The 57,671-nt window shown below is 55.6% G+C and carries 33 protein-coding genes and 1 tRNA gene (2 of these 34 only partly in view); 25 read left to right on the top strand and 9 right to left on the bottom strand.

The window, feature by feature from the left end:
* The 7 genes from IE099_RS07955 to IE099_RS07925 form a co-directional block, all read left to right on the top strand.
* Positions 1–84, top strand: the end of a protein-coding gene (locus tag IE099_RS07955; RefSeq protein WP_189569351.1) for a hypothetical protein. Its footprint begins 2,190 nt before the window's first position; 84 of the gene's 2,274 nt are visible here — the last part of the coding sequence; the start codon falls outside the window, past its left edge; it ends in the stop codon at positions 82–84.
* 52 nt (positions 85–136) lie between these two features.
* Positions 137–709, top strand: a complete 573-nt coding sequence (locus IE099_RS07950) for an Hcp family type VI secretion system effector (protein ID WP_189569348.1) — start codon at positions 137–139, stop codon at positions 707–709.
* A gap of 39 nt (positions 710–748) precedes the next feature.
* Positions 749–3,118 carry a type VI secretion system tube protein Hcp gene (locus tag IE099_RS07945; protein WP_189569345.1) on the top strand — a complete coding sequence of 790 codons (2,370 nt, stop codon included), beginning with the start codon at positions 749–751 and terminating at the stop codon, positions 3,116–3,118.
* Between the two features lie 62 nt (positions 3,119–3,180).
* A tRNA-Thr gene (locus IE099_RS07940) sits at positions 3,181–3,255 on the top strand.
* Positions 3,256–3,369: 114 nt separating this feature from the next.
* Positions 3,370–4,077 carry a hypothetical protein gene (locus tag IE099_RS07935; protein WP_229809441.1) on the top strand — a complete coding sequence of 236 codons (708 nt, stop codon included), beginning with the start codon at positions 3,370–3,372 and terminating at the stop codon, positions 4,075–4,077.
* A gap of 597 nt (positions 4,078–4,674) precedes the next feature.
* Complete coding sequence (locus IE099_RS07930) at positions 4,675–15,531, top strand: outer membrane protein assembly factor BamB family protein (RefSeq protein ID WP_189569342.1); 10,857 nt, start codon at positions 4,675–4,677, stop codon at positions 15,529–15,531.
* A gap of 19 nt (positions 15,532–15,550) precedes the next feature.
* Complete coding sequence (locus IE099_RS07925; protein WP_189569339.1) at positions 15,551–16,708, top strand: hypothetical protein; 1,158 nt, start codon at positions 15,551–15,553, stop codon at positions 16,706–16,708.
* On the opposite strand, the gene IE099_RS07920 is transcribed toward IE099_RS07925, so the two are convergent.
* Complete coding sequence (locus tag IE099_RS07920; RefSeq protein WP_189569337.1) at positions 16,705–18,870, bottom strand: right-handed parallel beta-helix repeat-containing protein; 2,166 nt, start codon at positions 18,868–18,870, stop codon at positions 16,705–16,707. The genes IE099_RS07925 and IE099_RS07920 overlap by 4 nt on opposite strands.
* Before the next feature lie 82 nt (positions 18,871–18,952).
* Entirely contained in the window at positions 18,953–21,943 is a 2,991-nt protein-coding gene (locus tag IE099_RS07915) for a glycoside hydrolase family 2 TIM barrel-domain containing protein (RefSeq protein ID WP_189569334.1), read from the bottom strand.
* A gap of 255 nt (positions 21,944–22,198) precedes the next feature.
* Between IE099_RS07915 and IE099_RS07910 the strand changes: the two genes are divergently transcribed.
* The 4 genes from IE099_RS07910 to IE099_RS07895 all read left to right on the top strand — a co-directional run bounded on the left by IE099_RS07910 (position 22,199) and on the right by IE099_RS07895 (position 29,195).
* Complete coding sequence (locus tag IE099_RS07910; RefSeq protein WP_189569331.1) at positions 22,199–24,406, top strand: DUF6797 domain-containing protein; 2,208 nt, start codon at positions 22,199–22,201, stop codon at positions 24,404–24,406.
* A 26-nt stretch (positions 24,407–24,432) separates the two neighbouring features.
* Positions 24,433–25,578: an aldose epimerase family protein gene (locus IE099_RS07905; RefSeq protein WP_189569328.1), complete on the top strand. Its 1,146-nt coding sequence runs from the start codon at positions 24,433–24,435 to the stop codon at positions 25,576–25,578.
* 90 nt (positions 25,579–25,668) lie between these two features.
* Positions 25,669–28,524 carry a sensor histidine kinase gene (locus IE099_RS07900; protein ID WP_189569325.1) on the top strand — a complete coding sequence of 952 codons (2,856 nt, stop codon included), beginning with the start codon at positions 25,669–25,671 and terminating at the stop codon, positions 28,522–28,524.
* Positions 28,521–29,195, top strand: coding sequence for a response regulator transcription factor (locus tag IE099_RS07895; protein ID WP_189569322.1), 675 nt, complete (start codon positions 28,521–28,523; stop codon positions 29,193–29,195). The genes IE099_RS07900 and IE099_RS07895 overlap by 4 nt, the downstream gene beginning before the upstream one ends.
* 10 nt (positions 29,196–29,205) lie before the next feature.
* On the opposite strand, the gene IE099_RS07890 is transcribed toward IE099_RS07895, so the two are convergent.
* Entirely contained in the window at positions 29,206–31,320 is a 2,115-nt protein-coding gene (locus tag IE099_RS07890) for a discoidin domain-containing protein (RefSeq protein ID WP_189569319.1), read from the bottom strand.
* 237 nt (positions 31,321–31,557) lie between these two features.
* Between IE099_RS07890 and IE099_RS07885 the strand changes: the two genes are divergently transcribed.
* From IE099_RS07885 to IE099_RS07875, 3 genes are all read left to right on the top strand, one after another.
* Positions 31,558–34,671 carry a PVC-type heme-binding CxxCH protein gene (locus tag IE099_RS07885; RefSeq protein WP_189569317.1) on the top strand — a complete coding sequence of 1,038 codons (3,114 nt, stop codon included), beginning with the start codon at positions 31,558–31,560 and terminating at the stop codon, positions 34,669–34,671.
* 29 nt (positions 34,672–34,700) lie between these two features.
* On the top strand, positions 34,701–35,333 hold the full coding sequence (locus IE099_RS07880; protein ID WP_189569314.1) for a 3-keto-disaccharide hydrolase: 633 nt from the start codon (positions 34,701–34,703) through the stop codon (positions 35,331–35,333).
* 63 nt (positions 35,334–35,396) lie between these two features.
* Positions 35,397–36,137 carry a basic secretory protein-like protein gene (locus IE099_RS07875; protein ID WP_189569311.1) on the top strand — a complete coding sequence of 247 codons (741 nt, stop codon included), beginning with the start codon at positions 35,397–35,399 and terminating at the stop codon, positions 36,135–36,137.
* A gap of 29 nt (positions 36,138–36,166) precedes the next feature.
* Here IE099_RS07875 and IE099_RS07870 read toward each other — a convergent pair whose 3' ends face one another.
* From IE099_RS07870 to IE099_RS07845, 6 genes are all read right to left on the bottom strand, one after another.
* On the bottom strand, positions 36,167–37,375 hold the full coding sequence (locus tag IE099_RS07870) for a Tm-1-like ATP-binding domain-containing protein (protein ID WP_189569308.1): 1,209 nt from the start codon (positions 37,373–37,375) through the stop codon (positions 36,167–36,169).
* Complete coding sequence (locus IE099_RS07865) at positions 37,372–37,791, bottom strand: cupin domain-containing protein (protein WP_189569306.1); 420 nt, start codon at positions 37,789–37,791, stop codon at positions 37,372–37,374. Before IE099_RS07865 ends, IE099_RS07870 begins: the two co-directional genes overlap by 4 nt.
* A 47-nt stretch (positions 37,792–37,838) precedes the next feature.
* Positions 37,839–38,699: a phosphoenolpyruvate hydrolase family protein gene (locus IE099_RS07860; protein ID WP_189569303.1), complete on the bottom strand. Its 861-nt coding sequence runs from the start codon at positions 38,697–38,699 to the stop codon at positions 37,839–37,841.
* 237 nt (positions 38,700–38,936) lie between these two features.
* The gene (locus IE099_RS07855; protein ID WP_189569300.1) at positions 38,937–42,635 is read right to left on the bottom strand and encodes a LamG-like jellyroll fold domain-containing protein; all 3,699 of its coding nucleotides are present in this window, start codon (positions 42,633–42,635) and stop codon (positions 38,937–38,939) included.
* 444 nt (positions 42,636–43,079) lie between these two features.
* Positions 43,080–45,413, bottom strand: coding sequence for a glycoside hydrolase family 2 protein (locus IE099_RS07850; RefSeq protein WP_189569297.1), 2,334 nt, complete (start codon positions 45,411–45,413; stop codon positions 43,080–43,082).
* Positions 45,414–45,631: 218 nt separating this feature from the next.
* The gene (locus tag IE099_RS07845; RefSeq protein WP_189569294.1) at positions 45,632–46,504 is read right to left on the bottom strand and encodes a LysR family transcriptional regulator; all 873 of its coding nucleotides are present in this window, start codon (positions 46,502–46,504) and stop codon (positions 45,632–45,634) included.
* Between the two features lie 110 nt (positions 46,505–46,614).
* Here IE099_RS07845 and IE099_RS07840 point away from each other — a divergent pair, with 110 nt between their 5' ends.
* The 11 genes from IE099_RS07840 to IE099_RS07790 all read left to right on the top strand — a co-directional run.
* On the top strand, positions 46,615–47,325 hold the full coding sequence (locus IE099_RS07840; RefSeq protein ID WP_189569293.1) for a pirin family protein: 711 nt from the start codon (positions 46,615–46,617) through the stop codon (positions 47,323–47,325).
* A gap of 18 nt (positions 47,326–47,343) precedes the next feature.
* Positions 47,344–47,733 (top strand): hypothetical protein, encoded by a 390-nt coding sequence (locus IE099_RS07835; protein ID WP_189569290.1) that lies wholly within the window; start codon positions 47,344–47,346, stop codon positions 47,731–47,733.
* A gap of 24 nt (positions 47,734–47,757) precedes the next feature.
* Positions 47,758–48,375: a YceI family protein gene (locus IE099_RS07830; RefSeq protein WP_189569287.1), complete on the top strand. Its 618-nt coding sequence runs from the start codon at positions 47,758–47,760 to the stop codon at positions 48,373–48,375.
* Between the two features lie 52 nt (positions 48,376–48,427).
* A complete protein-coding gene (locus IE099_RS07825) occupies positions 48,428–48,871 on the top strand; it encodes a hypothetical protein (RefSeq protein WP_189569284.1) in 444 nt (147 codons plus the stop codon).
* A gap of 120 nt (positions 48,872–48,991) precedes the next feature.
* A complete protein-coding gene (locus tag IE099_RS07820; protein ID WP_189569281.1) occupies positions 48,992–49,732 on the top strand; it encodes a M14 family metallopeptidase in 741 nt (246 codons plus the stop codon).
* Between the two features lie 103 nt (positions 49,733–49,835).
* Positions 49,836–51,125: a pyruvate dehydrogenase complex dihydrolipoamide acetyltransferase gene (locus IE099_RS07815; RefSeq protein WP_189569278.1), complete on the top strand. Its 1,290-nt coding sequence runs from the start codon at positions 49,836–49,838 to the stop codon at positions 51,123–51,125.
* Between the two features lie 469 nt (positions 51,126–51,594).
* Positions 51,595–54,306, top strand: a complete 2,712-nt coding sequence (locus IE099_RS07810; protein ID WP_189569275.1) for a LamG domain-containing protein — start codon at positions 51,595–51,597, stop codon at positions 54,304–54,306.
* A gap of 10 nt (positions 54,307–54,316) precedes the next feature.
* Positions 54,317–54,964 carry a LamG domain-containing protein gene (locus IE099_RS07805; protein WP_189569272.1) on the top strand — a complete coding sequence of 216 codons (648 nt, stop codon included), beginning with the start codon at positions 54,317–54,319 and terminating at the stop codon, positions 54,962–54,964.
* 121 nt (positions 54,965–55,085) lie between these two features.
* Entirely contained in the window at positions 55,086–56,447 is a 1,362-nt protein-coding gene (locus tag IE099_RS07800) for a uracil-xanthine permease family protein (protein ID WP_189569268.1), read from the top strand.
* Positions 56,448–56,489: 42 nt separating this feature from the next.
* The gene (locus IE099_RS07795; RefSeq protein ID WP_189569265.1) at positions 56,490–57,359 is read left to right on the top strand and encodes a nitrilase-related carbon-nitrogen hydrolase; all 870 of its coding nucleotides are present in this window, start codon (positions 56,490–56,492) and stop codon (positions 57,357–57,359) included.
* A gap of 32 nt (positions 57,360–57,391) precedes the next feature.
* Positions 57,392–57,671, top strand: partial view of an aspartate aminotransferase family protein gene (locus tag IE099_RS07790; protein ID WP_229809440.1) — the 5' portion only. 1,052 nt of this gene lie beyond the right edge of the window; 280 of the gene's 1,332 nt are visible here — the first part of the coding sequence; it begins with the start codon at positions 57,392–57,394; the stop codon falls past the right edge of the window.

Here is a 57,671-nt window from a genome sequence, read left to right as displayed (position 1 = left end):
GAAAGAGCCTTTCCCAATATCCCCCAGCACGAAGTCATCTGGACCGATAACTTCAGCAACCTCTTCCAAATCTTGCGGTGGTAGAATTTGCTATTCTCTTGCTAATAAAAAAAAGCATGCCTACCCCTCATAGCGGATGAATAAGGAAAATAAGACAATTTGGTCGGCACTCGGGTGGCTTGCAGTTGTAGCTGCTCTTTTGCTACCTCTTGTCACCGTCTCGGGAGCGGTGGATATCTTCCTAAGAGTCAACGGTATTGACGGAGAGTCAGATGACAAATCTCACAAAGATGAAATCGATGTTCTCGCCTGGAGTTGGGGGATGTCAAACTCAGGAACGACGCACACAAACGAACCCAGCGCAGGGAAGGCAACCTTCAAAGATCTCACCGTTACCAAGTATGTTGATAAGTCGTCCCCCCCTCTCATGCTAAAAGCAATCAAGAGTGAACGCATCGATAACGCTACCTTGGTCGTTCGCAAGGCCGGCGAAAATCCCTTGGAGTATATTACACTCGACCTGAAGGACATCATCGTCAGCAGCATCACCACAGGCGGTTCCGGTGGCGAAGACAGACTAACGGAAAACGTCACCTTTAATTTCTCAAAGTTCAAGCTCACCTACCAGGAGCAGCCTTCGGACGGCTCCCCAGGAGATACCGAAGAAATCGACTGGGACATCGTAGCGAACAAAGAAGGCAACTTTTAATTCGTCCACATCACAGCTTCTGCCAAAAGAACGAATACTTTGAGGAACTCAGCAATCGAAAGCCCAAGACAGGCGCAAGCCCGCGGAATCATCGGCTGGAGCTTGCTGAGCCTGCTACTCGCCACCCCTTGGCTCTTCATCAAGAGCGATGCGGCAGTTGAGATGTTCCTCAAGCTCGACGAAGGCCGCATCAAAGGAGAATCCCAGAGTAAAGATCACCAGGACGAGATCGACATCCTGGCGGGCAACTGGGGTCTCGCTCAATCCGGAACAACGCACTTCGGGAACAATTCGAGTTACGGAGAGCCTTCCTTCCAAGATCTGACTCTCGTTAAATACACCGACCTTGCCACACCCGAGCTCATTCGCACAGCGATCACGGGGGAGCACATGAGTGATGCGCGTCTCATCTTCGTTACCTCCGGCCTCAAGCAGGACCTGCCTATCCTCAGCATGTATATGCAGGACGTCATCGTCACCAAGCACGAGATGGGTCTGTCTGGCGGCGAAGATAAACCCACTGAGAAGGTCTCCCTGAACTTCGCGGAGTTCACCTTCAAGACTTTCAGCTATGAAGAAGGTTCGCCAACCGACGAGCCATTCGCGAGTTGGAATATTCCGCAGAACACGGAAGGATCTGGCGAAACCGGTAGCAACGCAATACCGACCATCTCTTTCATCAGCAATTATTCCATCGTAGAAGATAGTTCACGCACAATCAGCTTTACGGTCTCCGACAACGAGACCCCCAACGGCTCACTCGCCCTTTTGCGGAGCACCAGCAACCCCTTTGTGGTCCCCCTCAGCGGAATCAGCTTTGGAGGTTCTGGCGGCAACCGAACGGTCATCATCACCCCCGCACCCAATGCCTCTGGCAGCGCCTCCATCGCAATCACTGTACGCGATTCTGAGGGAGCTACCAGCTCCCGAACATTTACGGTCTCGGTCTCAGCGACCAATGACGCACCCTCCATTGCTACTCTTGCCGATCAGGTGATGAATCAAGATGAGGTCCTTGAGCTTCCCATCGCGATCGCAGACATCGACACCGCTATAGAAAGCGTCACCCTCACAGCCACTTCATCTAACACCTCCCTGATCACCAACGCGGGCATCACTATTAGCGGGACTGGTGCGACCCGTCAAATGAGCCTCGCTCCCCTCGCCGACGCCTCGGGCTCCTCGATCATCTCCCTCACCGCTAACGATGGCAGTGCCGACTCCACCCCAGTCACCTTCAACCTCACCGTCAATGCCATAACCAATACGGGGCCCAGCGACATCCAACTGACCGGTCCCGGCGGAATCCCTCTTCAGGTTGATGAAAATAGTGCCACTCACATCCTAGTCGGAAGCCTCAGCGTCACCGACCCAGACGACGACAACAACGCCACCTACACTCTGGTGGACTCCGCGGGCGGCCGCTTTCAAATCGGTGGAACCAATCAAAGCCAGCTCCTCGTCGGCGAGGGCACTCTCCTTGATTATGAAACTGACAGCTCACACAGCATTACTGTTCAAGCCACCGATTCCGCAGAGAACTCTTTCCAAAAAGTCTTCTCCATCGTCGTCAACAACGTCAACGAAGCCCCCGTCATCACGACTACAGAAGAAGCCTCCTTCACCTTTGCTCCTGAAGTCTCCACTCCGCTTTTCGGCCTCGTGGTGAACGACCCCGATCTCCCCGCCGCCGCCATCAGCGTGACCTTCACTGTCGCCGAGGGTAGCCTCTCCATCGACGAGACCGGTCCACTCTCGGGCAGCGTGACCCATAACAATTCCTCGGCAGTCAGCGTGACAGCCATCCCCTCCACCATCAATGCGGTCGTGGACGGTGGAGGCCTTCTCTACTCCACCGTAGGCACCCCATTGGGCACCCACCAGCTCACCATCCTCGCTAACGACCTCGGCAATACGGGCCCCGGCGGAGAACTAACCGACACCATCAACCTGAATTTGGAAGTCCAAGGCACCCCCTTCCAGCAATGGCAGCAAGACTGGTTTCCCGAGGAACTCGACGATGAGAATGTCATCGGTCCTCTCGCCGACCCGGATGGAGACACCGTGCCAAACCTCATCGAGTATGCGGTTGGCACCAGCCCCACCGACGCAACAAGTGGCCTCGGCTTCGCGCAATACGTCGAATACGACCTGGAAGGAACCCTTTACCCAGCAGTAAAGTTCCAACGCATCAGCCCCTCACGCGACCCCCTTCTCTCCATCACAGGTGAGCTCGCCACCGACAACCTCAACTGGGGAACGAACCCGGAAGACACCCTCATCGCCGACGACTACCCAATCGGGGAAGACGGGTCCCGACGCGAAGTCATCATCCGATCCTCTCTCCCTATCTCAGCAACGGACCGTCAGATGCTACGTCTCCGCTTCAGCTTCCTGGTGCCGCAATAGTGCGCTTGGCAAAAAATTCCTCTTTCCTCCCGCAGCCACTCTTCGTAGTTTCTCGGGAAGTCGCCGCTGTAGCTCAGGGGTAGAGCAATTCACTCGTAATGAATAGGTCGTCGGTTCAATTCCGACCAGCGGCTCCATCCCTGGTTAGCGCTGCTGGGCAATACGTTCTCACGGTTGGAGGTGAAAATCTCGCACAACACGAGAGAGGGCGGACATTTCCCCTGAAGTCTTGGACTGCATCCAACTTCACCATGAGAAATTTTGCCATCACGCTCCTTCTTCTAACAAGTCTTTCCCCTCACTTGCCAGCCGAGCGTGAACTCATCTTTTCCGACGATTTTGAACGCAATGAGTCGCAGGAAGAAAAGGAAGAAATCGGCAGAGGATGGACCACCGCAAGCGAAACCCGCGCGCAAGGAAACAAGCAAGTCGATCTGAAAGATGGCACGATGCGCATCTTCCTCCATCCAGTCGCGGACCATGCCGTCTCAGTCCGTCGGGCAATGAACCTACGCGATGGTGCCGTGGGAATGAAGTTCAAGCTGGAAAATCCAAAGGACGAACTCGGCATCAACTTTGCCGACCTGAAGGAAAAGAGCGTCTGGGCCGGCCATCTTTTCAAAGTCGTCATCAACCAAAAATCCGTCAGCGTCACGGATCTCAAGACAGGAGTGATGAACCTCACCATTCGGGATGCGCGCAGGGCGGACAAACTGTCACCCGAACAAGAAGAAGTATTAAAAAAAGCTTCGCAGCGCTTCACGCATCGCAGCGAAACGAACGAGTGGCATGACTTGCTCATCGAAATCAAGGGCGAAGCAATCACGGTTACAATAGACGGACAGGAAGTTGCGACCTTCTCTTCCGCCGGAATCGCTCATCCCACAAAGACTCTCCTCCGGCTCTCTGTCCCACATCAGGCGGTGGTGGACGAAGTGAAAATCTGGCGTGATCTGTAGTCAGCCCGAGACTACCCGCAAGAGCAACTACCTTTTCGGAGGAGTCTATCTCTTCAGCCCATTCTTGTGGTTACTCCCCCCGCTGCTTTGGGAATTTGCCACTGTCCCAACACCTCAACCGCATCGAGATCAGAATTTGCGCTCTCGTTGGATTTCGCTCCACAGAGTAACTCTCTTCGTCAGGGAGACAATTCGGCGGTCAACTCAATCCTGTCGCTTCGAGCTCGAACAGCCGAATCCCAGAATTCAAAAAGAACGAAAACAACAATCGTTAACTTATGTGAACTATAAGAAAAAGAAGAATATTTTCCGAATTCAACACTTCGATTTGGGGACCTCCTTCCATTCCAATCAGACTATACTTTCTATCGTAAATCCAACACGCTCAGGAATATCGAATTCGTGAGACCCACCTTGGGAACGAGTTAGGAGCATCGCGGTTTCAGCTCATTTAGAGAACCGAAAACAGTTCCGTCAACAAACATTTGACCCCCGCGCGGTGATAGTGATTTGCAGGAATCCACACTGCCACAATTCTCTTTCCATCATTGAGATGTTAGACAACTCTCAACCAAGTTCTCATCACATATCATTAACATGCGATTCGTTTCCTTCCTTTCCATTCTTTTACTTGTAACGTCTCGCATCCACGGAGCGCCGAGCCTTGAGGAAATCTCCATCCAGCCAGAAGGCCCCCTTTCCATCACCGTCGGCTACGGCCACGACACGACCTTCGACTTGGATGTTAGCAACGAAAACCCAAGCGCAAGCGCGAATCTGGAAGCCTTCTTTCAGGATTCCATCGGACGGGATCTCGAGGGTGTATTGCAAGGCCTCAACGACTCGGCGGAAGAGATCCTCAGCCATTTGCCAGGCCGCTACTTTTTCTCCGATGGGGACACCGGCAACAGCATCTCAGACGGTGGAGGCGACATGTATGACAGCGGGAACTTTCTCAGCTTCAACTCTTCGCTGAGTCTCTTCTATTCTAACAACCACATTGCCGAGACCAACGGAGCGAGATACTTCACGCTGAAGTTGGATGGACTCTTTGTCTTGGTGGCCGACTACGGGAACTCGTCCAGCTTCAATATCAACGGCAACCTAGGAGCAGATGGAAATGGCTCAGTCACCCTGCAAGAATTCGATCCTGGCTATGGTTATCAGGCTTTTCAAAAATCGGTAGGAGGAGCTTCTGACTCGTCGGTCAACCATCTCATTATGGTCCCTGCCGGAAGCAACGTCGTACGCTCTGCACCCACGACCACTACCAATGACACTCACTCCGTCTCGAATCTGCCTCCAAACGGACGCCTCTACTTCGCCCTGTTTTCCAAGGCGGGGGGCGAATTGTTTTCTCCCTCGCTCGTCGATCAGTTCGCCAGCTCCTTGCTTGAGCACACTCGCTCGGCCCCGAGCTGGTTCAGTATGGAGCCGTTCACACTGGCAGCCAATTCCACTACCACGGTCTCGCCTGTGATCCGTTCCAAGGGGATTGCCCCTGGAACTTACGAAGACTTTTTCACTATCGCTCCAGCGGATACCGAGCTGGAAGACATCCCTGCTTCTGCCTACCAGTCCATCAGCCTCACGGTCAATCCCCCAGCCTTTCGCATTGACGAGGATCTCGTTCGCGCAAGCACTCTGGCCGGCACCAATGCCGAGACCACTCGACTCACAATCAGCCCGACCGAGACCGGCACCAGTTTGGATAGCCTGGGCTTTGAAAGTTCGGCCAGCTGGCTAAGCGGAGAGTGGCTCACCGCAGAGAATGCCTTTGCCCTCTCTTTCGACACCGATGGTCTGGCTGTGGGTGAATACAGCGCCGAGGTCAGCATCTCCGGTCTCGACACTCTTCAGAAAGTCACTGTGATGGTCACGGTGGAAGAGCTGAACATCGTTAGGCTTCTTCCCGATCCCAGTCGCCCCCGGCTCTACGCAATCAACTCGACAGGAAAAGCCAGAGGGTCGCTGCTGGTCTTTGACATCCTCAGTCAAGAGCTGATCAAACAGCTTCCGCTCGAGGAAGAACCTACGGATATGGACCTCACCGAAGGTGCTGCGGAGCTTCTCGTCATGAACACTTCCGCGCCGTCCATCCAGCGGATCGATTTGGACAGCCTGACTGTTACCGAGACCTACGAGTTGACCGAGTTCTCGAACCGCAACGATGACTTTGGCGGTCACGTCGCGGATGGGCCGGGGGACATCATTTACTACGTGGATGAACAATGGGGACCCCGCCTGCGCACCTACGACACCTCCGCGCGCTCTGTTCTTCAGACCTTTGGCTCGCAGTCTGAGATCACCCCCAATACAGGAAACGACCACGGCTATGGTGATATCGTGGTTTCTCCTGATCGCTCCCTCCTCTTTGGCTGGAGACAATATGGTGACGGTGCCGGATCCTCAGGAACCCACATCGTGCGCTTCGACATCGCGGCCACAGGAGAACTCCAATCGTTTACTATGGGCTCTTCGTCATCTGCTCCCAATTTTGATCGCGATCCCTTCGACACTCCGGCTCTCATCTCCTCCGATGGCGAGACTCTGGTTGTGAAAAACCGAAAAATCAATCAGGGGAACATCAATACCGTTGAAGCGGTCTATCCTGATGAAATCCTCTCGATCTCTCCTCTCGCCGAGATTCTTGTAGGAGCAGACGCCATCTATCCGACGCTGGGGCGAGAGATTCTACACGAGTTTCCGAAGCCCTATCGAGTGCAGACCGTTCTTCCCGACTACTCCTACTTCGTGGCATTCGACACCTCTGAGAAGGAACTTGTTTGGCTGAACTTGCTCGACACCCTGGGAGCTGACGAACTGGGATTGGAAATCTTTCCGGAGAACAATAGCATCGTCGTTACCCCTTCCGAGCTGCGCTGGCTTCCCGTGTCAGGAATCACCTCCTACGAAATCTATCTCGGCACCAGCGAATCCGCCGTGCGCAATGCCACTCCCTCTTCGGCCGAGTTTATTGGCACTTCTTCTACCCAGACCTTCACCCTCCCCGATGCACTGGATGACGACACGACCTACTACTGGCGAGCGGTCCCAGCCGGACGGACAGGCGGCGAGGTCTTTAGCTTTCAAGTCTCCGCCTTGCTGCTCTCCCAATCTCAAATCGACTTTCGCGGGCCGGCCGGCGTTCTGAACATTTCCGACACGGTGGAGATCAATGCCTCCACCGCCACCGACTGGACAGTCTCTACTGATGCCGACTGGCTGACCATCTCCGCCAACTCCGGCACCACCCCTTCCACCATCACTCTCAGCGCGAATACCACCGGACTAGCGAGTGGTTTCTTCGAGACGACTCTTCAATTCACAGTGGGAACTTCTCAGTTCGAGATGCCGGTTACCCTGCTCGTCGACGACCTGAACTTCAGTCTAGTGGAGGCCGATCCCGTCACCCCCTTCATCTACCTCATTAGCCAAGAGTCCATCAATAGCTTGGAGTCCTCCTACCTCATCAAGTTCGACCCCGTCTCCCGCGAGATGGTCCAGGCAGTAGAATGCGGTCGCTCGGTGACTGATCTCGCTATCCACAATAAGGAAAACCGCATCTATCTGACCAACCACGAGACCGGGATTTTGCGCGCCTTTGATCTCGATAGTCTGGAACAAGAGCAAAGCTATCAATTCACTCCCCGGGCCGAAGCTTCCTCCGGTGGCGACGCCTACCGTGTTTTTGCAGGACGACAAGGTCGAATCATCGTCAGCGAATACAACCAGTGGATCGAGTTCTGGCTAGTCAACACTGAAACCGGAGAAAGGATTGCGAGCGGCTCGGGGCGGGCCGGGCAGGGCGTCTTCGATCCCAGCGGGCGCTACTACTACCACCTCAATCTGAGCAATAGCGTCGCCCGCTACGACACCATCAATGACACCTTGGACGACTATCTATCAGTCACCGCGGGCACCGGCTCCACGATACTGACCGCGGGTGATGGCAGTCGTCTCGTCAAAGGACAAAGCATCCTGGCTCCGGACCTGGAAGAAATCGGCACTGTCCCGGGAATCAACTCTAGCTATCCCGACTATGAGTCGGCCCGGGCTCTCACGCGAGGAGGGGAATTTGTCTTCACCGACAACCGGGTGTTCAACACATCCAGCGGGCTCGTGGTTGCCACTCTGCCGTTGAAGAGTTCTCTCATCGCCATCACGGCTGACCAGTCGACAGCTTTCCAGTTCGCGCTAAATTCTACCACCTTCAGCGCCTTCGACCTTTCCACCCTCGGCGAAATCGCAACTGGCATCGAACCCCACATTGCCGACTCCGGGGTGGTAAACGACACGAACCAAAGACTCTCTTGGTCAATGGAGGCCTCTGCCCTCAGCTACGATGTCTACTTCGGCACCTCGCAGGCTGCAGTCGATGCAGCCACTTTGGAGAGCTCCGAATTCCTTGGGAATACAGCCTCTAACGACTGGGCCACGGAGCTGGCAGGTCTATCGCTCGACACCACCTATTATTGGCGTGTGGACTTCCACAACATCTCCACGGTAGTCAAAGGCGATGTCTGGTCCTTTCACGTGGCCCCCATTGTGGCCGGTCCCCGGGCAGTCCAGCTTGATGTGCTAGCCAACGCCCCGGTTCGTCCTCAGGCATTGACGACTGAAGGGCCCGCGGGTTTGAGCTGGAGCGCCTCGACGAGCACGCCATGGCTTGAAATCACAACAGCCACCGGTCAGGCAGGAGAAGAGGTGAACTTCGCCATTATACCAGCTTCTCTCCCCTCCCCCACGGGCACGACTTCGATCAAAGCCTCAGGTGCCATCGACCTCTCTTCGGGCGGTTCGTCCTTTCAGGTTCCCATCAACCTCGAGATTGACCCCTTGTCCTACACCTTGCTCGAGGCCGACGTGGAGCGCCCCTTCATCTACCTCATTAGCGAGATCAGCCAGACTGACGAACGCCCCGGATACTTGGTGCGTTTCAATACCAATAGCGAAACCATTACCGACGCCATCCCGGTGGGCAATGCGGTGACGAGCTTCGACATCCATTATCGCGAGAATCGCATCTACCTGCCGAACCACGTCACGGGCCTCCTCCGGGCCTTCGACCGAGAAACCCTGAACCAAGTGCAGAGCTACCAGCTGGGAACCCGAACTTCCGGAGATGATGTCTACCGCGTCTACGCCGGACGGGAGGGGCGCCTTCTCTACACCGGTTACAACCAGTGGATCACAATGCATCTCATGGATACAGCCGACGGCACGAGCTTGGCCGAGTCTTCTCACGGAACCTATCAGGGACCGGGGGTCATAAGTCCCGATGGCACGACCTACTACCATGCCGAACAATTGTCCTCGGATCAGCTCAAGAGCTTTGATCTGTCTGAAGACCAGATCACCAGTTCGGATATCGCTGACTTCGACAACCACTTTGCTCCGGTCTCGTCAGGAGACGGGTCCCTGTTGGCGCAAAGAATTGTCCTCTTCTCCCCTTCCCTCGAGGAGGTCCGCACCTTCGACTCATTCGATACCAGCTACCCTCACTACGAGTCCATCAAGGCGCTCTCCTATCGCGGGAATCTAACCGCCTCTAACAAGACCATTTACAATTCCACCAACGGCGAAGAGCTCGCTGATCTCCCCGTCATCACCGACCTCATCGCGTTCTCGTCCGATCAGGAAAAACTCTTCCTGTTCGAGAGTGACGAATACACGCCGACAGCAGTCGACCTCACCGAAATCATCGAGCTGCCACCAGCCGGAATTGTTCCAGGAATCGCAGACAACTCGATGATCATCGGAAGCTCTCAGGAGCTGGACTGGACCCTGATTTCCTCAGCCCTTTCCTACGATGTCTACCTGGGTAGCGACGAAACCGCAGTGCTCAATGCCCAACCAAATAGCGAGCTGCATCTCGGCAACACGACCACCAATTCGTGGAGCGAGCTGATTGAAGACCTCGAACTGGGGGCGACCTACTTCTGGAGAGTCGACATCAATGGTCTCAATGGAACCCGTCGAGGAGAGGCCTGGTCATTCACCGTCGCCCCCATTGAAACGACCCCCCGGATCTTCCATTTGGATGGACCGAAAGGCATGCCTTCGGTGACTCACTCGGCCCTCATGTCAGGCCCATCCAACTCCAATTGGCAGGCCTCCACAACGACACCCTGGCTCTCTGTCGAGACCACAGCTGGCACTGTCGGGGGCAACCTGACGTTTGCGGTCGAAGCGACTCATCTTGCTCCGGGAGAATACGAAGGAAGCATTCGAGTAACGACCGACGGAACCAGCTTCCAGCTTCCCGTCAACCTGACCATTCATAATCTGAACATTTCCCGTTTCGAGACTGTTCCGGACTCGGAGAAAGTCCTCGCGCTCAGTATGACTCCCGCCGTTGACGGTCCATCCTTCTTGCTGGAAATCGATGGCTCCGACGCCACCATTTCGCGCTTCGCCGCCGTAGGCCGGGAAGCACTCGATTTCTCTTTTCTCGAAAGCGAAGAAGAAGTCTTCATCCTCACCCAGTCAGGTGAAGAGGTCATTTCCTTCGACCGTTCGTCTTGGTCTGCGAGTCATACCATCGAGTTGGAATACGCCCACGAAACGATCTTGGCAACGCCCTCCAACACCCTCCTCCTGACCCGCGGATACTACCTCTATCCTATCGATGCTGATACTGGAGCGTCAGTCGGAACCAATCAGAACTCACGCAACTCCCGAATTTCGCGCGGAACTCTCGCCGACGATGGAGTGACGATTTATCGCAGAACCTCGAATGCCGTTCAAATCACCTATCAGACCTTGGAGGAAGAGGGGCTGAGTCCCGTGGGGCCAATTGCAACGATTAATAGCGGAGACTTCCCAATCTTGGTGACTGATGGAGCTCGGCGCGTTTTCGCAGGTCAGAAGGTCTTTGATGCAGAGCTTAATTTCGTGACTGACTTCGACGAAACGATTCGAGCAACCGATCGAAACGGATTGGTTGCGATTGGTGAGAGCAGTGTCTTCTGGGGTGAGTCGGGTCAACTTGTTCAGGTCTTGGGGGAATCCGCTTCGACCGCAGCGATCACGAGTGATGACCAGTATATCCTCCGCTTCGTTGATGAAGAGCAGATTCTGGAGTCCATACGACTCGACAACTATATCCAGTTACCAGGCGTCTCTCCTCAACCCTATCAGATCTCATCCAACCCTCCCGCCACTTTCTCGATTCCGGCCATCGGCGAGGCAGAGGCCTACCTCTTCTATCTTGGAACGAGCAGGGACAGCATGGAGCTGGTCGCCCAAGGGTCGGAGCCTACCTTTGACGCGCCGCAACTATCTGACTTCGAGCATTACTTCTGGCGGATTGATCGTCGCATCTCCCGCCAGATTCTAACAGGCGAGGTCTATCAGTTCTCGCTCATCCCTTCCGCCATTGTTCCCGAGGGTCTCGTTAATGGGACCTCGGTCACCTTCCTGGACCGAGAACTCGTTACCAGCTCGAGCAGATACCCATACTTCGACATTTCTACTCATCAATTCGATTTTGAAACCGGGGAAATCGGAACCCCTCGTAGCTTTGATCGTGAAGAAACCACCACCTCGAGCATCTATGGGGAACAAGTCGTCAAAGCCGGGGATTCCTACTTCACCTTGGAATCGAACGGTATTGCCCGCATCACCGTCGACCCTCTTGGGTTCACGTTGTTGGACGAGACAGTCCCTCTCCCCGGCTCCGCCGTTCCCGACTCGATTGCAGCCTCGGGCGATCTGCTCTTCATCTCCACCCAGGCGGACAGCACCGGAAACTCCCTGCTTCATGTCTACCGCACCTTTCCAGAACTCGTATTGGAACAAACGATTTCAACTCCCACCGGAATCACCCTACGAAACTTTGCCGCAAGCTTTGCGGCCGCAGATTCGCACTTGGCATTGCGCGGCACCATGACCTTGGGTAACGCAACAACCGAAAGCATCTTCATCTATCGAAGGTCTCACCAGACTTCCCGATGGAATCTCCAGCAAATCTTCAATACCGAGCACGACATCATCTCGAGCTCGTACAGCTCGGGTCGCTTCTCCATTGCTACGGACAAGCAGCGCATCATCGTCGCATCAACGAACAGTTCCGGAATTCCCGAGATCACAATTCTGTTTTCTAACAACGGAGGGCGCTTCAACGTAGAGTCATACTTTGCGACCTCGGATTTTGCAGCCCTCACTTCCCTCAGTTCCAGAAATACAGTGAGAACCGCGATCGATCGAGATATCGCCGCCGTATCGGTTCCCGGGGCAAAAGGCGACCGGGGTTCCGGGGTCCTCCTGGTCTTTCAAAACGAGAACAATAACTGGAAGGCCAAACCTGCTATCGCCCTCGATAATAAAATCATCCTCGAGGAAATTTCTCTGGCCAATGGCTGGCTCGTCAACAAAGAGAACGCGCAAGTTCTCTTGTTCCGAGTGGCAGACCAGTCCCCCAACCCGGTAATCACCTCCCCCCGCCCCTTCCAACTGGTTGCCAATCGACCCTTCAGCTTCCCTCTTTCGACCGATGGCTTGTCGGAGGCCAGCACTTTCAGTCTTCAGCCGCAGCTATCATGGGCTCAAATTGGAGGGACCCCATCCGCGCCGACCTTGAACGGAAATACCCCGTCAGGCCTCTCGAGCCAGACCATCCGCCTGACGGCTTCAACCGCTGATGGAGGGTCCTATACCCAGACCTTCGATGTTGCTCTTCTCTCTGAAAATGACATTCCCGTGATCGAATCGATTTCCGAATCGTTCGCCGCCGGGGAGGGTCAAAATCATACCCTGCGGATGACTGTCTCGGGAACCGGCCCCTTCAGCTATCAATGGTTCAAAGACGGAGAGGCCCTTTCGGGAGAAACCCGCAATCGCTTGAGCTTGCGTAGTCTCACCTTTGAGGACACGGGGTCCTATACGGTGACCATTACCAACGCGGTGGAGACAACCACCAGTGAGCCTATCTCCGTCACGGTCACACCCGCCAATCGCAATGGCGGCGATTGGACGACCTTTGGCAATGATCCCGCTCACCTCGGTCATCACCCGGCCTCGCTCGGCACCCACACTTTCCTTCCTGCCTGGGACGCGATGGTTCGGGGAGAGCACGACATCAACCGCGCAGCCATTGCGGATGGAAAAGTCTTTACCACTCCCCTCGTCTACTTCGGGGGCCCCGTGAACGCCCGAGCATTCGATCTCGATACCGGAGAGGAAATCTGGGCCCACGAGTTCGAAGAAGCTCGCTCCCTCAATCCCCCTTCTTATTTCAACGGACGCATCTACCTCCAACGGGGAAATCATAGTGGCGATACCCAGCTATGGGCCCTGGATGCCGAAACGGGAGAGAGTATCTGGTCCGCCGCCCACACTGCCCAATGGGAAATCTACGAGGCTCCGGCAGTGAACGACGACGGAATCTATATCAATGGCGGCTCCTACGGTGGTCTCTATGGATTCGACCACGACGGCAATCAGCTCTTCTTCGAAGACAAAGCCCAATACGACGAATGGACCCCGACCCTCATTGACGGAAAGCTCTACAGCTGGGTGGCCGGCAACTTTACCGAACACAACCCCTACTCGGGAGATCCCATCTGGAACTTCTCGACTTCTTGGGATTGGCACGGCTGGAGCATGAAAACAGTCTCTGCGGTCACAACCAGTGAGGCGCTGTTGATTAGCACCACCCACCTGAACTGTCTGGACCTGGAATCGCGTGAAATCCGATGGCAAGTTGAAAGCGGCTTTTCAGGGAGCCCGGCCGTTTTCGGAAACGAGGTCTTTGCCCTCAAGAGCTACACTCTCCCAAGCTACGACCTCGCGACCGGCTCCTTGCAAACCACCTATCGCAATCCGTCCCTTGAAACTTTCATCTCCGGACAACCTCTTTTGCTCAATGATTACCTCATCGCAGCCACCGAGGAAAACACCTACATCTACCGCTACGGGGTAGAGGACCCAGTGCAAACGATTCCAGTCGGAGGGCGACTGAGCTACTCGAACGGCTACCTCATCATCGCAAGAAACGACGGCCAAATCTCGGCCTTCTACGCCAACGACGTGCCCGATCTTCCCGAGCAGGAAATTCCCGAAGTGGTGGAGGACATCCCCTTCTCCCATCAACTCATGGCTCTACATGATGATGAGGACGAATCCCTCAACTTCTCCCTTCTCGATGGACCGGAGTGGATCTCGCTCAGCTCGAGCGGAGAACTCAGTGGGACTCTTCTCCACAACCAAGGAGGCCTCCAAACCATTGAAGTGGAAGTATCCGACGGAGTGACCGATCCTGTTCGCAGGTCTTTCACCTTTGCCGGCTTCGAGGTCAATGACACTCCGACAGCCAGCCCCTTGGCGCTGACCGTTGACGAGGACAGCGCACCCCTGACCTCCTCGTTCTGGGATCGTTTCGATGATGAGGAGAGCGCCGACAGTGCTTTGGTCTATCGCATTGTTTCCAATTCAAATCCCTCGCTTTTGCTGACTGGGTCCCCCGTCCCGGAAAGTTTCACCATGACTCCTCTTCAGGACCAATACGGAGAAGCGATCTTGCGACTGGAAGCCACGGACGAAGGCGGATTGATGGTGGAGACCACTGCGACAATTACGGTGCTGCCCGTCAACGATGTCCCGGCCTTTACCAGCGACCTCCCTGATTTCACGGCGAACCCCGCCGCGGATCCCATCACCGCAGACCTCGCGGGCTACACCTTTGACGCCGACCCCGAGGATCAAATGCGCTATGCGGTGGTCGAGAACACCAATGAGACCATTTTTTCCTCAGTCACCCTCGGGGCGACCAACGGTGAACTCTCCCTCGTTTTTGCGCCCTATGTGTCTGGCTCCGCGACCCTCACCATTCGCATCACCGACTTGGAAGGGACCTTTTCCGAAGCCACCATGGAAGTCACCCTCCCGGACATTCCGCCACCGACCATTTCGGCAGGGGCTATTAGCTTGAATCGTCAAACGGGACTCTTCGAACAAAGGGTGACCGTCACCAACGGGGCAGCCCGTGCCATTGGCGGTTTCCAGCTCCATATCGACGACTTGGCCAATGGCTATCAGCTCTGGGGTCATTCCAGTAACACCATCACCCACCAACAGCCCTTGGCGGCGGGAAGCTCTTTGCAATTGATGCTGGAATACTACTCTGCCAGCTCAGGACTAACACCGTCACCAAGCCATCGCAGCGAGACCGCACTCCCCGCGACCACTCCCGCTCCGGAAATCCTCGGAGTCGCGGTGGACCGAATCCTCTGCATGGAAGATCACTCCGTCCTGCTTGAGTTCAACTCCGAACCGGGCAGCCGATACGCGATTCAATATAGCTACGACATGGAGGTTTGGTATCAATCCCCCGTGGTCATCGAAGCCGGAACGAACCGGACCCAATGGCTGGACCAAGGCATGCCCCGAACCGACCAGCATCCCGCCGATTGCGACAGCCGCATGTATCGCGTCCTGCAACTTCCCAACTAACGAGCCAAACCACATAAAAATGAAAAAATCTCTTTTCTACCTTCTGTCCTTTGCTCCCCTCTCCGGTGGCGACTTTTCCAAAGACGTCATCTCCTACACTCCTCAGAACTCGGGTTGGACAGCCTCCTATGCGGTCGGCCCAAACTATCGCCACTTTGGGGACGTTCGCTATCAGGGACAAAGCCAGTCGCAAAATCTACTGGTCCCCTCCTTCATTGGGGGAAACTCGCTCACCTTGCCGCCCATTGGAACCACCGGCACGACCAGCGACCGGCTCTATGACAATGGTTTTGTCAATCTGGACGGGGGGACAGCCGACAACGGTCTGACCTGGAACTGGGGCTACGATTCCACGGATCAGGTCCAAGCCAACAGCTTGACCTATGGAGCCACGGGCTATCGCTCGGACTACAGCGAGTCCTCCAGCTACTCGGTCCAACCGACCTTGGACTCCGACCTCAAGGGAGCTGGACTTATGGGCGATATCTATTTCGCCGCGCCAGAGAATTTTTCCCTTCCTATCAGCGGGGTGCTGGTTTCGTTGTCTTATTTTGGAACCGACCAAAATTTTGGCTTCTCTTCCTTTTCCGGGCAACAACAACGGGAGGACTACCGACTCGACTTTACTGATACTTTTGACACCACCGGCTTGATCATTCCCCTCCGGGATGATTACGAAGGAACCTACGCTGGACCAGGCCCCAAGATCGACAACATCCCCAGCTCCCGCGTGCAGGATGATGTCTTGCTGAATACCGAAAATGCAAGCTTCGCAAACTCGGTGTCCTCGTCGATTGAGCTGAACGCTCTTTCTCTGGCGGTCGGACCAACCATTCAGGAAAGCTTCGATTCGGGCTGGGCTTGGCAGATTTCCTTTGGAGCAACCGTCAACCTCTACAAGTGGTCGGCATCTCAAAGCGAATCCCTATCCGTGCGCGTCGACAATCAAGCCCCGACCTCCTTTGCCCGCTTCAATCACAGTTCCAGTCAGACGGACTGGGCCCTCGGTCTCTTTGGCCGAGTCGGTGTCACCCGCGAGCTTCCTTCCGATTGGTATACCTCGGTCCATTTCCAAGGCGACCTTGGTCCGACCCTGGACGTCAGAGTCGGACCCTCCAAGTATGAGATCGAGACCAGTGGCTACTCCGCAGGCTTCTTGATTGGACGGAGATTCTAGTTTGGCAAAGCTTCGCTTCGCAAGCCGGCCCGAGAGACATCTATTGGTACGAAGCCCAGCTTCAAGGCCGGAGATTCGGGGCGAAGTCGGAAATCTCCGTTCTCCGCATCGACAAACAGCGGGTCGGTCGAGAGGCTGTTGAGGTCGACCCCATTGGCCTGCTGCGCTTTGAGAAAGTCGTCGGACAGCTCAGAGTCAGCCGCGCAGAAGTAAATGTTGAAATCGGTGTCCGCATCCTTGGAGCGGGCAAGAACCCGACCACGCCGGTCTTCTGAGGCGTTGTTTCTTCTTGCCTCCAACTCGTCGATGAAGGTCACCTCCCGAGTGGAGGCATAGAGAATGTTTCGCTGAATGGTTGCGCCCGTCATAGGGCCTTCGCGAACCGACAAATAATAGCCGCGAGGAGGGGCGATGAGATCGGCGACGATGTTATTTTCGCAACGGTTATTGAGCTTGGTGAGAATCCCCTGCGAGGTGCACTTGTAGATTAAGTTTCCGGTGATGAGAGTGTCCTTCTGCCCCCCATCAGTCCGAATGGCAGCCTGCATGATCATGGGAGCGACCATGTGATGGATGTAGTTTCCGCGGATCACATTCCCTGCCCCCGCTCCCCGGATATAGATTCCATTGCCATCTCCCAATTCCTCCATGGCATGGTGAATCTCGTTGTATTCGATCAGATTATCATGGCTATGGAGATAGGGCCGAACGTCCTCCAATGAAATTTTCTTCCCGAACTTGGGCAGCTCGTGCCGTCGCAGAGTTCGCCCCAACTCCCTTCCTCCTTTTTTGAAAAAATCGGTCATGCAGCCCGAAACGATGATGCTGGTATAGGGTGTATGGTGCACCAGGTTGTTAGCCACTCGATTCTCCCCGCTTTGCCAGACCATGATTCCGGGGGAATGGGAGTAGATGCGACCGGTGTGATGGATGTGATTATTGAAGACCACGTTGTGATGATTGAGGTCCTTGGTCCCCGGACCATAGCCACACAAGAGTATGCCGGCTCCCCCCATCTGTTCGATGTGATTCCCCGTGATTTGATTCTGCTGGGCGTGCAGATCCAGCCGAATGGCACCACTACCACTAGGACCAAAGTGGCAATCCTCGATACGACAACCTTCGGCACCACGCAGTCGCAGCAGCGCATTGGCCTTATCGTGAAAATCCCAGTCGTGCTGCAGCCCTGCATCATCTGCCTCCATGCGATAGCGCTCTCCATGGAGAAAAGTCAGCCCCCGGAAAATCAGGTTGCGCACGGGGATGTCTTTGGGCCCCGTCTTGTCGATGCGGCCTTCCACGCGGAGATATTCAATCAAGCGCGGGGCTCGGATATCGGTCGGCTTTCCCTCCTCACGCGGCCAGAGATAGAGCTTTCCAGTTTGGGTATTCAGCACCCACTCCCCCGGTTCATCAAGCGCCTCAAGCACGTTCTCCACCCAGCACGAATTCGTGGTCTTGAGAAAGTGCAACCTGTTCATCACATAAGTCGACTCGACCGCAGTGCGAGCAATCTGCTTCTCCTCATCAACCGAGACCAAAGGCAGGATATTAACGATCCACGCATGATGAGGGCGCACCACGATCTCCACATCCTCCACGTTCGCCCAGTTTTTCAAAAGACCTTTCGGAAAGCGAAGCCGGTCTCTCCCGCTGCCCTCGAGGGGAATAAAGCCAGCGGACCGAGCTCTTGGCAGTATGCCTTTATCATCAAAGAGCGTATGAAACTTTTCGGGCACCTCCGCCTGCCAAATCTTTCCGCGGGACTTCTCGGGAAGACCTTTCAGGAGACCATCCACTTTCTTCCAACCTTCAATCTGAACCGCTGAGGAAAATACCGGTTTCTCGTCGGAATATGCCTCAAAGGTAACTCGAGTCTCATCGTTACCCGAATCCTCCAAACCAAAGACCACGGTATCTTCCAAGGAATAGGTTCCGCCGCGCAGCTGAACTACGATGTCCCCGGCCTTCTCTCGTTTCAATTCTCTCACCGCATCACGTCCTCTCTCCAAGGACGCGAAAGGACCATCCGTTCCCTCTTCATTGGCCTCTGCGAGCTTGCCCGACCACTCATCAGAACCGCTGGGTGAAAGATAGAAGTCGGCCCCTTCGCAAAGAAAAGTTCCGAAACAAAAGAACCCGAGCTTTAACAATTTTTTCATGAAATCAACGCCACACCCAAGAGGACCAGACACTCAAAAATACCCTCCGAACAGTTCTAACATTTCACCGCATCCCGCTCAGCTACCGAAACTCAATCTGGTCGATATTTGGCGCTGACTGCCCCTTGGATTTCAACAGAATGGTATTCGCACCATTTCTGATCTCGCAGGGAATTTCGATCGTTCTCCAGTCGTTGGACCACGACTCAGTTCTAGGGAAGGCTCTTGATGAGACGGTCTTTCCATTCACGATAACATCCACTGGGCGGGTCCGCTTTGGGTCAGCGAGGGCATAGCGAATTTCCAGAATCGCCTGACCGGCAGGCCCATCATTCTCCTGATAAAACTCAACCTTCCCCTCACGACCACCAAAATCAAGATAGCCCTTCCCGTTGAAACCTTTGCCATAAGAACTCACCCTGGCCTGAGAGAACTTCGCGGACTCCGCTTGTAGCGCGGTGGCGGACTGATTGTTGGCAACCTCGCTGGCATCATACCAATGAAGCCCAAAATCAGAGCCGAAAGACTCCTCCATTTTCAAAACAGGCTCACCATCCAAGTAGGCGACCGCCTTGACCACGCAGGATGAGGGAACCGGGAATGGAGCATGATATCGAGGGCTGGCAGTTGTGGGCTGGCTCCCATCCGAGGTGTAGTGGATGGCAAACGAACTTTCCAACACCTCACCAGTTGGCTCCACCCGAAGCACATCAATGGCAACTTGCTCGGAGGTCAATTGCCGCCGCTCCCCTAGAATGGCTCCGACCGTTATCGGTTCTCCCTCCCCTTCCAAGAAGAGACGGGCTTTCCCCATGAAGGCTCGACGATTTGCAGCCACCGGCTTGTCAGTATCAGCCAGATGCCCGTTTTCAAAGGAGAGAATCCTCACCCCTGAGCCACTGGAAGTGAAAATCGAGTTCTCGCCGTAGGGATAAAAGTGACCCTCCTCATCAACGCTTGAAAGGGTCAGGATATGGAATCCCTTGCCCAAAGACTCATGTTCAATCTGCAAGGCACGTGGAGCGCCACTGGTGTGATGCTCGTGACGTGCAACCTCGCGACCTTCGTTTCGAGCCACTGCAATCAGTTCACCTGGAATCCACGGGACCATCCACTCACACTGCATCTCATCCCATTTCAGTCCCGGCTTTTGAGCCCCCAAGGATTGACCGTTGTGAAAAAGTTCAATCTCATCCGCATTGGAATAGACATGAATGGGAACTTGAGTCTCCGGCTTCATTCCGGGGTGGGTCCAGTGTGGTAAAATGTGAACCATCGGTTTGCTAGTCCACTGGCTTTGGTAGAAGTAATAGAGGTCCTTCTTGAATCCACCCAGGTCTAGCGCCCCTCCCGCAAAGGAGTGGAAGGGCCACCCCCCGTGCACGTAGCCCGCCTCGCCAGGATAGTCGAAACCAGTCCAGCGGAAGTGACCGGAGTACCAAGGCAGGTCGCGCATCTTTTCCCAGTTCTGCCGCGCATTGATGCGAACCAGCCCATTGTCATAGGACGAATTGAAAATCTGCTTTCCGTTCGCCATGTCATCGGGTGCGAGGAAGGCATTGGAGAAGATTTCGTCTTCAGTGAGATCAGGAGTCTCGAATGGTTGCTGGCGCTTGTTCGGGAACCCGTCGCGATACCAGGTCTTCGATTTATAGAATCCACGCACTTGCCAGGTATGTGGAGCTTCGGTCGCGACAAAGGGTTTATCGGGCCGCTTTTCCTTGAAGAACTTCTGCGACTCGGAATGACCATTGACCCCATAGACATCCATAAAGTTCGAACCCGAGTGACCGGAAGTGACCGGTCGGGTGGGGTCCAGCTGATGGCAAACCTCCACCAACTGCTTGGCAACCGGCCCCCCCGTCTCGTTGCCCACCGACCAGACAACCACGCAAGGATGATTGCGGTCCCTACGAATGAATGCACTTAAATCCTCCCGCCACCATTTATCGAAATCGAGCGCTCCGTAATCCTGCGGAGCCTTCCGTTTCCATCCATCAAAGGCCTCGTTCATAACCAAAATCCCGAGACGATCGCAAAGGTCATAGAAGGCCGGAATCTGAGGATTGTGCGCGGTCCGAATCGCGTTGCATCCCATCGTCTTGAGGAGACGAAGCTTCCACTCGAGCAAAGGCTCAGGCCAAGCGCCTCCTACTGGTCCCCCCGTCAAGTGTTCGCAGACACCCTTTAACTTGGTTACTTCTCCATTGAGATGAAAACCCGTTGCCGCATCCCAGCGAATCGAACGGATCCCGAAGGGAATCTCCAGCTCGTCCAATTTCTTTCCGTCATCTAACAAAGAAACCCTCGCGGTATAGAGTGTCGGCGAATCTGGGGACCACAAGCTCGGGTTCTTGACCCGGAGACTGGTCGAGAACTTCAGGGCCCCCGAAGCCTCGTTGGAGGCAACGAGAGCTCCCGAATCATCCAAAATCTCAATCAAGCAGCTGTCCCCAACTTCTCCTGTCCGTTCGAGCGCGAGATTCACAGTAGCAAACTCCGCTGTAATCTCCGGGGTCGTGATGAAAACCTCGTCCTCGACCAATCGCGCGCCAGGATGACTCGCCTCAAGACGCACTGGGGCGTAAATCCCACAGGGATGATACCAACGGGTAGAAGGCTCTTTGCTGCAGTCAACTCTCACCTCTAACAGGTTTTCTCCATCCTTCAGAAAGGGGGTTACCTCATACTCGAAGCTGATGAATCCATAGGGCCGGGACCCCAGCTCGTGACCGTTCAGAAAGACCGTCGCATTGCGATAGACGCCATCGAACTGAATCACCACTCTCTGCTGGGAAAAAGATTCCGGCAAGGTGAAGCCACAGCGATACCAACCAACGCCTCCAATGCGATAACCACCCTTGTCTGCCTGGGCCCCTCCCTTCTGCGGGCCAGCTTCCCACGACCAATCGTGAGGAATCTGAACCGGCCGAAACCCTTCCGAGGGAGCCTTCCCCGTCACAGATTCCACCGGTGCAAAGGTCCAGTGGTCATCCAACTGAAACGTCTCCCGTGCTTGAACCAAAAACGAAAGGAATATTGTAAGAATGAGGGTAAGGGAAATGGGCTTCATCGGATGCATTTTCAAGGCAGGGAAAAGGCAGAACCCCTTCTTTCCCCGCTACTTGATCCAACACCAACTCGTGAACCTCCTTTACGCCAAAAGAACCAGCACCACGAACCGGAGAAGGCGCATCCTTCTTTCTCTCGCGCTCGAACGGCTTTGCCCAAAACGGCGATAAACATGTTTTCGTGAAAAACGCAACGACCCGAATTGCGATCATTTCGGGGTAGTCGGGAAATGGGAGAAGACCGAAATTGTCAGACAATGAAGTTCATCCTTCCTCTCGTCACGATCCCACTGCTCTCCCTTCAGGCCGAATGGTACGATAGCGCCGATTTCGGCCCGGCCTTCGTCCAAACCTGGGGAGACACCTATCAGTCCGAATACCGGACCGACTCCGCCCTCAAGGGAATTCTTCTCCGGCCTGAGTCGGAAAATCACGAGACCGTCCTTCTCTACAATGCCGAGACCCTGCAACTGGTCACCGCCACCGACGACGGAGTCGCAATGGACAACACTCCCTGGGCCGGAGGCCACGGAACCCAGAACAAGGTAAAGAACGAAAAAAACGCGTTTCTCACCAACGCCGATGGTCCGTCTTGGGCGAACAAACAGGGCTCCTTCGAAGACACCCGCCCAATCCCTGGTCATGGGAACTTCGAGCACCTCACCTTCCGCGGCTATTATCGCGATGGCCATGATGTCATCATTGACTACACCGTCAACGGAACCCAGGTCCTGGAGAAGTTCGAGATGCACAACGGCCAAGTGCGCCGCATCGTACAAGTCGCCGGACATCAGGGTTCCTACCAAATGCGACCCTCGACTCACCCGCAAAAAAACAATGAGACCAAGCTCGGACCAATCACGATGACCACGGGTGAACAAGGGGTCATCCTCAAGTTCAACAATCAAAAGCCCGAACTCATCGCCATTGACTACGGGGATGACGGTTCAGTCACTCTCAGCAACGAAGGCCTTTCCAATCTCGCCGAACACACCAAAGGGGGACCCGCGCTCAATCCGGAAACATTTGAGGTCACTCCTACTTTGAGCGAGGGAGACGCCCCCTATTTGGTCGACCAGATTCCGCTCCCTCCTGTCCTTGATGACTCACCATACAAGAACAAGGTCCGCCTAACAGATTTCGACTTTTTCGAAGATGGTGACCGGGCTGCAGCCTGCACTTGGGACGGAGACATCTGGCTACTATCAGGACTAAAAGACTTCCAAACTGTCACCTGGAAGCGCTTCGCAACTGGACTCTTCGAACCCCTGGGACTCAAGATCGTAGACGAAAAGATTCATGTCAATTGCCGCGACGGAATCTGGCAAGTCCACGACCTCAATGGCGACGACGAAGCCGATCACTACCAAGTCTTCAACTACGACGTCATCATCACGAACAACTTTCACGAATTCTCTTTCGGTCTGGAGACTGATTCCCAGGGCAACTTCTACTTTGCAAAGGCCTCCCCTGTTAGACCCGGCGGGAGAAACTTTGATGAAATCCTCAAACACAACGGAACAATGATGAAGCTCACCCCCGACGGCAAGGAGCTCACCGTTGTGGCCAGTGGACTGCGGGCTCCGGGCGGTATATCCGTCGGACCTAACGGTGAACTCACCACCGGAGAAAACGAAGGCACGTGGCAACCCTGCTGCAAGCTGAACTACTTCACAGCGGATCAGCGGCCGGTCTTTCTCGGCACCGAGCCTTCCCGCCAGGAGATCACCAAGGAATTCCATGAGCCCCTGTGCTACTTCCCAATGGATGTCGACAACTCGGGCGGCGGCCAGATTTGGGTAACCCCGGAGGCAAAGATCGGGCTCTCCGCCGGAGAGCTCATCCACCTCAGTTACGGGCAATCCAGCATCTACCGCGTCCTTTCACAAGAACTGGCAGGAGGACAGATGCAAGGCGGTGTAGTTAAACTTCCGATCACGCTCTCCTCTTCGGCGCAACGCGCTGCCTTTCACCCCGACGGCTCTCTCTACGTCTGCGGAATGCGGGGATGGCAGACCAACGCAGCCAGCGAAGCCGGCATTCAACGTGTTCGCTACAACGAAGGAACACCCCTCGGACTACCTGAGTCCATGTCGGTTAAGGGAAAGCAGCTAACCCTACGCTTTGACTTGGAACTGGACGAGGAGCTGGCTACCGACCCTGAGTCCTTTGCTATCAAACGCTGGAAATATATTCGAGGCCGTCAATACGGCTCAGGGCAGTTCTCTATCGACAATCCGGACGTGGAAGCAGAAGAAAACGCCCTGAAGCAAGAGAGCAAGGGCCACAAGCAACAGGACGACGTGGAAGTCGCTTCGGTTGAGTTGGGAGCAGATGGAAGGACGGTCACTCTCACCATCCCCAGCCTGAAGCCAGCCCAGCAAATGCAAATTGCCTATGATCTGGAGAGTGCGGACGGAGAAGTTCTCGTGGGAACGGTCTACTCCACCATTCACAAAAACTGACTGGCGCTAGAAAAACTAACAAACCTATGAATATAACGATAACCGCCAGCTTCTCACTTTCAATACTATTCCTCACCTCATGCGAGAAAAAGACCGAACCACAAGCCCACCGCCATGTCACTGAAGCCACCTATGGAACGATGCCCGATGGACGGGAGGTCTCTCTCTTCACCCTGACGAATGAAAGCGGGATGACCGCCAAGGTAACCGAATATGGAGCTATCCTCGTCGGTGTGGAGGTTCCGGATAGGAATGGAAAGACTGCGGATATCACCCACGGCTACGATTCTCTGGAAGGTTGGCTGACCAACACATCCTACTTCGGTTCGACGGTTGGGCGCTACGGTAACCGCATAGCCAAGGGTCGCTTTTCTCTCGATGGTAGGACCTACAACCTCGCCACTAACAATGACCCCGGCGGCATCCCCTGCGCCTTGCATGGAGGCATCAAAGGCTTCGACAAGGTTCTCTGGTCCGGGGAGATGACCTCCGATGGCAGAGGAGTCGAACTCACCTACCTTTCGAAGAACGGAGAAGAGGGCTATCCAGGCGAACTCAAGGCGGTCGTGACCTACTCCCTGAACGATGAGAACGAACTCACTTGGCAAGCGCGCGCTACCGTGACAGGCAGCGCCACGCCCGTGAATATCGTTCACCATTCCTATTGGAATCTCAGCAACGATCGGATGTCTACCATCAATGATCACCTCCTCACCCTGAACGCGGATCACTTCCTTCCGACCGATGCAGGATTGATTCCCACCGGCGAGATCCGGGCCGTCGAGGGAACACCCTTTGACTTTACAGAAGCAAGCCCTATCGGCGAGAGACTCAAAACCGAAAACGAATCTCTCTCCCTGGGAGGTGGTTACGACCATTGCTGGGTTCTTACCAAAAAGGACGGCCTCCGCCACGCGGCGACTCTCCATGATCCAAAGACTGGCCGGACGATGGAGATCCATACCGACCAACCGGGCATTCAATTCTACGGAGGCAACTTCCTCGATGGCACGGCGATTGGAAAGAATGGAGCGCGCTATCCCTATCGCTCGGCTTGCTGCCTGGAGACCCAGCTCTTTCCTGATTCTCCCAACCAACCCTCCTTCCCTTCCTCCATACTTTCTCCAGGCGAAGTCTACCTGCATACCATGGTTCACAAATTCACTTGGTAGAAAGATCCCAGCGCACAAGCGGGTAAAATTGTGCAACTGGAGACTCCCTTTGTCCGCTGCTTTCGGCTAGGCTGGAGGACTGGAAGAAAGATGGGAACGAAACAAACAGCCAGCCCCGCGCGCTATCCTTTCTTGCTTGGGATACTTGTCTTCTTGTTTTTTAGCCCCCTCCTGACTGCCCAGGAAACCTACAGCATGCGGGTCTGGCAGTCGGAGAACGGTCTGCCGATCAACATCGTGCACTCAATCGCGCAGGACTCCAAGGGCTACATTTGGGTGGCCACTGCGGAAGGAGTGGTGCGGTTCGATGGTCTCGACTTTACTCAAATTCCTACCCCTCCGGGATTCAAGTTCTCAACCAGTGGCTCGCATCGCCTCTTTGCCACTTCGCACGGCACCATTTGGCTAGCCTCTTCCACTGGAACCCTCTTGAGAATACAGGGCGACAAGGCGACCCCAATCTGGAAGGTAGACGACGCACCCAATGCGTCCCCCATCACCCAACTCATCGAGGGATCCAACGGAAAAATCCTCATTCTCAAGGGGCCTGACTATTGGACCTACCATCAGGGCAAGATCTCACGAATCGATTCGGTGTCCGCCGAGGTCCACGAACTCTTTGAAGAAGACCGCATCAAGCGCGCCAATAGCGGCCGCATTGGACACGATGGACGACCCGGTACTCTCCTGAGCAGCCGCCAGTCCCAGTGGAAAATCGATGATGACAACCTCCTCACGGTCACCACTGACAGCGGACAGACATGGCCCATTTTTCTCCCCGGTATCGGACGCGAATTCGAAGTCACCGAGATGCTGGAGGACCGGGCTGGTTTCATCTGGATTGCAACCTCCTTGCACGGGATCGGACTCATCCGTCAGGACCGCGTCGACCTCCAGCCAACGGCGGCAGGACTCAATCGAAGCTCAGCCCTAGCCGTCCTGCAGGACTCGCAGGACAATGTCTGGATCGCGAACCGCAATGGAGGAGTGGAACTGATGCAGGGCGACCGGACCGAGCACTTTGACTTCCCGACCGGAGAAGGCCATCGGGGCGTCGTCTCGGCACTCTACGAGGATCGCGAGAATCGCCTCTGGGCCGCGACCCGCGAGGGCCCCATCTTTCGCTGGCTGGGCTGGCGGTTTGTGGAGGAGTTTGTCCACGTCCAACAATTCGGACAAGTTCACAACCCTCCCTTGGTCAATGCTATCTATCAGGACCTCGATGGAATCCTCTGGATGGGCGGCCAAACAGGACTGGCCCGCGCCATCGGACGGCAACTTGACCGGGTCGGCTTGGAACGGGGCTACCCGGGCGGAGAAGTCACCGTGATGTCAGGCGGGGTGGAGGGCGAACTTTGGGTCGGCACAGCCCAAGGCTTTGTCCTTCAATACCACGAGGGTCGACTACGAACCATAGGCTCGCCCTCCGAGCTCCTCTTTCGCCATGTTTCCAGTATTTTGGTGGAGTCAAACACCCGCGTCTGGGTCACGACCCTGGGCTCGGGGCTCTTCCTCTATGATGGGAAAAAGTGGCATCACTTTGGCGAAGATCAAGGCCTTCCCAACGCCCGCCTGACCCATATCATTGACGACGACTTGGGCCACTTCTGGTTCGGCTCGACCGGCGGAATTCTGCGAGCCAGTCGTGCCGACCTCCTCAACCGGACCACCCAACCCGACGCCCCCATCCATTGGCTGGTGATGAACCGATCCGACGGCCTTCCTACCAGCGAGTGCGTGGGAGGACACAATCCTGCGGGCTGGCGGTTCAAGGATGATTCGATCTGGTTTCCCACCACCCTGGGGGTCGTTCGCGTTGATCCTTCGTTGACCAAAGTCAATCGCACCCCACCCCCGATCTATCTTCAAGCGGTCGATGTCGATGGAACTCCCACAAAAATCGAAAACGGCCGTATCGACCTCAGTCCCGAAAACAATCTTCTCGAGATCTCGTATCAAGGACTCGACTTCAGCGCGCCGGAAAAGCTCACCTATCGTACCCGACTACTTGGCTTTGAAGAAAATTGGTCTGAGATGGGAAACGAGCGCTCGCGGACCTTTAGCGCGATCCCTCCTGGAAAGTATACCTTCCAGGTTTCCGCCATGAACGGTGATGGAGTCCTCAGCGCCAAGCCCGCAATCGTCAGGATCGAGAAGCATCCGCATTTCTGGCAGACGGGCTGGTTTATTGCCCAGCTCTGGCTCTTCGTCATCCTTCTCGCAGGCGGAATCGGAGGGGTCCTCGCCCGTATCCGCTTGAAGCGACGCATCCAGAAATTGAATATTCACAATGCTCGCGAAACCGAACGCTCCCGCATTGCCCGCGACCTGCACGACGATTTGGGCGCTTCGCTCACCGAGATCTCCCTCCTTGCCGGTCTTGGGGCCGAACAAGCCGCTGGAAGCGAATTTCAGAGCCAACTCGACGACCTCTCCAGCCGTTGCCGCGCCACGGCCCAAGCGCTGGACGAAATCGTTTGGGCGGTCAATCCACGCGAAGACAGCCTGGGCTCTCTCATCGACTATCTGGGTGGATTTGCCACCGAGTTTCTTGAGCGAGCGGGGATCAACCTCCGGCTCCGCATCCCGGCCAACCTCCCTGACCACCCGCTGGACACAACCTACCGACACTCCATCTTTCTCTGCGCCCGCGAAGCCTTCAACAATATCGTCAAGCATTCCGAAGCCGAGACCGCGTGGCTCCATGTCACCCTTGAGGAAGGCGTTCTGGAGATTTTCATCGAAGACGACGGCAAGGGCATTCATCCTGATGAGCCGGGCCTAGGACAAGGCCTCCAAAACTTCAAGGCCCGAATGAAGGCCTGCGGTGGTCAATTCGACAGACGCAACCGTCCCTCCGGGGGAACGGTTGTGCGATTCAGCATCCCTCTCCCCAACCGAAGCAACAAGAAGCGAACAACCCCAAATCGACAAAAGACAAAATGATTGGAAAAGAAGACGGAGTAATTGATGTCGCAATCATCGAGGACAACATGGCCCTGGGTGAGAGCCTACGCAAGGTGGTCGACTCCATGGAAGACGCCCGCTGCAGCGGGGTTTGGACCACTGCGGAAGAGGGCCTGAAGAAAATCGATGCCTTCCGCCCCGACATCGTTCTGATGGATATCAACCTTCCGGGCATGTCGGGGATTGAAGCCACCGCCTTGCTCAAACGCTTTCTACCTGAAATCCAAGTCATCATTGTAACCGTCCATCGGGAGCATAAGAAAATCTTCGACGCTCTCAAGGCCGGGGCCTGTGGGTATCTGATCAAGCGCTCCCATCCCGCCGAGGTCCGCGAGGCAATATCAGACGTGCGCACCGGGGGTGCTCCCATGAGCCCGGAGATTGCCCGACGGGTGGTTGAGGCCTTTCACCTGCCACCAGACACGGACCCCACCGAAACGCCAGTCGAGCTGTCGAACCGCGAGACCGATGTGGTGCAACTGGTAGCCGAGGGTCTGGCCAACAAGGAGATCGGCGACCGCCTCAACATCAGCATCGAGACCGTGCGAGGACACTTGAAGAATATCTACGAGAAACTTCACGTCCGTTCACGCACCGAGGCCGCGGTCAAGTATCTCGATTCCGTTCGGAAAAAACCTTGGGAAAAGTAGCCTCATCCTCCTAGTCGGTCGGCAAACAATAGAGCTCGACCTCCGCCACCCGGGCCACCCCATCTTCCCCCGCATCTTCAATCTTGATCCTGAAGTATCTCAGTTTCTCTCCCTCCAGTTCACGGTCCCATGCGTTCAGACGGTTCCCAGTCACTTTGTCGATATGGCTCCACGACACTCCGTCCAGACTCCCTTCGACCGAAAAGCAGCGTGTATTCAGCGAACGGGAGAGTCCTGCGGAACCCGCATGTCGTATCACATAGCGTCGCAACTCTCTTTCTTTGCCCAAATCGAATTGCAACCAGGCCCCTTGCTTCTGGGAGCACCAGATCGTCGAGGGGGTGCCATCATTGGCCAACGCAGCATCATCTGCCCCCTCGCTGCAACTCACCGAAACCTCATCTGTTAGACTAATATCGAACGGAACCCGCGACGCGTGATTGGAAAGGTTGAAATAATGGTCGCCACGAACAAACTCGACTTGTTCTCCAAACTCAGCCTTCATTTCCCGCGCGATTTCGACCAGGATTTTCGGTTTCAGACGTCCCCAGATATCGACCTGATAGGCGAGAAAGTGCGGTCCTTCCCCATCCCATCTCCCCAACTCTTCTTGCAGCGAACCTTTCAAATGTTCATAGGAACCAGCGTAGGGGATGACCAGCTTGTCAAATCGAACCCGCCCACCGGACACCCCGCCCCTCACGGAAGGAACATCCTTGAAGTTCTGCACCGTCGCGCCGATGAGACTACGACAGTTTTTCTCGTAGGATGCGCGCTGCACGGAGTTCGCGTTGTCCCAAATGGTAACGACCCTCAATCCGGAACGCTGGAGATAGCTTTCCGTCAAACGGGTGTAGCCATCCATCCTTCCCCGATCGACAGCGAACGCTCCGAGAGGAGCTCCATCTTCAATCAAAGTGTTGCAAGGAATCAAGTAGCCCATTCCCGACGGCCCGGTAGCGAAGCAATCCTTGGCAGTCGCAGTGCGGTAGTAGTAGTTCATGATGCCCGGGGCGATATCCACCAAACTGGGAGAAATCGTCCAGGTGAGCGGAACTTTCCCCCGAGTCTCTCTTTCTCGGTCCCAAACGATCCGCATCGCATGCTGGTTGTATTGAATGTTGTCTCCGTCACTGATGAAGAGCGCAACATAGACCTTGTTAGAAAGTCGCGGAACCTTCGGAACAGGAGGAACTTCGATGCGGGGGGAAGTGCCTGCAAATACAGTTGAGCTCACGAAGTAATCTGCCGGCAGGGTCCCGATGCCATAGGCTGAGGCGGTGGTGATTCCGGATCGCTCGGTGGTATACCAACCCAAAATGATAGCTTCCCCCGCCTTCATTTCACCTAAAAACTTGCCCATCAATTCCCGCTCCTCCGGTATCCGGCCATCCAGCCAAATCACTGCCGAACCAGTGGCAGCCGCCATATCACGGGTGTGATGATGATCTCCACCGCGGGTGTCCGGCCGCGCGCTAACAATCATTCGCTTGGAGCATCGGGGCCAGTAGTTCTCGTAAAGGTGCTCATAGATTTCAATCGGACCCGAACAATCCAACGACCTCAAATCCTTTACCACCTCAAGCCCGATCCCCTCTTCCACAAGCCTGGACCACAGCTTGTTAGAAACCGGCAAAGCCTGTTCTACTCCCGCGACAGAGCTGGCCAGATTCCTATAGTGCTCACTCTTTTCCGCATCGTAGAGCACCACTCCAGCGACCTCACTTCGATACTTTTTCATAAGCTCGTAGCGCTCCCTTTGCTCGAAGATTCTTCCAATTGAAAAATCCACCCCCTTGGTCCGAGCCCAGGTGTCTCCCCCTTCCCCCGCGCGGCTATCAAATAGCAAAATGCGTGGTTGCTGACGGTTCACGATGCCCTGCAAGGCGGCAAAAGCCAATTGCTCATCAACCGACAAGCTCCGCACATCAATCGCATCAAGGCTGCGCGAAGGGGCCGCAAAGGTCGGCAACGCCTGCCCCATCGGCCATGAAACCCCTTCCTTCGGCTGCCCCACCTCAGGGAATGCCACGTAACGATTGCGCTCATCCTGGGACGCCGCAATCTGGATTCCGGAAAGCCCCAGAATTCCCCACAGCGCTGTGGTCTTGAAATAACTATGCATAGAAGCTCCCATCTACGATTCGTGAAATCTTCCTCTTCTTCCCAACCCTCCCCCCCGAACGGGTAGAGAGCCAAGGCTCCCAATCATACCATTTGTAGGCCTGAACTCTTCACTTTCCCTGCTCATCCGATTTCAAAGATCGTGGGAGATGGCAATTACCCTGATTTTCTCCCCCCCATTCGTGTTGTTCGCATTCACGAAACAACCCCCTAACTTCGACGTTTAGAATACCATCCAATGAGCCGCACTCTCTTAAGCCTTCTGTCTTTCTTCCTGCTAGCGAGTCTAGCCTCTTCGCAAACCTCTGACCCCAAGCGCTTGGAGGTTCTCTTTCTAGGAGACAATCGAGGACACAATCCCATCGAACGGTTCCGCGTGCTCAAGCAAGCCCTCGCTCCGAAAGGCTACAACCTCACCTACATGGAAGATCTCGCAGACCTCACCCGCGAGCGTCTCGATCTCCATGACGCCCTCATCGTATATGCAAATCACGAGAGTGATACTTTACCTGAAACCGTCATTCCTTGGGTCAAGGATGGAGGCGGGCTCGTTGCGCTCCATAGCGCCTGCGGTTGCTTTCACCCGTCTCCGGACTGGTTCGCCCTCGTGGGTGGCCGCTTCAAAAGCCATGAAGGCCACGTGTTCAGCCCGCGCACGACCAATCCCAATCATCCAATCACCCAAGAGCTCCCGAAACTCACCGCATGGGATGAAACCTATGTGCACCAGAGCTTGGGTAGTGACTTGAACATTCTCCAAAAACGCGATCCAATCAACCAGGGTGAAACCGCTCCCGAACCTTGGACGTGGACCCGCTCCGAAGGTGAAGGCCGGGTTTTCTACACCGCCTCCGGCCACGACCTGAGGGTGTGGACACAACAGGCCTACCAAGAACTGGTAGAACGCGGCATCCTATGGGCAGTGGGGGAAGGGCGAGCGGCAGAGTTCTCGACCCTCAAACTACCCGCTCTGGAAATCGAGGTGCCGGAAGTTCCCGGCCGGGCGCACCCCGAAATCCCGATGATGCCTCTACAAAAGCCACTCTCCCCCGCCGACAGCGCCAAACATGCGCAGGTTCCAGCCGGCACCGAACTCGTGCTTTTTGCCTCCGAACCCATGGTCATCAATCCGATCGCTATCGACTGGGATCATCGGGGACGCGCCTGGGTGGTCGAAAGCTTCGGATACCCCAACGATGTCCCTCTTGAGCCAGGAAGCGGAAAAGATCGCATCAAGATTCTGGAAGACAGCAATGGCGATGGCAGGGCCGACAAAGTGACAGTCTTTGCCGATGGACTCCGGCACTGCACGACTTCCGTTTTTCATCAAGGAGGGGTCGTCGTCACTGATGGTGAGGACATCATATTCCTCAAGGATGAGGACGGAGACGATCAAGCCGATACACGCAAAGTGCTCGCCGGCGGATTGAGGATCTGGGACACCCACGCCTCGACCTCCCACTTTCTCTACGGGATGGACAACTGGATCTACGCCACCGTCGGATACAGCGGAGTTGATATCACCTTGAATGGGAGAAGGCATGAGTTCGGCCCCGGCGTCTTTCGGTTCAGGCAAGACCTCAGCGAGCTCGAGCACCTTCAGCGAACCACTAACAACACCTGGGGGCTCGGCTTCACCAACGATGGGGAGGTCGTTGGCTCCACCGCGAACAACAATCCTTCCTGGATACTTTCCATTCCAGAAAGAGCCTTCACCAAGAGCGGCCTCGAGCAACCGCGCACCCCCCGCCTTGATGACAAGCCACCATTCTACCCCAACACCCGCGACATCACTCAGGTCGACCAACTTGACCGCTACACCGCTGCGGCAGGCCACATGCTCTACAATGACCGCTTTTTCAAAGGAATCATCGCCGACGACTCGGCCTTCATCTGCGCGCCGACTGGACACCTCGTGGCCATGGGACCCATCCGGAACCGGGGTTCCCTCAAGAGCATCAACCTAAGAGCACAGAACCTCTACGCCAGCGCCGACGCATGGTCGGCTCCCGTCGCTGCGCGATCCGGTCCGGACGGCGCAATCTGGATTGCCGATTGGTACAATCCCATCGTGCAGCACAACGTGGTGTTCCGCTATTGGAATCCCGCCCGCGACTACGACCATCCCCACAGCCCTTATCACGTCGGCGACCAGAAACCTGGCAAAGGAAACGCCTACGTCACCCCCCTGCGCGATCGAAGCCATGGACGCATCTGGCGAATCGTCCCGCGCTCGGAGAATTTGCGCAAAGAGGTCCAGCTCGACCCCACCAATGTCGCCTCGTTAGTCGAAGCCCTCAACTCGCCGTCACAGCACATCCGGCTTCAGGCCCAACGGCTTCTTGTGGAGAAGAACGCGTTCGATCAAGAGGCAGCTCTTCTCAAGCTCATTACTTCGTCGGAGAACACAGCCGGCTCCGATCAGCCTCTGGGGGCCTACCACGCAATTGGCACCCTACAAGGCCTGGGTCTAACAGAAGCCCTTGCCAAAGGACTCGACAGCCCCAGTTCTGCGATTCGCTTGCAAGCAGCCCGCGCCCTCGATCCGAGTCATCCCGAGCTGGTCGCGCGCCTCCCTATTCTTTTGGAAAAAGCTAAGTCTCTGAGCGAACTCCGCCACCTTCTAACAATTGCGGCCCAGGCCCCCGCCAATGAGCCTCTAGCGCGCGCAATCTGGCAAAAGGTGAAGGGAGAATTTGCCTCCGACAAAACCCTCCGCCAAGCAGCCGTCCTTGCCATGCGTAAGCAGGGCTCCACCCTTCTAACAATCGCCTTTGCTTCGGAAGCCTCTTCTCAGCCTTGGCTTAGCAAAGAGCTGGAGGCCATCACAGCCCGAATTGCAGCCAGCCCGAACAGGCCCGTTTTAGTCTCACTACTACGGGACTCCTCCCCCGCTATCAAGGAACGCTATGAGGCGATTCTAAACAATAATCCAACCGGAACAAAGTCTCTGGCAGAGCTTCCCAAGGCCCTTGTCCCAGGGAGGGAAGCCTATCTCAAGAGTTGCATCGAATGCCACCAAGCCGATGGCAAAGGCGTCGCCGACACCTTTCCTCCCCTCTTGAATTCTTCATGGGTCCGGAGCAATCCAGACACCCTGTTGCGCATCATGCTGGGTGGTCTCATGGGACCCGTCGAGGTCGCTGGAGTCCAGTACAACAGTGCCATGCCCGGACACAGCCATGCCTCCGACGAGGAACTGGCCTCGGTGGCCAGCTACGTTCGCTTTGCCTTCGGAGGCCTCAAGGAACAGCCCATTAGCCCTGAGCAAGTGAAAGCGCTTCGACCGGAAACCGAAGCTCGTAAATTCAATCCTTGGACAGTCTCCGAATTGAAAAATGCAGCCAAGTAATCTTCGAAAAACTCAACTCAATTGAAATCATGACCACCCCAAAGCTACTAACCAAAGCAGCCGCCATCTGCCTCGCAGCCAATATCTTGCATGCCGCCGATCCCGAAGAGGGCTTCGCGTCCCTCATGGACGGGAAGACCTTTGAAGGTTGGAAAAAGACAGCGGAAAACCCCGACACCTGGAAGATCGAAGACGGTGCCTTTGTCGCCGCTGGACCGAGGGCTCACCTCTTCTACGAAGGCGACGGTGAACCTTTTAGAAACTTTCACCTCAAGGTCGAAGTGATGACCAAGGAAGGTTCCAACGGGGGAATCTATTTTCATACCCAGTATCAAGAATCCGACTGGCCCCGTGCCGGGTTTGAGAACCAAGTCAACGTCAGTCATGGTGACTGGAAAAAGACCGGCAGCCTCTACGACGTGGTCAATATCGCCCGCCCTTCCACGGAAGACAACAAATGGTGGCTTCAGGAGATCATCGTAGTCAATAATTCGGTCACCATCAAAATCGATGGTAAAGTCATCTTGCAATACATCGAACCCAAAGGGGCGGAAGCAAGCAGCCCCTTCACCCGCAAGCTTTCGGAAGGCACCTTCGCCCTGCAAGCCCACGACCCCGGCAGCACAATCTACTACCGCAACATTCGGGTCAAACGGCTCTAGTCTCACTGGAACATCTTTCCTCCGGGGGTGGCTTGAAGTCACCCCCTCTCGATTTAAAAACACATGAATTCGCTCCAATTTCTCGCCACCTGCCTCCTCCTCCTTTGCTCTGCGGCCACTCTCTTTGCAGACGAGCAAAAGGACGTCACCGTCATCATTCCCGATGATGAAAAATACCGCTACGTAGTCGACTCCCGACAAGCACCCGAACTCACCTCTTGGGTGCGTCAGGAGCTGAAACCCGTCATCATCGAATGGTATCCCAAAATGGTCGATTTGATGCCTAGCAAGGGATACACCGCTCCCACCGAGGTCTTCCTCGAGTTCAAGCCAGACCTCGGAGGACCACCCGCCTACGCGATGGGAAATCGAATCTCAATGAGCATCCCTTTTTTCAAAGCCCAACTAGAAGGCGAAGCCAAGGGGTGCGTGATTCATGAACTCGTCCACGTCATCCAGAACTTTGGTCTCGCCCGGCGCAATCCGGAAGCCAAACCGACCCCAGGCTGGATTACCGAGGGACTCGCCGACTACGTGCGCTGGTTCATCTACGAACCAGAAAAGAAAGGCGCACTCATTACCGAAAGAAATATCGATTCAGCCCGCCACGATGCCAGCTATCGGGTCTCGGCCAACTTCATCGACTGGGTCACCCGGGAACATGATGAGAACCTGCTCGAAAAATTAAATGCCAGCGCGCGCGAGGGCCGCTATCAGGTCCAATTGTGGGAACATTGGACCGGCAAGTCTCTGAAAGAGCTCGCCGATCTCTGGCGCCAAGCCAAGCGCGATAACCTTCAGTAGCGTAGCGTCCAATGGCGGAAGGGGCGGGCTCAGGCCTTCCCCATATTCTCTAGCAGCGCCTCCACACAAGATGCCGCGAATACCGGATCATTGATCTCAAGGTCCAGCTCCTTCACCACGATATCGGCCCGTAGATTCTCCCGCAAAGCCTTGAAAAGGGCCTGGTCTGCGGCAGGATCGTGGAAAGGCTGACCTTTGGCACCAATGACGCTGATGGCACGGGTCGGAAGAAGAACCGTGACTGGGCCAGTCGACTCATTGAGCCGAGCAGCAATACGCTGCCCGATCACCACTCCCTCCTCAGGACTGGTGCGCACGAGCGTCGCGTTCGGATTGTGCTCATAGAGCAAGCGGCCTTTCATTCGCGAAGGAAGACTCTCCAAGGATGCGAAGTTTGCCATATCAAGGCAACCTGGCGAAATGATGGCAGGAACTCCCAAACGAGCCGCTGCACCCAACCGGTCGGGTCCAGCACTCAACATCCCACCCAGGACCTCGTCCGCCCACTCGGTGGTCGTGATATCGAGGACCCCGGCGACCAAGCCCGATTCAATGATAGACTCCATCGAACGGCCTCCCGCGCCAGTCGCGTGAAAGACCAGAACCTCAAATCCTCGCTCCTCCAGAATGCGACGGGCTTCATCCACACAGGCAGTTGTGTTCCCGAATTGGCTGGCCACAATGATCGGCCTGCCTTCTCCCTCTTCAATATCGGCTTCCACCATTCCGCAGACGGCTCCTGCGGCCTGCGTGAACACTTTACGGGAAATTCGATTCAGGCCCGCCACATCCACGACACTGGGAATCATCACAATGTCCTTCGTGCCCACATAGGGTTCCACATTGCCAGCCGCCAGAGTCGAAACCATCACCTTGGGAAAGCCAATGGGCAGAGCCCTCATCGCGCCGGTGGCAATACTCGTCCCCCCTCCTCCGCCCAAGGAAATCACCCCGCTAATGCGACCGGATTTTAGCAGATCGAGCAGAAGGTGAGGAGCACTCCTCGACATCGCGGCGACCGAAGCTCCCCGGTCATTCTTTGCAGAAAGCTCCGTCAAGTCGACCCCTCCTGCTGCGGCCACCTCATCCCGGGTGATGTCGGGCGCAATCTGGGGCTCACCCAGACTGCCCACATCAATGAGGAGGGCGTCATGGCCTCGCTTGCGAATACACTCCGCCACATAGGCGTGCTCCTCCCCTTTTGTATCCAGGGTTCCCAGAACCGCTATTGTGCTCATGCCTGGTCCCGGATTGAGCACCAAGGCTCCTCTGCTCCAACCTCAATGGTCATCTCACCCTCGTAGTCAACCCGGTCAGGAACTAACACCGCGATGAACTCTAACAAATCGTCTCCACAATTGAAGGTGGCATGAATTTCTCCCTTGGGCAGATGAAGCGCGTCACCCGGTCCCAGGAGATACTTTTCCTCACCCACCCACTGCTCTGCCGAACCAGCCAATATATGCAAAACCTCTTCCATCGGATGATAGTGGAAGTCGTGCCCTTCGCCCGGCGGAAGGGTCACCCGCACGTAATTAAGCCGCTCCGTATCGGTCATCCCGGGCTTGGAATACCAGTAGTGCTTCTTGCTGCCTACCTCTTCCAATTGCGCCTCGGAAGCCCTCACGACTTTCGTTTCTTTCTGCTTAGCCATCAGGTGTTTCTCAGGCAACATTTTCCATTTGATCAAAGCCGATAGCCTTACTTGGTCGGAATCGATTTGAACTTGCGGGTCAGACTCGTGAGAGATTCCTCGACCCCCATCCGCTCCAAGCTGGAAGCTCCCACGAAGCCTTGGGCGTCAGTCAGCTGATTGATGTGAGTTGCATCGTCGGGTGTATTGATGGGACCACCATGGGAAAGAAGAAAGACATCCTTGTTCACAGCCCGCGCCCCTTCGAAGATCGACTGGCATCTTGCCGCCGCATCTTCCATGGAGCAAACCGCTCCGGTGACCCCGATGGAGCCCCCGACCGTGGTGCCCACGTGGGCAATGATGGCATCAGCCCCCACCTTGGCCATCGCGGCAGCCTCCTCTGCAGTTGCAACATAGACTACGCTGAAGAGATCCATCTTGGCAGCCAGCGCGACCATCTCCACTTCCTTGTCAAAGCTCATTCCCGTTTCTTCCAACACTCCCCGGAAGTGCCCGTCGATGATGCAATGGGTCGGAAAGTTATTCACCCCCGAGAATCCCATCGCTTTCACCTTCTGCAGCCAATGCCACATGCGACGACGGGGATCGGTGGCGTGAACTCCGCAGATTACCGGAATCTCTTCCACCACCGGTAAAACCTCATATTCACCAATCTCCATTGCCACCGCATTGGCATCGCCATAAGCCATCAAACCGGCGGTAGAACCATGCCCCGCCATGCGAAAGCGCCCCGAGTTGTAGACGATGAGCAAGTCCGCCCCTCCTTTTTCGATGAACTTTGCGCTAATCCCGGTTCCTGCCCCCGCGGCGATAATCGCTTCGTTGCGGTCGATTGTGGCTTTCAGGCGGGCTCTAACTTCGTCTCTGGTATAGGGATTTCCTTTTCCGGTCCAAGGGTTGGGCATGTGATTGAGTTGTTTACAGGGTTTTATTGAGAACCTTTGCGGTCCCAAGGTGAGGAGGAGGATAGAAGCCGAGGATTTCAAACGCCAACACCCCAAATGGGGGTGAAAAATTCCTGATTTTGGTAGAAAGACCAAATACCAGCCCTCCCGAAAGCGAACAGATCCCTGGACACAAGAAGGCCGGGTGACACGCCTGCGGAAGCGCCACCCGGCCAACTTTATTCTCTAACAGTCTTTCTAGTTTTGCTCCGGCACGGTTCCTTCCACCAAGCGGAAGAAGAGTTTGCTCGCGCCTCCCGTGGAAACGACCGGGGCTTCGTCCGTGGTGTCGCCGGCTACAAACTCGCTGCCAGTCACCGGGGCGAAGGAGTTAGCCGATAGACCGGCCGAGGTCGCCGATTCCACATGATAGCTCGCTCCAACCTCCAGATTGGATCCTGTGAGGGTGACATCCGTGCCTTCAAGCAGAATCCGGGAGATCGACAGTGGCGCAGACTTGCTCACATACAGGGAATGCAGGGCTAGCACATCTGCCTCCGAAGTGACATCCGTATTCAGAATCACTTCGGAGATACGACCCGTATAGTAGCTCCCTCCTCCGAAGTTGGCTCCGAAGTTGATGCCTCCGGTCACGGCTGGGCTATGGAAGGCGTGCGCGGTATTCTCTTCAACAAGAACGCAATCCACGTAGAACCGCTGGGTTGCTGTCGTTGCATCCCAGACTCCGGTCATGATGTGAACCTGATTGTCATTGAGAGCCCCGCCCGCCACGTAGTCCAAGGTCGTACTATCATTGGTGCCGATTGCCGCGAGATGATCCGCGCCCAAGCTCAACGACCAGTCACCGACTGCCCCACCTTGCTCAGACCCGACCAACGCCGCATTCCTCCACCACTCTCCTCCGTTGTCAGAGCCTCCTTCGCCAACCGCTCCATTGGCCTGAAAGACCACCGTTGCGGTCCACTTGTTCATCCCGAGCACAGGATTGTTTGCGGCCGTTATCTCGAAGAAGTCATCTCCATCCAACAAGACCCCAGCGGCGTCCTTTTCCGGATCATTGACCCCGACGGCAGGCGCAATCGCAGCCAATCCTTGATTGGTATCCAGCCAAGTAGTCACCACTCCATCATTCAATTCACTGGCCAGCCAGTGATACTCCACATTCGCCAAGTCAGTTCCATCGTCAGGGTTGGAACCATTCTCGAGCTCAAACCGATCTCCCTGACCGTCGAAGTCGGTATCGGCTAGAGTAGGGTCGCTGGGGAAGGTCGGATGATTCACTTCTTCGCCATCCGTGAGGCCGTCGCCATCGGAGTCAGCCAAAAGAGGATCGGAGAAGTAGTCATTCACTTCCGCGCCATCATTCAGTCCGTCCCCGTCTGTATCCACCAGATCAGGCCTTGTTCCATAGCCATACTCATCGTAGTCCTCCAAGTCATCGCCAACCCCTTCGTCATTGTCCAACGATCCATCACTGGTCAACGTGTCCCCATAATATTTGACCTCCCAGGAATCAGGCAAGCCGTCGAAATCAATATCGCTAAAGTCGAATCGGTTGTTAGGGTCGGTGGACGCATTGAACTCCACCAGATTGGTATCACAGTCTTCGTCGGGATCACCCGCCCCGTCCTGTTCGAGATTGCCAAAGTTTTCCTGTTCCCAAACATCGTCCAGACCGTCCGCATCAATATCTGCCGGTGTCGAGGCACTGTCGGTAGGATCCGAATTCAAGACCATCTCGGTGATATTGTTAGAACCGTCAGAATCGTAATCACCCAGTGCACCCTCTTGGGCCGCGTTGGTCGAACCGTCATCCGTCGGACTCAATCCGATCGCAACTTCCCACGCATCCGGCATACAGTCGCCGTCCGCATCAACAGGAGTCGGAGAATCCGGCCCCTGATCGTGCAACACTTCACGAACCACTTCACAGGGCGAACCTTTGTAGATGCGAACTTCATTGTAGCGCGCACTCGCGGTTGCATCCCCGAACTGGGACCTGCCCAACATGTTGACCGCGTCATTGAGGTCAACCAAATCAAGAGGGCTAACCGATGAGCCCTTCGGCAACCCCAAATCGGCATCTCCGGAAGAGAGGGCACTGTAGGTGTTCAGCACCGAATCCCGGAGTTCTCCTCCGCCAGCGAGACGGTCAAGCGTTACCAACATGTGATGTTCCGAACCCAGAGGATAAACTCCTCCAGCCTCATTCAAATCAATCAACGCAGACGCTCCAGCTACCTTGAACTCCGTGCGAGCCGTGTTCAAATCGCTATTCCGAACCCAGGAAGAAAGCAAATAGTCCTGTGTTCCTGAGCCGAAATCAAAAATACGCGACCAACCCCGGACCTCCGTCTGAGTCGCCCACAGTTCTACCGAAATCGCAGTATCACGACCTCCGATCAAATTGTTCCCGAGAAGCACGTAGGAAGACTCCTCCTTATTGCCACCCGCGAGGGTGACTTCTCCAACATTGCTGGTCAGGTCACCAGCTCCTCCGGTAGTAGGATTGCCGTCCGGATCCAGGATCGTTGCATCCGAGGACCCGACCAAATCGGTAAGACTCCCGTTGAAGTCCCACCGGTGCAATAGTGGTGTTTTCGCTGGTGACCATGTGCCGTCATTGGGGTCTGTGAAGAGGTCTTGCTCTTGGGCATTGGTGAAAAAGTCGCCGTCCGTATCCGCGTTGGCAGTCTGACTCAAATCGCCGAAGAATCTCAATTCCCATCCGTCATTCAGACCATCGGAGTCAGTGTCAGCAAAGGAAGCCCCATCGAGTGGATCGGTAAAATTGGTTTCCTCCATCTCATTGTTATTAAAGTCACGGTCCGGGTCATCCGTGGCAGAAAATCCGAGTCCTCCAAAGAAGTCGTTCTCCCAACTGTCATCCAGCCCATCGGCATCAGAGTCATTCGGATTGGAAAGTGGGTTGTTGGGATCGGTTCTCGCGGTGTATTCGGCCAAGTTGTCCGCAGAGTCTCCGTCCGGATTGCCAGCAGGACCATTGGCGGAGATGGTGCTGCCATCATCGGCATCATCCAGCCCGTGCTCCTCTTCCCACCAACGGGGAAGGCCATCGGAATCCCCATCAATATGGGATACGGAATCTGGCCCGAGATCGTGATAGGATTCCAGCTCGCTCAAGGGAACCGCACGCTCGAATACGCGGACCTCATCATAGCTCGCATTGGCAACCTGATCATCCCATTGGGCACGCCCCAGCCAACAATACGAATCATCCAAACTTAAAAGATCAAGACCGGTGGTGAATGAACCGTCGTTACTCCCCGTGGTCACAAGATCCCCGCTGCTGCTGTCTTCCGTATACCAGGTGAAGCGAGTTGTCCCCCCCGCACCCGCACCCGGCTCCACTACAATCACGATGTGAAACTGTGTTCCCAAAGTGAAAGGACCGCCGTAGGGATTGACCGGATCGGGGGAGCTCGCTCCATTGCTTTCGTGAATCTCCAGGCGGTTCTCATTGAGATTGGTTCCCCTGGTCCAGGAGAACATCAGATAGTCCGTTCCCGCCCCGCTGCCGGATTCATTACCTCCGCCAAAGTCAAAGATCCGTGACCACGCTCTCGCCTCGTGGTGAGTCGCCCAGATCTCGATCGTTCTAGCCTCGGTGGTTCCCCCCACGAGATAACTTCCCAAGTCAATGTAGGATGCATTGGGCTTATTTCCTCCCCAAAGGCGGACCTCTCCCGCGTTGGTGACGAAGTCCACCGCTCCCCCTCCGTTGACTTGGGTGTCGGCCACGAGGTCGGGGTCGACGATGATGGCATCGGGACCAACGGCCGTTCCGCTATTGGCCAGATCACCATTGAAAGACCACCTGTGCTCGGGGTCTTGGGCCATGAGGCCACTGGAAGTCGAAAACAGGATCGCTGCCGTCAGACCTCTGGTTGTCGTAGTTGAGTATGGGATTTTCATTTCTAGTTTTTAGGTAGTTGAACCTCATTCAAGCAGCACCACGACGAGTCGAGCACAGAAGCCAACGCCTCTTGTGCCGGATCATCATGAACATGCTTGCCGTAGCTTGAACTTGATCAAAACCACTGGCCCAAATTTGGAACCAGTAGTCGTATTCCATCTTCCCTTAATGGGATCGGAGGAACACCCCCCCAACAGGGGCGTTCAGCGCTTCACACCTCGGTGAGAAATAACAATCAGTTTCACCTAATAAACAGAAGAGCGTCACTGTTCGATTTTCTCTCTTCGGCTGACTTCCAAAAGCTCATTCGTTGTATGCCGAAGTAGACAATTTTTGAAGGCCGACTGACTTACGAAGAGCAGTCTGATCCTCGTAGCGAAAACGTGGTCAATAAAAACGCCGGCCAGGTCTCCCCAGCCGGCGCATTCGTTTAAGAGATCGGTTTACTGGGCTATCTCATCGACCAACCCCACATCGATATACTGCCCGCCATAGGTCTGCCGGCAGTGCACTGCGAGAACATTCTCTCCGACCTTCAAGGCCGACTCATCCAGCAAAGGAATATCGAGGTAGCCAGTCGCGTAGCCCGCCACCTTTCCAACCAAAATACCATTGAGGTAGATTTCCGCGTCTTCGTCATGGAAGAGCCTCAGCAATACTTTCCCTTTAGGTTCAGAGGCTAGTTCAAACTTTCTTCGCAGCCAAATCTCAGTATCATCCCATTTGGTCCGCACATGGGTCATTGGTGTCTCGCGGGTGCCGAAGCCGCCCTCTCCCACTTTCCAATCCGAATCATCAAAGTCCGCTAACTCCCAACCTTCGCTCGGAGCGTCAGTGCGATAGTGCCAGGACTGCGCTTCCTCCTGCGAGGTCGGAGTCAGCACCTCGACTTTGACGATATCGGGAGTGCTGAGCAAACGATCAGATTGCTCCTTCAACCAGGCCGAGTCCACTTTGGGCAGGCGGTCGTAGGTGAGGAGGCCGTTGATTTCGACCTCCACGTCGGAAGTCTGCGTATAGACTCCCGCCGACACTCCGCGCTTGCGCAGATAGATCAGCTTGGAGATGGAGTCCTCATATCTCTTCTTCCATTCGTCCAAGTCCTTCGGCAGCCCGCCATAGCCCCAATTGCGGCTGTCTTTTTTCCAAAGATGTCCCTCAACAGGCCAGCCGTGCCCACCGAACTCACCCACAACTTTGACAAAGTCGTTAAAACTACTGTCGCCCAGAGGAAAAGCGGGATCCGGATAGGCATGTTCATCCGCGATATCCCCGATCTCCCAAAAGTTTCCTCCACTCGCAATGTTAATGGCCCGGGTAGAGTCATAGGCCACAGCCATCTCCCCCACTTCCAATGTCTGGTGTTGCCCCCAGGCTTCATTGAAAGGCACCCAGACCGCGATACATGGATGGTCCCGAAGGTGGTCCACCATGCGCTTGTATTCCGTCACGAATTGCTCATGGGCATCTGACGGCCAGTTTCCTTCCTCGGGATTGGGTGCCAGGCGGCTCCAACGCGGATTCGAGCCCTGGGGTTCAGTCTGCGGACCATAGCCCTGGCTCACATGGTCCTGCCACATTAACATTCCCACTTGGTCACAATAGGCGTAGTAGCGGCGTGGCTCGACCTTGATGTGCTTGCGAATCATATTGAACCCTGCCGCCTTCAAATAATCGATATCCGATCTCATCGCGGCATCGGAGGGAGGAGTCAACAAGCCATCCGGCCACCAACCCTGGTCCAATGGTCCCCAATGGAAGATGGGCTTTTCATTGAGGGTGAAGCGCAAGTTGCCAGCCGAATCACGCTTTTTGCCAAACTGCCGCAGAGCGGCATAGGACGCCACCTCATCGAGCAGTTGTCCTCCTTCTCCCAAAAGTTCAACTTTCAACTGATAGAGATTTGGCTCCTCCGGCGACCACAGCCGGGCATCGGGTAGAGTCAGGGTAACTTGATCCACTCCAGTCTCGCTTCGCACTTCTTCTCCATCGAACAAGGCGGTGACTCTAATCTTTTCATTAGGGTGCTCTGGTCCGGTGAGCTTGGCCGAAACAGTCAGGGTGCCTGCAAAAATGTCGCAGGTGTAGTCCAGATCCCGAATATATCGCAGGGGCACTTCCTCCAACCAAACTGTCTGCCAAATGCCGCTGACCCGGGTGTACCAGATCCCTCCCGGGGCCAACTTTTGCTTACCATGAAGTTGAAAACCTTCGGTGGCGTCAAAAACCCGCACAAGAATATCATTCTCACCCTTCTTCAACGCCATACTGATGTCGAAAGAAAAAGGAGTATGGCCACCAGTGTGACTTCCCACCTCGACTCCATTGACCCAGACAGTGGCCTGATAGTCAACGGCCTCGAAATGCAGAATCGTGCGCTCCTTTCCCTTCGACTCGAAAGACCGGCGATACCAGAGAGCTTGCTCCGGTTCCAACAGACGACCGACCCCGGAGAGCTTGGCTTCGGGAGCGAAGGGCACAAGGATCTCGCCATCCCATTGCTGCGGTTGGCTGACATCCCGCCCGGTGATGGCATACGACCAAAGCCCGTTGAGATTGCTCCAACCTTCGCGCTTCATCTGCGGACGTGGATACTCCTGCCACACCTCCTCCGGCTGGAGATCTCGCCCCCATTCGGTTAAGAGGGTTTCATCCACGGGCTTCCAGTCGGCCAACACAGAGGCACTGGAGATTCCTAGGGCTGCAAGAAGAGAGAACAGATTGCGTCCCCATCTGACAGCAGATTGGGGAGCAGCAAGAGAGTTTGCGTGATTCATACAAGTTTTAAAGAAAGGGGGCAGGGTCTACGAAGCAGAACAACGATTTTACAAACCGACCATGCCTCGAAAAAGAGCATGGGGCAATCTCCCTCTGATTTCCAATACCCCAAATGGGGGCTAAAGATGAAAAATTTATTCATCAATTCGAATCCAAGTGACTATTTTCTAACGAATGAAAGGAGGTAAACCCTGAACCAGGGAATCACCTCGCGAAGCTACCCCACCGCCACGCGCTTCAACTCGTTCACAAACACTTCCTCCCACCCTTCCAGCTTTCGTTTCGCCAGCCACCCCACCGCCACACAAATTGGCTCTGGCTCCGGATCGAGTTTGAGTACTTTCACTTGCTTGGGTAACACCGAGCCCACTGCTACGAAGGCCAACCCCATCCCGGCATTGAGCCCCATGCTCAGGCTCGAAATTCCATCGAACTCGCCAGCAACCTTGGCGTTGACCGAATGCTCGGCAAAGAACTCGGTGACCTTTCTCCAGTAGTTTGGATAGTCCACCCGGGAGAGCAGCAGCAGGCGCTCTCCGTCAAGGTCCTCAGCCCGAATCTTACGCCTTCTTTCCAAGCGATGCCCTTTTGGCACCGCGACTCGAATCTCCCTCCGCTGCAGGGTCTCCCAATGGAGATCTTGATCCCCAGTAGCCACTTCAACAATCAGATCCAAAGTCCCCGAGCGCACCCCCTGCCACATCTCCTCGGTTGTGGAGTCTTGCAAACGGATAGAGACCGACGGGTGCAACTGGCAAAAGACCGCCATTGCCTTCTCGATGATTCCTCCTGCCAAGCTGGGGGCGAAACCGATTCGCAGCTCGGCACCTTCCACCTCTCGCCGCATCCTCTCCTCCCCTGCTTCCACCGACCGCAGAATACGACGCCCTTCCCTCATGACCACCTCACCGGCCCGGGTCAACGAGATGGCCTTTCCACTGCGGACCAGAAGCTCCCACCCCATCTCCTCCTCGAAGGCCCGCACCTGACGGCTCAGGGCCGGTTGAGTCACGTTGAGGACCCGGGCAGCCTCGGAGATGTTTTCTCTCTCCGCGACTTCCACAAAGTAACGCAACTTTCTCGTATCCATTGATAGGCCTCTACTCTGTTTTTAAGGCAGATTCAACCATGCTTTTAAGTAATACTTAGACCACCCAAGTGGCATTGGCCCATTCTGGCGAAGTGCGCTAACTATTTCCTATGCAAACTGAGGCACGACCCCAAATCACCGTTAGACGGTCCGGGGACCGATTCCACTCCGATTTCGACTGGCTGGATTCCTGGCACACCTTCTCATTCGGCGAACACTACAACCCTGCCCAGATGGGCTTTCGCAGCTTGCGGGTCATCAATGACGACATCATTGCTCCCGGGAAAGGTTTCGGCACCCACCCCCACTCTTCGATGGAGATTTTCACCTACGTCATTTCGGGAAAACTGGAGCACAAGGACTCCATGGGGAACGGCCGGATCATCACGGCTGGGGAGTTCCAATATATGTCGGCCGGCGACGGAGTGGAACATTCGGAGTTCAATCCCTCGGCAAAAGACCCTGTCCATCTCTTGCAAATCTGGCTCACCCCAACCGCACCGGGAGGTCAGCCCCGCTACTCGGACTTTGACACCAAGCCCTTGCGACAAGCGAATGGCCTCGCTCTCCTAGCCTCCCCCTCGGGGAAGGGCTCCTCCTTTGCCATCCGCCAGCATGCTGAAATTTACTTCGGCAATCTGGACCCAGATACCGATATGACCCCGGAAAGCGCCTTCAGCCATCACTATCTTCATCTCATTAAGGGAGAAATAAAAGTCGCGGGCGAGACTCTCACCGAGGGAGACGGAGCCTCTTTTGGCCCCATCCTTCCCATTCACTCATCCGCAGACAGTGAGTTCCTGCTCTTCGCTGTCTCCTAAACTCCAAGATAACATTCTATGAAATACGCATCCCATATCGCTGCTGGCCTCCTCGGACTCGGCTTCATCGTCTTTGGCCTCAACCACTTCCTCAACTTCATTCCCATGGGCGATCCGCCGGCAGAGGGCTCACCTCCCGCCCTCTTTTTTGGCGCAATTTATGCTACTGGATTTCTCTCCTTCGTGAAGATTTTGGAGCTTCTCGGTGGAATTCTTGTTGCGATTCCGAAAACCCGAAACATAGGTCTTCTGATTTTGGGTCCGATCATCGTGAACATTCTTGCTTACAATATCTTCATTGCCGGCGGTGGGGCAGTCTTCGCTCCTCCAGTGGTTCTCTTCTCGGCACTCGCAGCTTTCGTTCTCTGGACCAAGCGCGAGTCTTGGCTCACTCTCATTAAAAACTAACAACTCAATTCAACAAAATAGAATATGAAACTCACAAACACACTTCTGATCCTCCCCTCGTTATCCCTTCTTGTTCTCACATCCTGCAAGAATCCGGCCGACGAGACAGTCGATGCCAAGGTTGGCGAAGCCGCCGAAGTATCGGCTGTCGAGGGGGGCTCGGTTTATGAATTCACCGACAATTCCAGCATCAGCTTCGTTGGCTCGAAGGTGACAGGCAGTCACGAAGGCGGATTTAAGACCTTTGATGGCAACTTCATCCTCAAGGAGGGCGAACCAGTCGCCGGGGAATTCACCATCGATATGAACTCCACTTGGAGCGATGCCGACAAACTCACCGAACACCTCAAGGCACCCGATTTCTTCGACGTTGCGACTTTCCCCGAGTCCGATTTTGAAGTCACCAGCTTCGAGAAAAAGAGCGACTCCTCCTACGAAGTTTCAGGAAATCTGACTCTCCATGGTGTCACCAAGAACATCACCTTTCCCACGACTGTCGATGCCAGCGATGAGCTCATCAAGGTATCTGCGGAATTCGATATCAACCGAAATGACTTCGGCATCAACTATGCCGGCAAGAAGGATGATCTCATTCGTAAAGAAGTGATTATCAAGTTCGATCTCGAAGCCAAGCCTGCCTAAAGCATTCAAAAACCATTCGCAAGTTTCAGGAACAGACCTACCTTGCGCCGCTATGAGTAATCAACTTAACACCTTGGCCAACGAACTCAGCGACGAAGTGGGAGCCTCCTTGGAGACCCTCGAAAGTCGGCTGCGCAAAGTAGAGCGAGAGCTCGATCTGGAATGCCTGAACTTGCGGGATCTGGTGAACTCCAAAGACCCCGAAATCAACCGGCAACTCGACGCGCTGGGAACGAGCATCTCCGACCTCCATGAGAGTCTCTCGGAAGTGCGGGGTCACTTGAGAACGGCAGCAGCCGATGGCCGCCAAATTGCGGAAGCGACCACCGAACTGGAAGAATCCGCCCCCGCGAACTCGCAGAAAAGCAACGGGGTCGAGCTTTCACCCGAGGAGATCGGACGCATTCGCCACGATGAAGAAGTCACTCTCAGCGGAATCTTCCGCGCCCTCTTCATGGCCGATGAGCCCGCGCAGCGCGCAAACAAGAAGAGCTGAGCCGAGAACCTCGGACAATGAAAAGCGGGCGGAAAGCGCACTCTCAACAGTGCTCTTTCATCCCGCCTTTTCGTTTCTTGGAAGCCTTTACCAAAGCCCCTCTCCGGTCTAACTGACCCCATGCCACTCAACCTGCAAGACTACCTCGCCCGAACTGCCGCCATGGCCTCGGACCGGGGATTCAGGAAGGAGCTAATTGGACCGGAAATCCCAGCCTTTTCCCGTGAAGGCGACGGTCCGGTGGTACTTCTGTCCTCTGGAATCCATGGAGACGAGCCCGCGGGCCCTCTGGCATCTCTCGCCTTTTTGGAAAGCGGTCCTTCCACAGACTTTCATTGGCTTCTCACCCCCTGCCTCAATCCAAGCGGCCTGACATTGGGGACGCGCGAGGATGCCAGCGGACGGGACTTAAATCGTGATTACCAGCTCTTTGCCTCCCCTAAAACCGCAGCTCACCGCGCCTGGCTGGACGACCAACCAGTGCCCGACCTCTTCATTTCTCTGCATGAGGACTATGATGCCACCGGCTTTTACTTCTACGAGATTCAGCTCGCGGGACATCCGAGCGTGCGCGACGCGATTTTCGAGAAAGTTCGTCCCCACCTGTCCATCGAGCCCGGCCCCATCATCGATGGACGCGAAAGCAGCGGCGACGGTTGGTTTTTTCGCGAAAATTTACCGGATTTGACCGAATTTTCCGAGCTGGAAGGCGGCTTCCCCGAGGCCCTCTACCTCTCCCAAAAGGGCTGTCCGCTCTCCCTGACCTTCGAAACTCCAACCAATGCCGAGCCGTTGGAAGCCCGAGTGGCGGGGCATTTGGCCGCGATCGAGGCCACTTTAGCTGAATTTCGTCAATTCTAGTCTGGATTCTCGTCACTGCTTTCTAGACTCTCTTGCAGGTCGGTGCTACAGGTCCCGCGCAATCCCGCCCTTTTCTTTAATCCAACTACTACTTTAAGAACACATGGCTTCTGAACTCGAAATGCCCAAGCTCTCCGACACGATGACGGAGGGAACCATCCTTCGCTGGCTCAAAAAAGAAGGCGATGCGGTCGAAATCGGCGACGAAATCGCTGAAATCGAGACCGATAAGGCCACTATGGCGATGGAAGTTTTTGACGAAGGCATTCTCAGCAAGATTATGGTCCAGGAAGGCGAAAAAGCCGCCGTGGGAGCCGTAATTGGCATTCTCGGTGACGAAGGCGAAGACGTTTCCGACTCCGGCAGCTCATCCAAGCCTGCGGAAACTCCGGCCCCAGCCGAGGAAAAGAAGGAGGCTTCTCCTGCTCCCGCTGCCTCCTCTCCAGCTCAAGCTCCTGCGCCAGCCGCCCCGGCCTCTTCGGATGGCAGCCGCCTGCGTGTCTCTCCCCTCGCCCGCAAGATTGCGGAGGAAAAGGGCGTGGACCTCACCACCCTCACCGGCAGCGGTCCCTCCGGACGCATTGTCAAAAAAGACGTGGAAGCAGCCGGCAGCGGCAGCGCCAAGCCAGCCGCGAGCTCTTCTGCTCCCGCCGCCGCAGCCGCACCAGCCGCCAAGGCCATCGTCCCGGCTGCAGCCTCTGGCGAAGACCAGCGCATCGAGCTGTCCACCATGCGGAAAATCATCGCCGACCGTCTCCTGACCTCCAAGGTGACCATCCCACACTTCTACCTCCACGTCGAGGTAGACGCCGCCCCGTTGATGAGCTTGCGCAAGCAAATCAACGAGCAGGCCGAGAAGACTACAGGCAACAAATACACCATCAACGATTTCATCGTGAAGGCGCTCATCAATGCCTCGGTGGCCGTTCCCCAAGTGAACGCTTCCTTCGCCGGCGACCACATCGTTCAATACGCATCCGTCGGCGTTTCCGTCGCGGTAGCAGTAGATGACGGTCTGGTGACTCCCGTGGTGAAAAATGCCGAGACCAAGTCTCTCTTGCAGATTTCCCGCGAGATCAAGGACATCGCCGCTCGCTCCCGCGACAAGAAGCTGCGTCCCGACGAGTTCGATGGCGGCACCGTGACCATCTCCAACTTGGGCTCCTATGGCATCGATTCCTTCGACGCCATCGTCAACCCACCCCAGGCCATCATCCTTTCCGTTGGCAACATCGTGAAGAAGCCCGTGGTTGTCGGAGACGAAATCAAGCCCGGCCTGCGCCTCAACCTCGGCCTCTCCTGCGACCACCGCGTGGTGGATGGAGCCGTCGGAGCCCAGTTCCTCGCTGAGATGAAAAAGCTCATCGAGAACCCCGCTCTCATGCTGGTCTAATCCGCTCTGCCGCGAGCAGAACCTTTCTCTGGCCCTTGCGCCAGACCCATCACTCAGGGCCTTTCGCCCTGAGTTTTTTTTTGTCACTCGATTTCCGGCTAAGCGTGGCTTCGCTCTCTCAGCGGCGCTCACATCATTCTGCGCAATTCTCACTCTAAGAGCCCATGCAGTGAAACTTGCCGAACCTAGACACGAGACCCCGATTCAACTCAACAGAACTGCCCAACTTATTTTTGAAACTCATCGACTTGTTCGCCTCCTCTCCAGGTAGAAACCTCCTCCGAAGGGGCCTTCAAAATGCGCGCAAAAAGTGTCCCTGATGAAAATCATCAAGCCTTTGGGGAGTTCCAGCTACCTTCGGGGCAATCTATGGTAGCCCACAAGGGATAAACTCTATATGAATTAAAGGATCGCTAGATGACCAAATGATTCGCGCCGGGAGCAAAACCTAACAACAGGGTCTCCCCCAATGCGGCAATTTGCGAAATCCGACGATCAGTTAAACCATGAAAAAAATCCACTATCGCTTCTTTGGCTTGCTTCAAGCGGGTTTCTCCCGCTGAGCCTCGAAGCTCAATACGACACCGACCTCATAGGCTACTGGCAATTCGAGAACGACCTCGTTGAAAGCTCCGGCTCCCACACTGCCGGCACCCACGACGGCACCGCAGTTGGAACGATTGCTTACGGCGCCGGTCCTATGGCTTCCTTCGGCCAAGGCATCACTCTTGATGGCTCCAACGGAGTCATCGTCAACGGAACCAATGCTGGCCAAGTGGGCTACGTCAATACCTTCGACGACGGGGTTGACGGCGCTCTCTCCATTTCTTTCTGGGCCCAGGGCTTGCCTGCCCGATGGTCTCCCTTTGTCGCAAAACGCGGGGAAACCGAAGAAGGTTATCAGGTCCGCAGACGGGATTCTACCTCCAACGCGACCTTCACTCTGCGAGGCACCGATGGGGTCGACGATCCACAAGGAGCTATCGATGTGGCGACCGGTCAGCCAGTCTGGACCCACTATGCAGCAACCTGGAATGCAACCACTGGGGAGCGACGACTCTATATCAACGGCGTTGAGGACACCGTCCAGACGCAAACCGGCGATAACGCGGGCGATGGCCCGGGCAATGCCATCAACTATTGGCTGACCTTTGGAATGCGTCACAACAACGCCGATCCTGCTGTTTTCCAAAACTTCTTCTCCGGAGCGATTGACGACGTCGCGATTTGGAATCGTGAACTCAGCAGCCAGGAAGCCTTTCAACTCGGACAAGCTCCCCTCGCCGACATTTTGACCGAGACCGACTCTGACGGCGACGGTCTCTTTGACTCCCAGGAGAGCACCTTCGGAACAAACCCGGGCCTCACAGATACTGATGGCGATGGCGTCACCGATTTTGAAGAATTCACCAAGGGTGGCAATGGAACCGTCGATGACGACATCGATATGGATGGACTCACCAACCTCCAGGAAACCACTGGTTCCGCGAACCCTTTCGTTTCTGGCCTAAATACCGGCACCACTCCCGGGGAAACGACCGATTGGAATGATCCAGATTCAGACGGCGACGGGGTTAACGATGGCGACGAGCTTTCCGCCTCCAACGGATTTGTAACCGATCCCAACAACTCCGATACCGATGGAGACAGCTTCTCCGACGCAACGGAGTTGGCTGGGGGCTTCGACCCGACCGACCCGGATTCGGTCCCCCCAATTACCGCCGGTCTGGTGGGTTATTGGGAATTCGAAGGCGACCTGACCGAAACCTCCGAAGCGCATCCCGTCGGAACACACGATGCAGCCACCACCGACGGCTTTGCTCCGGAATTCGGGGTTGGCCCTACTGTCGCGGACAACGGAGTCAGCGCTGACTTTGGAGGCTCTCTTAATACAGTGGCAGAAGGAGTCAGCTACGGGGTCTACGTCAAAGGCTCCAACAGTGTGGCGGGAACTCCCGAGGAGCCCTACGTCGACACCTTCGATGCCGCCATTGGCGATGAATTCTCCGTTTCCGTCTGGGCCAAGGGCTGGCCTGATCGGTGGAATCCTTTTGTATCTAAAAAAGGAGAAGCCAATGAAGGATTCCAGATTCGAAGGGCGGATAGTACAAACAACGCGACCTTCACCCTTCATCAGACTGCCGGGGCGATTGACCCTCGCGGCACTGATACATCGGGCCTCGGGCAACCCGCCTGGAAGCATTACCTGGGAACTTGGAACGGTCAGACAGGAGAGCGAAAGCTCTACGTGGACGGAGTCTTGGCCTTCACCGTCACCGGTGACTTCGAGACGGGCGATGTTGGAGCAGCTGACAACTATTGGCTCACCTTCGGGGCACGTCACAACAATGCCGACCCAGCCATTTTCGGGAATCTCTTTGCAGGAGAAATCGATGATGTGGCCTTCTGGCACCGCGCATTGACCCCGGTCGAAGCCGCGCAACTCAGCTCTGCTCCCCTCTCCTTTATCAAGGATCAGGAGGACAATGACCGCGACGGACTGGTGGCCATTCTGGAAGATGAATTCGGCACCTCTGATGACGATCCCGATAGTGATGACGACGGAGTCGGTGACTTGGATGAGTACAACAAGGGCGGCAACGACAATCTTGACGATGACTTTGACAACGACGGCCTTACCAATTCTCAGGAAACCTCCGGAACAGCCAATCCTTGGGTGGAAGGCTCCAGCTCCGGAACTCCAGGAGAGATCACTGACTGGTGCAACCCGGATTCCGATGGTGACGGCCTCTCCGACGGTGATGAAGTTGCCGCCACAAATGGTTCCGTTACCGATCCAAACAACCCCGACACGGACGGAGACGGGTTCAACGATGGAACCGAGGTGACTTCGGCGACCGATCCTCTGAACTCTGAAAGCATCCCGACCAATTGGCTGCGCGACCTCTGTGGCTACTGGCAGTTTGACAACGACCTGACCGATAGCACCGCCCCCAGCGCGGACGGCATCATGAGAGGAATCGACACCACAGAGACCTACGCGACCGGGCAATTCGGGCAAAGTATTGATCTGGATAAAGCCAGCGAACAACGAATTGAAGTCACCGGAGATGAGAACAAATTCGACAGCGTTGGCGGAGACCTCACCGTCTCGCTTTGGATCCAAGTCGAGAGCTTCGACCAAGCCTGGCAGGCCATCATCTCCAAAAGGAGAAGGTAGCAACTGGCGAATGGCCCGACGCGACGACTCGAACGGAGTCTCCTATGCCGGAGGAGCGGCTGACGTCCCATCCACCAACGAACTGGCAAATGCCCATCCCGTGAATGATGGCAACTGGCACCATGTGGTCGCGGTAACAACTGCGGGGGTATCCCAGAGCTTGTGGGTTGATGGCGTTCTGGTGGAGACCCGAACCGACAACCTCCCCAGCCTCACCGATTCGCCTCATCCTCTGTTGATTGGCGGGAACCCGGACACCGCAGCGGATCTCGCTGGAGCCTTCCGGACCTGGAACGGGAACATCGATGATGCCGCCGTGTGGAAACGGGCCCTGTCGGTGAACGAAGTCGCCACTCTCTTCTACAACGGCAACTCACTGGAATACCTCATCGCCAACGATGTCACTCCTATCGACCCCCCGGTGATTGCAGACGTCGAAATCACCGCTACTGACTTCGATGAACTGGGCGGCTTCAATGTGGAAGTAAGTGGTCTGGCACCAAACGATAGCTATCAAATGAGGCGGAGCCTGCTCTTGGATGGAACTGACTGGATCGATGTCGGAGATGTCTTCTCAGGCGGCGCTACCCACACCTTCGTTGATACAGAACCAGTGGCGAAAGCCTTCTACCAAATCTTCGAAGTTACTCCCAACTAGTCGGCCGGAAGCATCCGACCACTCTTAAACTCTCAACGCCGGGGCTTCTTCAGCCCCGGCGTTTTTTTGTGAGGGATCCCCCCGATCAAGATTGGCTCTGAATCTGCTATTCCGACCGTTTATGCTCTACACCATTGACGACAAGCCACCTCTGGGCACCTCCCTCCTCCTGGGGTTCCAGCACTACCTGACCATGTTCGGGTCGACGGTGGCCATTCCCCTTTTGCTGCAATCCCACCTTGGGGCCTCCAATGCGGAATTGGCGATTCTGATCAGCACGATGTTTCTGGTGAGTGGAATTTGCACCTTCCTGCAGTCCACCTTCGGCTGCCGGCTCCCCATTATTCAGGGAGGCACCTTCTCCTTTCTCGGACCCGCGATCGCAATCTGCGGGATGGCCTCGCTGGCCGAAGCGGGTTTTGAAATGCGGATGCAGCATGTGCAGGGCGCCGTCATCGCAGGCTCCTTTTTCGAAATGATTATTGGGTTCAGCGGATTGATGGGAAAGGTCCTCAAGTTCATCACTCCGGTCACCATTGCCCCCACCATCGCCCTCATTGGACTCGCCCTCTTCAAGTTCGGAGCGCCGTTGGCAGGCCAACACTGGGGCATTGGAGGCTTGACGATTCTCCTTCTGATCCTCTTCAGCCAATACCTCCGTTCCACCCACCGACTCATCAACCTCTTCCCCATTTTGCTGGGGCTGCTAATCGCTTGGGCGGTGGCCACGCTTTGCACTTGGACCGGTTTTTTTGAAAAAGGACACCCCGCCTACGTCAGCTTCGAAACCGTTAAAGATGCTCCCTGGATACACGTCCCCACCCCTTTCCAGTGGGGGATGCCGGCCTTCGGTGCCGCTGCCATTGTTGGCATGCTGGCTGGCTACATCGCGAGTATGATCGAGTCTACGGGCGACTATTACGCCGCCGCCCGGATGTCCCATGCTCCGCCTCCCGACGCCAAGACCGTCAATCGCGGGATCGGCTTCGAGGGGATCGGATGCTTCATCGCGGGCATCTTTGGCACCGGCAACGGGACCACTTCCTATTCGGAAAACATCGGTGCTATCGGGCTCACCCGCGTGGGAAGCCGGAGGGTGATTCAGGCCGCCTCCCTTCTCATGCTGGTGCTCGCAGTGTTCGGAAAGTTCGGCGCGCTCTTTACGTCCATCCCCAGTCCCATTGTGGGCGGAATGTATTGTGTGATGTTTGCAATGGTGACCGGGGTCGGCCTCTCCAACTTACAATTCGTCGATCTCAACTCTCCCCGCAATCTCTTCATCATCGGCTTCGCCCTTTTCGCCGGGCTTTCCTTGCCCGAATACGTGGGCCCCAACACCGAATTAATTCAGGGACTTTTCCCCTCTTCTTTCCAATGGTTTGCTGCTATCCTCTCGACGATCGGGAGTTCTGGAATGGCCGTTGGCGCGTTTCTTGCTCTTTTACTCGATAACACAATCCCCGGCACCTCCGCAGAACGCTGAATCGATGCCCTTTCCCATAACCCTAAAACCCCCTAATTCCAAATGCCTCGTATTGTCAAAGCCGGCCTCATCCAAGCTTCCACCACCCACTCCGGTTCCGAAGATCCCACCGTCATCCGCGACGCCATGATCGAAAAGCATGTCGCCATGATTGAGAAGGCGGCGGCACAAGGAGTGCAGATTCTCTGCCTGCAGGAGCTCTTCTACGGACCCTATTTTTGCGCGGAACAAGAGATTCGCTGGTATGAAATCACCGAGCAGATTCCCGATGGTCCAACGACCCAGTTAATGTGCGAACTAGCCGCTAAGCACCAAATGGTGCTCATCATTCCCATCTACGAAGTTGAGGTCGAAGGCATCTACTACAACACCGCCGCAGTCATCGACGCCGACGGAACTTACCTCGGTAAGTATCGCAAAAATCACATCCCCCACTGCCATCCCGGCTTCTGGGAAAAGTTCTACTTCCGCCCCGGCAACCTCGGCTATCCGGTCTTTCAGACCAAAGTCGGAACCATCGGCGTCTATATTTGCTACGATCGTCACTTCCCCGAAGGAGCCCGCGCTCTGGCCCTTAACGGAGCGGAGATCGTCTTCAATCCTTCGGCGACCGTTGCCGGTCTGAGCGAGTATCTCTGGAAGCTGGAGCAACCCGCCCACTGCGTGGCAAATGGATACTTCATCGGCGCCATCAATCGCGTTGGCACTGAAGCCCCCTGGGGAATTGGCGAGTTCTATGGTCAGTCTTATTTCTGCAATCCCAAGGGCCAACTCATTGCCGAGGGATCGCGCGATCAGGACGAACTCATCGTCGCGGATCTGGACCTAGACGAGATTCGCGAGGTGCGCGACACCTGGCAATTCTTCCGCGACCGCCGCCCCGATAGCTATGGCGATCTCGTGAAGCCCTGAACCTTCTCCCCTCCTGTTAGAAAACCACCCCCGTGCCCGAACTCCCACCTTTTAGCCACACTCCGAAGCGTTACACCGGTCTCCCTTTTGAAGAAGTCATGCGACTGCGTCAGGAGCACCTGACGCCAGCTCTCCTGACCTACTATGAGAAGCCCGTGATGCTGGTTGAGGGCAAGATGCAGTATCTCTTTGATGAAAAGGGACGCCGCTACCTCGACGGTTTCGGCGGCATCGTCACCGTCAGCTGCGGTCACTCCCATCCCGGAATTCTTGCCGCCGCCCACGACCAGTTGGACACTCTCGTCCACGCTA

This window comes from Roseibacillus persicicus (genome assembly GCF_014651675.1).
GTDB lineage: Bacteria > Verrucomicrobiota > Verrucomicrobiia > Verrucomicrobiales > Akkermansiaceae > Roseibacillus > Roseibacillus persicicus.
Note: the sequence above shows the minus strand (reverse complement) of the source record. Positions and strands in the feature narration are given on the sequence as shown.

What these genes read in the sequence shown, in the direction of transcription:
- IE099_RS07950 (WP_189569348.1), top strand. Translation starts at nt 137, where the DNA reads ATGAATAAGGAAAATAAGACAATTTGGTCGGCACTCGGGTGGCTTGCA.
- IE099_RS07935 (WP_229809441.1), top strand. Translation starts at nt 3,370, where the DNA reads ATGAGAAATTTTGCCATCACGCTCCTTCTTCTAACAAGTCTTTCCCCT.
- IE099_RS07930 (WP_189569342.1), top strand. Translation starts at nt 4,675, where the DNA reads ATGCGATTCGTTTCCTTCCTTTCCATTCTTTTACTTGTAACGTCTCGC.
- IE099_RS07925 (WP_189569339.1), top strand. Translation starts at nt 15,551, where the DNA reads ATGAAAAAATCTCTTTTCTACCTTCTGTCCTTTGCTCCCCTCTCCGGT.
- IE099_RS07920 (WP_189569337.1), bottom strand. Translation starts at nt 18,870, where the DNA reads ATGAAAAAATTGTTAAAGCTCGGGTTCTTTTGTTTCGGAACTTTTCTT.
- IE099_RS07915 (WP_189569334.1), bottom strand. Translation starts at nt 21,943, where the DNA reads ATGAAGCCCATTTCCCTTACCCTCATTCTTACAATATTCCTTTCGTTT.
- IE099_RS07910 (WP_189569331.1), top strand. Translation starts at nt 22,199, where the DNA reads ATGAAGTTCATCCTTCCTCTCGTCACGATCCCACTGCTCTCCCTTCAG.
- IE099_RS07905 (WP_189569328.1), top strand. Translation starts at nt 24,433, where the DNA reads ATGAATATAACGATAACCGCCAGCTTCTCACTTTCAATACTATTCCTC.
- IE099_RS07900 (WP_189569325.1), top strand. Translation starts at nt 25,669, where the DNA reads ATGGGAACGAAACAAACAGCCAGCCCCGCGCGCTATCCTTTCTTGCTT.
- IE099_RS07895 (WP_189569322.1), top strand. Translation starts at nt 28,521, where the DNA reads ATGATTGGAAAAGAAGACGGAGTAATTGATGTCGCAATCATCGAGGAC.
- IE099_RS07890 (WP_189569319.1), bottom strand. Translation starts at nt 31,320, where the DNA reads ATGCATAGTTATTTCAAGACCACAGCGCTGTGGGGAATTCTGGGGCTT.
- IE099_RS07885 (WP_189569317.1), top strand. Translation starts at nt 31,558, where the DNA reads ATGAGCCGCACTCTCTTAAGCCTTCTGTCTTTCTTCCTGCTAGCGAGT.
- IE099_RS07880 (WP_189569314.1), top strand. Translation starts at nt 34,701, where the DNA reads ATGACCACCCCAAAGCTACTAACCAAAGCAGCCGCCATCTGCCTCGCA.
- IE099_RS07875 (WP_189569311.1), top strand. Translation starts at nt 35,397, where the DNA reads ATGAATTCGCTCCAATTTCTCGCCACCTGCCTCCTCCTCCTTTGCTCT.
- IE099_RS07870 (WP_189569308.1), bottom strand. Translation starts at nt 37,375, where the DNA reads ATGAGCACAATAGCGGTTCTGGGAACCCTGGATACAAAAGGGGAGGAG.
- IE099_RS07865 (WP_189569306.1), bottom strand. Translation starts at nt 37,791, where the DNA reads ATGGCTAAGCAGAAAGAAACGAAAGTCGTGAGGGCTTCCGAGGCGCAA.
- IE099_RS07860 (WP_189569303.1), bottom strand. Translation starts at nt 38,699, where the DNA reads ATGCCCAACCCTTGGACCGGAAAAGGAAATCCCTATACCAGAGACGAA.
- IE099_RS07855 (WP_189569300.1), bottom strand. Translation starts at nt 42,635, where the DNA reads ATGAAAATCCCATACTCAACTACGACAACCAGAGGTCTGACGGCAGCG.
- IE099_RS07850 (WP_189569297.1), bottom strand. Translation starts at nt 45,413, where the DNA reads ATGAATCACGCAAACTCTCTTGCTGCTCCCCAATCTGCTGTCAGATGG.
- IE099_RS07845 (WP_189569294.1), bottom strand. Translation starts at nt 46,504, where the DNA reads ATGGATACGAGAAAGTTGCGTTACTTTGTGGAAGTCGCGGAGAGAGAA.
- IE099_RS07840 (WP_189569293.1), top strand. Translation starts at nt 46,615, where the DNA reads ATGCAAACTGAGGCACGACCCCAAATCACCGTTAGACGGTCCGGGGAC.
- IE099_RS07835 (WP_189569290.1), top strand. Translation starts at nt 47,344, where the DNA reads ATGAAATACGCATCCCATATCGCTGCTGGCCTCCTCGGACTCGGCTTC.
- IE099_RS07830 (WP_189569287.1), top strand. Translation starts at nt 47,758, where the DNA reads ATGAAACTCACAAACACACTTCTGATCCTCCCCTCGTTATCCCTTCTT.
- IE099_RS07825 (WP_189569284.1), top strand. Translation starts at nt 48,428, where the DNA reads ATGAGTAATCAACTTAACACCTTGGCCAACGAACTCAGCGACGAAGTG.
- IE099_RS07820 (WP_189569281.1), top strand. Translation starts at nt 48,992, where the DNA reads ATGCCACTCAACCTGCAAGACTACCTCGCCCGAACTGCCGCCATGGCC.
- IE099_RS07815 (WP_189569278.1), top strand. Translation starts at nt 49,836, where the DNA reads ATGGCTTCTGAACTCGAAATGCCCAAGCTCTCCGACACGATGACGGAG.
- IE099_RS07810 (WP_189569275.1), top strand. Translation starts at nt 51,595, where the DNA reads ATGCGGCAATTTGCGAAATCCGACGATCAGTTAAACCATGAAAAAAAT.
- IE099_RS07805 (WP_189569272.1), top strand. Translation starts at nt 54,317, where the DNA reads ATGGCCCGACGCGACGACTCGAACGGAGTCTCCTATGCCGGAGGAGCG.
- IE099_RS07800 (WP_189569268.1), top strand. Translation starts at nt 55,086, where the DNA reads ATGCTCTACACCATTGACGACAAGCCACCTCTGGGCACCTCCCTCCTC.
- IE099_RS07795 (WP_189569265.1), top strand. Translation starts at nt 56,490, where the DNA reads ATGCCTCGTATTGTCAAAGCCGGCCTCATCCAAGCTTCCACCACCCAC.